General features: G+C 59.1%; 49 protein-coding genes, 1 tRNA gene and 1 pseudogene (2 of these 51 cut by a window edge). 21 read left to right on the top strand and 30 right to left on the bottom strand.

What is annotated here, in order from left to right:
- Window positions 1–37: the 3' end of an SDR family oxidoreductase gene (locus tag QRN48_RS11680; RefSeq protein ID WP_285350728.1), read on the top strand. 716 nt of this gene lie to the left of the window's left edge; 37 of the gene's 753 nt are visible here — the last part of the coding sequence; the start codon falls outside the window, past its left edge; the stop codon is at window positions 35–37.
- Window positions 38–150: 113 nt separating this feature from the next.
- On the opposite strand, the gene betT is transcribed toward QRN48_RS11680, so the two are convergent.
- Both betT and epsC read right to left on the bottom strand, forming a co-directional pair.
- Entirely contained in the window at window positions 151–2,145 is a 1,995-nt protein-coding gene (betT, locus tag QRN48_RS11675; RefSeq protein WP_191944677.1) for a choline transporter BetT, read from the bottom strand.
- A gap of 367 nt (window positions 2,146–2,512) precedes the next feature.
- Window positions 2,513–3,457 (bottom strand): serine O-acetyltransferase EpsC, encoded by a 945-nt coding sequence (gene epsC / locus QRN48_RS11670; protein ID WP_037019249.1) that lies wholly within the window; start codon window positions 3,455–3,457, stop codon window positions 2,513–2,515.
- Window positions 3,458–3,672: 215 nt separating this feature from the next.
- Between epsC and QRN48_RS11665 the strand changes: the two genes are divergently transcribed.
- From QRN48_RS11665 to QRN48_RS11595, 15 genes are all read left to right on the top strand, one after another.
- Window positions 3,673–4,674, top strand: a complete 1,002-nt coding sequence (locus QRN48_RS11665; protein WP_285350726.1) for a D-cysteine desulfhydrase — start codon at window positions 3,673–3,675, stop codon at window positions 4,672–4,674.
- Between the two features lie 226 nt (window positions 4,675–4,900).
- The gene (gene tcyJ / locus QRN48_RS11660; RefSeq protein WP_037018739.1) at window positions 4,901–5,698 is read left to right on the top strand and encodes a cystine ABC transporter substrate-binding protein; all 798 of its coding nucleotides are present in this window, start codon (window positions 4,901–4,903) and stop codon (window positions 5,696–5,698) included.
- Window positions 5,695–6,363, top strand: coding sequence for a cystine ABC transporter permease (gene tcyL / locus QRN48_RS11655; protein WP_037018737.1), 669 nt, complete (start codon window positions 5,695–5,697; stop codon window positions 6,361–6,363). The genes tcyJ and tcyL overlap by 4 nt, the downstream gene beginning before the upstream one ends.
- 3 nt (window positions 6,364–6,366) lie before the next feature.
- Window positions 6,367–7,110, top strand: coding sequence for an L-cystine ABC transporter ATP-binding protein TcyN (gene tcyN / locus QRN48_RS11650; protein WP_285350723.1), 744 nt, complete (start codon window positions 6,367–6,369; stop codon window positions 7,108–7,110).
- 569 nt (window positions 7,111–7,679) lie between these two features.
- Complete coding sequence (locus tag QRN48_RS11645; protein ID WP_285350872.1) at window positions 7,680–8,414, top strand: hypothetical protein; 735 nt, start codon at window positions 7,680–7,682, stop codon at window positions 8,412–8,414.
- Between the two features lie 475 nt (window positions 8,415–8,889).
- Window positions 8,890–10,131 carry an SfnB family sulfur acquisition oxidoreductase gene (locus tag QRN48_RS11640; RefSeq protein ID WP_285350722.1) on the top strand — a complete coding sequence of 414 codons (1,242 nt, stop codon included), beginning with the start codon at window positions 8,890–8,892 and terminating at the stop codon, window positions 10,129–10,131.
- A 37-nt stretch (window positions 10,132–10,168) separates the two neighbouring features.
- Window positions 10,169–11,380 (top strand): SfnB family sulfur acquisition oxidoreductase, encoded by a 1,212-nt coding sequence (locus tag QRN48_RS11635; RefSeq protein ID WP_502944598.1) that lies wholly within the window; start codon window positions 10,169–10,171, stop codon window positions 11,378–11,380.
- Window positions 11,380–12,753, top strand: a complete 1,374-nt coding sequence (locus QRN48_RS11630; protein WP_285350719.1) for an LLM class flavin-dependent oxidoreductase — start codon at window positions 11,380–11,382, stop codon at window positions 12,751–12,753. The genes QRN48_RS11635 and QRN48_RS11630 overlap by 1 nt, the downstream gene beginning before the upstream one ends.
- 95 nt (window positions 12,754–12,848) lie before the next feature.
- Window positions 12,849–13,643 (top strand): MetQ/NlpA family ABC transporter substrate-binding protein, encoded by a 795-nt coding sequence (locus QRN48_RS11625; protein ID WP_285350718.1) that lies wholly within the window; start codon window positions 12,849–12,851, stop codon window positions 13,641–13,643.
- 2 nt (window positions 13,644–13,645) lie between these two features.
- Window positions 13,646–14,782, top strand: a complete 1,137-nt coding sequence (locus tag QRN48_RS11620) for a methionine ABC transporter ATP-binding protein (RefSeq protein ID WP_285350717.1) — start codon at window positions 13,646–13,648, stop codon at window positions 14,780–14,782.
- Window positions 14,772–15,416: a methionine ABC transporter permease gene (locus QRN48_RS11615; RefSeq protein WP_037018721.1), complete on the top strand. Its 645-nt coding sequence runs from the start codon at window positions 14,772–14,774 to the stop codon at window positions 15,414–15,416. Before QRN48_RS11620 ends, QRN48_RS11615 begins: the two co-directional genes overlap by 11 nt.
- 121 nt (window positions 15,417–15,537) lie before the next feature.
- Window positions 15,538–16,113, top strand: a complete 576-nt coding sequence (locus tag QRN48_RS11610) for a hypothetical protein (RefSeq protein ID WP_285350715.1) — start codon at window positions 15,538–15,540, stop codon at window positions 16,111–16,113.
- The gene (locus QRN48_RS11605; protein WP_285350714.1) at window positions 16,097–16,351 is read left to right on the top strand and encodes an acyl carrier protein; all 255 of its coding nucleotides are present in this window, start codon (window positions 16,097–16,099) and stop codon (window positions 16,349–16,351) included. Before QRN48_RS11610 ends, QRN48_RS11605 begins: the two co-directional genes overlap by 17 nt.
- 54 nt (window positions 16,352–16,405) lie before the next feature.
- On the top strand, window positions 16,406–17,032 hold the full coding sequence (locus QRN48_RS11600; RefSeq protein ID WP_285350712.1) for a class I SAM-dependent methyltransferase: 627 nt from the start codon (window positions 16,406–16,408) through the stop codon (window positions 17,030–17,032).
- 235 nt (window positions 17,033–17,267) lie between these two features.
- The gene (locus tag QRN48_RS11595) at window positions 17,268–17,726 is read left to right on the top strand and encodes a hypothetical protein (RefSeq protein WP_285350710.1); all 459 of its coding nucleotides are present in this window, start codon (window positions 17,268–17,270) and stop codon (window positions 17,724–17,726) included.
- Between the two features lie 73 nt (window positions 17,727–17,799).
- Here QRN48_RS11595 and QRN48_RS11590 read toward each other — a convergent pair whose 3' ends face one another.
- From QRN48_RS11590 to QRN48_RS11540, 11 genes and pseudogenes are all read right to left on the bottom strand, one after another.
- Complete coding sequence (locus QRN48_RS11590) at window positions 17,800–20,940, bottom strand: efflux RND transporter permease subunit (protein ID WP_285350708.1); 3,141 nt, start codon at window positions 20,938–20,940, stop codon at window positions 17,800–17,802.
- The gene (locus QRN48_RS11585) at window positions 20,937–22,007 is read right to left on the bottom strand and encodes an efflux RND transporter periplasmic adaptor subunit (protein ID WP_285350706.1); all 1,071 of its coding nucleotides are present in this window, start codon (window positions 22,005–22,007) and stop codon (window positions 20,937–20,939) included. Before QRN48_RS11585 ends, QRN48_RS11590 begins: the two co-directional genes overlap by 4 nt.
- Entirely contained in the window at window positions 22,004–23,143 is a 1,140-nt protein-coding gene (locus QRN48_RS11580; RefSeq protein WP_191944692.1) for an efflux RND transporter periplasmic adaptor subunit, read from the bottom strand. Before QRN48_RS11580 ends, QRN48_RS11585 begins: the two co-directional genes overlap by 4 nt.
- Before the next feature lie 415 nt (window positions 23,144–23,558).
- On the bottom strand, window positions 23,559–24,593 hold the full coding sequence (locus QRN48_RS11575; protein ID WP_037018709.1) for an ABC transporter substrate-binding protein: 1,035 nt from the start codon (window positions 24,591–24,593) through the stop codon (window positions 23,559–23,561).
- A gap of 84 nt (window positions 24,594–24,677) precedes the next feature.
- Complete coding sequence (locus QRN48_RS11570) at window positions 24,678–25,544, bottom strand: ABC transporter permease (RefSeq protein ID WP_285350704.1); 867 nt, start codon at window positions 25,542–25,544, stop codon at window positions 24,678–24,680.
- Window positions 25,545–25,709: 165 nt separating this feature from the next.
- A complete protein-coding gene (locus QRN48_RS11565; RefSeq protein ID WP_285350702.1) occupies window positions 25,710–26,591 on the bottom strand; it encodes an ABC transporter ATP-binding protein in 882 nt (293 codons plus the stop codon).
- 72 nt (window positions 26,592–26,663) lie between these two features.
- Complete coding sequence (locus QRN48_RS11560) at window positions 26,664–27,557, bottom strand: TauD/TfdA dioxygenase family protein (RefSeq protein ID WP_285350700.1); 894 nt, start codon at window positions 27,555–27,557, stop codon at window positions 26,664–26,666.
- 327 nt (window positions 27,558–27,884) lie between these two features.
- On the bottom strand, window positions 27,885–28,673 hold the full coding sequence (locus QRN48_RS11555; RefSeq protein ID WP_191944696.1) for a MetQ/NlpA family ABC transporter substrate-binding protein: 789 nt from the start codon (window positions 28,671–28,673) through the stop codon (window positions 27,885–27,887).
- 210 nt (window positions 28,674–28,883) lie between these two features.
- A pseudogene (locus QRN48_RS11550) lies at window positions 28,884–29,699 on the bottom strand (sigma 54-interacting transcriptional regulator); the annotation flags it as partial.
- Between the two features lie 133 nt (window positions 29,700–29,832).
- A complete protein-coding gene (locus QRN48_RS11545) occupies window positions 29,833–30,414 on the bottom strand; it encodes an alpha/beta hydrolase (protein ID WP_037019237.1) in 582 nt (193 codons plus the stop codon).
- Window positions 30,415–31,296: 882 nt separating this feature from the next.
- Window positions 31,297–32,367: a fatty acid desaturase gene (locus QRN48_RS11540; protein ID WP_285350697.1), complete on the bottom strand. Its 1,071-nt coding sequence runs from the start codon at window positions 32,365–32,367 to the stop codon at window positions 31,297–31,299.
- A 109-nt stretch (window positions 32,368–32,476) separates the two neighbouring features.
- Here QRN48_RS11540 and QRN48_RS11535 point away from each other — a divergent pair, with 109 nt between their 5' ends.
- Window positions 32,477–33,484 carry an AraC family transcriptional regulator gene (locus QRN48_RS11535; protein WP_285350696.1) on the top strand — a complete coding sequence of 336 codons (1,008 nt, stop codon included), beginning with the start codon at window positions 32,477–32,479 and terminating at the stop codon, window positions 33,482–33,484.
- Between the two features lie 14 nt (window positions 33,485–33,498).
- Here the strand turns inward: QRN48_RS11535 and QRN48_RS11530 are convergent, their stop codons facing one another.
- Window positions 33,499–34,209, bottom strand: a complete 711-nt coding sequence (locus QRN48_RS11530; RefSeq protein ID WP_285350694.1) for a Crp/Fnr family transcriptional regulator — start codon at window positions 34,207–34,209, stop codon at window positions 33,499–33,501.
- 105 nt (window positions 34,210–34,314) lie between these two features.
- On the opposite strand from QRN48_RS11530, the gene QRN48_RS11525 reads away from it, so the two are divergent.
- A complete protein-coding gene (locus tag QRN48_RS11525) occupies window positions 34,315–34,851 on the top strand; it encodes an Mpo1 family 2-hydroxy fatty acid dioxygenase (protein ID WP_191944701.1) in 537 nt (178 codons plus the stop codon).
- A gap of 414 nt (window positions 34,852–35,265) precedes the next feature.
- On the opposite strand, the gene QRN48_RS11520 is transcribed toward QRN48_RS11525, so the two are convergent.
- From QRN48_RS11520 to dibA, 6 genes are all read right to left on the bottom strand, one after another.
- Window positions 35,266–36,255, bottom strand: coding sequence for a sulfate/molybdate ABC transporter ATP-binding protein (locus tag QRN48_RS11520; protein WP_191944702.1), 990 nt, complete (start codon window positions 36,253–36,255; stop codon window positions 35,266–35,268).
- A 3-nt stretch (window positions 36,256–36,258) separates the two neighbouring features.
- Window positions 36,259–37,131, bottom strand: coding sequence for a sulfate ABC transporter permease subunit CysW (gene cysW, locus QRN48_RS11515; RefSeq protein ID WP_037018684.1), 873 nt, complete (start codon window positions 37,129–37,131; stop codon window positions 36,259–36,261).
- Between the two features lie 12 nt (window positions 37,132–37,143).
- The gene (cysT, locus tag QRN48_RS11510; protein WP_037018681.1) at window positions 37,144–37,965 is read right to left on the bottom strand and encodes a sulfate ABC transporter permease subunit CysT; all 822 of its coding nucleotides are present in this window, start codon (window positions 37,963–37,965) and stop codon (window positions 37,144–37,146) included.
- 209 nt (window positions 37,966–38,174) lie between these two features.
- Window positions 38,175–39,185 carry a sulfate ABC transporter substrate-binding protein gene (locus tag QRN48_RS11505; RefSeq protein ID WP_191944703.1) on the bottom strand — a complete coding sequence of 337 codons (1,011 nt, stop codon included), beginning with the start codon at window positions 39,183–39,185 and terminating at the stop codon, window positions 38,175–38,177.
- A gap of 79 nt (window positions 39,186–39,264) precedes the next feature.
- Window positions 39,265–39,447 (bottom strand): sulfur starvation response protein OscA, encoded by a 183-nt coding sequence (oscA, locus tag QRN48_RS11500; RefSeq protein WP_037018675.1) that lies wholly within the window; start codon window positions 39,445–39,447, stop codon window positions 39,265–39,267.
- 478 nt (window positions 39,448–39,925) lie between these two features.
- Window positions 39,926–41,848, bottom strand: coding sequence for a phosphodiesterase DibA (gene dibA, locus QRN48_RS11495; protein WP_037018674.1), 1,923 nt, complete (start codon window positions 41,846–41,848; stop codon window positions 39,926–39,928).
- A gap of 177 nt (window positions 41,849–42,025) precedes the next feature.
- On the opposite strand from dibA, the gene desA reads away from it, so the two are divergent.
- Both desA and QRN48_RS11485 read left to right on the top strand, forming a co-directional pair.
- Entirely contained in the window at window positions 42,026–43,210 is a 1,185-nt protein-coding gene (gene desA / locus QRN48_RS11490) for a delta-9 fatty acid desaturase DesA (RefSeq protein ID WP_037018672.1), read from the top strand.
- 139 nt (window positions 43,211–43,349) lie between these two features.
- Window positions 43,350–44,327, top strand: a complete 978-nt coding sequence (locus tag QRN48_RS11485; protein WP_285350687.1) for a GGDEF domain-containing protein — start codon at window positions 43,350–43,352, stop codon at window positions 44,325–44,327.
- 33 nt (window positions 44,328–44,360) lie between these two features.
- Here QRN48_RS11485 and QRN48_RS11480 read toward each other — a convergent pair whose 3' ends face one another.
- The 3 genes from QRN48_RS11480 to gabD form a co-directional block, all read right to left on the bottom strand.
- Window positions 44,361–45,584 (bottom strand): HDOD domain-containing protein, encoded by a 1,224-nt coding sequence (locus QRN48_RS11480; RefSeq protein ID WP_081955449.1) that lies wholly within the window; start codon window positions 45,582–45,584, stop codon window positions 44,361–44,363.
- A 164-nt stretch (window positions 45,585–45,748) separates the two neighbouring features.
- Complete coding sequence (gabT, locus tag QRN48_RS11475; protein ID WP_037018669.1) at window positions 45,749–47,029, bottom strand: 4-aminobutyrate--2-oxoglutarate transaminase; 1,281 nt, start codon at window positions 47,027–47,029, stop codon at window positions 45,749–45,751.
- 195 nt (window positions 47,030–47,224) lie between these two features.
- Window positions 47,225–48,667 (bottom strand): NADP-dependent succinate-semialdehyde dehydrogenase, encoded by a 1,443-nt coding sequence (gene gabD / locus QRN48_RS11470; RefSeq protein WP_037018667.1) that lies wholly within the window; start codon window positions 48,665–48,667, stop codon window positions 47,225–47,227.
- Window positions 48,668–49,025: 358 nt separating this feature from the next.
- Between gabD and QRN48_RS11465 the strand changes: the two genes are divergently transcribed.
- Window positions 49,026–49,102: transfer RNA gene (locus tag QRN48_RS11465), tRNA-Arg, on the top strand.
- A gap of 258 nt (window positions 49,103–49,360) precedes the next feature.
- On the opposite strand, the gene QRN48_RS11460 is transcribed toward QRN48_RS11465, so the two are convergent.
- From QRN48_RS11460 to QRN48_RS11430, 7 genes are all read right to left on the bottom strand, one after another.
- On the bottom strand, window positions 49,361–50,101 hold the full coding sequence (locus QRN48_RS11460) for a pentapeptide repeat-containing protein (protein ID WP_285350683.1): 741 nt from the start codon (window positions 50,099–50,101) through the stop codon (window positions 49,361–49,363).
- A 64-nt stretch (window positions 50,102–50,165) separates the two neighbouring features.
- Entirely contained in the window at window positions 50,166–50,828 is a 663-nt protein-coding gene (locus QRN48_RS11455; RefSeq protein WP_285350682.1) for a hypothetical protein, read from the bottom strand.
- A gap of 235 nt (window positions 50,829–51,063) precedes the next feature.
- Window positions 51,064–52,206: an ankyrin repeat domain-containing protein gene (locus tag QRN48_RS11450; protein ID WP_285350680.1), complete on the bottom strand. Its 1,143-nt coding sequence runs from the start codon at window positions 52,204–52,206 to the stop codon at window positions 51,064–51,066.
- 124 nt (window positions 52,207–52,330) lie between these two features.
- Window positions 52,331–52,810 (bottom strand): competence protein ComJ, encoded by a 480-nt coding sequence (gene comJ / locus QRN48_RS11445; RefSeq protein ID WP_191944717.1) that lies wholly within the window; start codon window positions 52,808–52,810, stop codon window positions 52,331–52,333.
- A complete protein-coding gene (locus QRN48_RS11440) occupies window positions 52,810–57,183 on the bottom strand; it encodes an RHS repeat-associated core domain-containing protein (protein ID WP_285350678.1) in 4,374 nt (1,457 codons plus the stop codon). Before QRN48_RS11440 ends, comJ begins: the two co-directional genes overlap by 1 nt.
- A gap of 9 nt (window positions 57,184–57,192) precedes the next feature.
- Window positions 57,193–57,630: a DcrB-related protein gene (locus QRN48_RS11435; protein ID WP_285350677.1), complete on the bottom strand. Its 438-nt coding sequence runs from the start codon at window positions 57,628–57,630 to the stop codon at window positions 57,193–57,195.
- 18 nt (window positions 57,631–57,648) lie between these two features.
- Window positions 57,649–57,671 carry the 3' portion of a type VI secretion system Vgr family protein gene (locus QRN48_RS11430; protein WP_285350676.1) on the bottom strand. Its footprint extends 1,915 nt past the window's final position, so 23 of the gene's 1,938 nt are visible here — the last part of the coding sequence; the start codon falls outside the window, past its right edge; the stop codon is at window positions 57,649–57,651.

Genomic DNA, 57,671 nt, shown 5'->3' with positions numbered 1-57,671 from the left:
TGGGCAAGTGCTGCGGGCCAACGGTGGCTTGGCGTAGGAGCGATGCTGTAGAAACGCACTTGCCCGCAAAACGAGTCTGGTCAGTAACACTGAGGTTTACTGACCAGACGCTTTCGCGGGCAAGCGTCGTTCTACTTGAAACGCGTTGGCTTAGCGCACCAAGTGCAGGAACTGCATGTGCCGTTCGTACTGGTCGAGGATGTCATTGATCACCTGTTCCTTGGTGTAGCCCACCAAGTCGTAGTCCTGACTGCCTTCGCTCAGATGCACTTCGGCGCGGTAGTAGCGGCGATTGTTCAGTTGCTTCGAGCCCATGCCGCCACGCGCGAAGGACGGCGTGAAGTAGCCGCGCATCGTCGCCTGGTACACAAACGGCCGCTCTTCACCGTGACCAATTTCCAGACCCACCGTGTGATTGGCCGGGTCAGGCTGTGTCACCACGGTCAGGCCCTTCTCGACAAACACCGCCGTGACCTCTTCAATCGCTGGCCGGACGGTTTGATCCAGGAAGCGATAGACCTCGTCGCGCGAAGGAAACGCCACTGCCTGAGTCAGCCGCTGACGCCAGCCGCCACGTCGGGACCCGGACACCGGAGCCAGTGAATACAGCTGGGCGATCTTGCGCTGGGATTCCATGTAGAACGCCTTGTGCAGCCCCCACATCATCAGCAGCAGAATCAGCGAAAACGGTAGCGAAGTCAGCACCACGGCAGACTTCAACGCATCGATACTGCCCGAGAACAGCAAACCGCTGGTGATGAGTGCAGTCATCACGCCCCAGAACACCCGCAGCCATTTCGGGCCGTCTTCGTCGGGATTGCCCCCCTTGGCGGACAGCGTCGAGAGCACGACGGTGCCGGAGTCGGCAGAGGTGACGAAGAACACGAAGCTGATAAACACCGTGACAGCAATTACAGTTCGGCTCCACGGGTACGTTTGCAGCATCAGGTACAGGGTCATCGAAGGGTCTTCGATGGCTGACTGGCCCAACGCAGCCATGCCGTGGTTGAGCACCAGATCAATCGCGCTGTTACCAAAGATCGACATCCACGCCAGGGTGAAGCCCAAGGGGATCAGCAGCACGCCGAAGACGAACTCACGGATGGTGCGGCCGCGTGAAATACGCGCGATGAAGAGACCGACAAAAGGCGACCAGGCAATCCACCATGCCCAGTAAAAGACCGTCCAGCCGCCGAGCCAGTCGCTCGGGCCGTCATACGCATACACGTCAAAACTCTTGACCGGCAGGGCGCCGAGGTAATCACCAATGTTCTGCACCAGCGTGTTGAGCAGGTGTTGTGTTGGCCCTGCGAACAGCACAAACAGCAGCAGCGCGCAGGCCAGCAGCATGTTGATGTCAGACATCACACGCACGCCCTTGTCGACGCCGGCGATGGCCACCAGGATTGCCGCCCCCATCATGAGGGTAATCAGACCCACTTGAATCCAGTGGGTATGCGGCACGTTGAACAGGTAATCCAGCCCGGAATTGAGGTGCAGCACGCCGAAGCCCATGTCGGCGCCGAGCCCGAAGATGGTGGCGATGATGCCAAAACCGTCAACGGCGTAGCCGATTGGCCCGTTGATGCGCTTGCCAATCAAGGGGTACAGCGCCGAACGCAGCGCCAGCGGAAGATTGTGACGATAGGCGAAGTACGCCAGCGCCATGCCGACGAAGGCGAACACGCCCCAGCCGTGCAGGCCCCAATGCAGGAACAGCAGCTGCATGGCCTGGCGCGCCGATTGGGTGGTACCGCCCTCACCCTGCGGCGGCTGCAGCATGTGGGTCAGCGGCTCGGACACACAGAAGAAAAACAGCGTGATACTGATCCCCGCCGCGAACAGCATCCCTGCCCACGACAGGTAGCTGAATTCGGGCTCATCGTGGTCGGCGCCGAGCTTGATCTTGCCGTAACCAGACATCGCGGTGATTACCACGAAGAGCAAATACAACGTCATCGCCAGCATGTAGTACCAGCCAACCGTGTTGGCGGCCCAGTTCTGCGCGGCGAGTAGCCAGGCGCCCGAGGCTTCGGGGAAGCCGATCACGACCAGTCCGAAAATCAGGATGAAGCTGGCAGCGAAGTAAAAAACAGGGCCATTCATGCGAACGGACGTGCTGGTTGGTGCACTTGAATTATTCATGTGAACCCCGCCGCGCGGCGAGAGGAACGATCATGCAATGGGTATGCGGCAAAGGTAGGCCTCCTGAGATAAGCGGGCAGCGAACCACCGATTTAACTTGATTGAACGTTCAATTAAAACACGGATAGGTGCCGAGAGACTAATCCACGGTAGCGTGAAGCCCATCGAGGCGAGGGTAGGACGGATGACGAAAGCCTTTCGTTCCGTGGGCCAGGGAGGGATTTGATAGCGTTGAAAAACTATAGGAGCCGGCTCGCTGGCGAACCCGTCGCGTCAGGCAATTCTTCGCACCCGACACAGCACGTTTGCCAGCAAGCCGGCTCCCAAAAATCGAAACCCGCAAGGGTCAGTGACTGGCGCTCACCGCTTACTTGGGGCAGCCATCATCATGCTGCAGGCTCGCCTGATTGACGTTGCTGCCCGGTGGCACACCCCGCGTCAACCAGACGTTACCGCCAATGGTTGAGCCTTTGCCGATGGTAATGCGGCCCAGAATGGTGGCACCGGCGTAGATCACCACGTCGTCCTCCACAATCGGGTGGCGCGCATGGCCTTTGAGCAATTGCCCGTCCTCATCGGACGGGAAGCGTTTGGCGCCCAGGGTGACGGCCTGGTAGATGCGCACTCGCTCGCCGATGATCGCCGTCTCGCCAATCACCACGCCGGTCCCGTGATCGATAAAGAAACTCGGGCCGATCCGGGCGCCAGGATGGATGTCGATGCCAGTAGCGGAATGGGCCAGTTCGGCACTGATGCGCGCCAGCAGCGGTAATCCGTTGTGATACAGATGGTGGGCCAGACGATGGTGAATCACCGCCAGAATGCCTGGGTAGCACAGCAGGACCTCGTCAACGCTGCGCGCGGCAGGATCGCCGTGATAGGCCGCCAGCACGTCGGTGTCGAGGATGCGGCGAATGGTCGGCAGCGCGCTCGCAAAGTCCTGGATCAACCGCTCGGCATGCACATCGGCGCAGCTGGCGTCCTGACCTTGCTGCCGTGCGGCGTAACGCAACTCGAGCCGCGCCTGCGCCAGCAATGAGTTCAAGGCCACGTCGAGGGTATGCCCGACATAGAAGTCTTCGCTCTCTTCACGCAGGTCTACCGGGCCCAGCCGCATCGGGAACAGTGCACCGGACAGCGCGTCGAGGATGTCGCGCATCGCTTCGCGTGAAGGCAGCTCGCGGCCGCCCTTCTCTCCGCTGATTCGCCCGTTGCTGGTGCGCCAGTCATCACGTGCCGCGCGCAGCTCATCCACAATCCGCTGCAGTTGCCAGTGGCCGGTCACGCCTTCGGCGCAGGACTCCGGGGACAGGTCGGGAATAGTGCTCACGCAGGTTTCTCCTCAATTCAACGGCGAGTCAGGCTGGGTTGGCCGTAGTGGATTCACTCTACGACATCCGTTGGCGGCAAAAAAATAACTATTTTCGAAGGGCTTTTGTGTAAGGCATGGGCGCCGACAGGATGTTGCCCTGTAGGAAACGTCTGCCTATAGTCCTGCGACTTACTCGCAGACCTGTCGACGCCATCATGATCAAACAACAGCTTGCCCGTTTTAATCGTCTGGAACTGCTTGGCGGTCCGACGCCTCTGGAGAAGCTTGAACGCCTGTCAGCCTGGGCAGGTCGCGATGTTTACGTTAAGCGTGACGACATCACACCTCTGGCGTTGGGCGGCAACAAGCTGCGCAAGCTCGAATACCTCGCCGCCGATGCCCTGGCGCAAGGCTGCGATACGCTGATCACCGCTGGTGCGATTCAGTCCAATCACGTGCGCCAGACTGCTGCGTTGGCGGCAATGCTCGGTTTGGGCTGTGTCGCGTTACTGGAGAACCCGATCGCGACAACCGACAGCAATTATCTGAGCAACGGCAACCGCCTGTTGCTGGACTTGTTCGACGCCAAAGTCGAATTGGTCGAGAACCTCGACAATGCAGATGAACAATTGCAGGCCCTGGCCAGTCGACTGCGCGTAAGTGGCAAGAAGCCCTACCTGGTGCCGATTGGCGGTTCGAATGCGCTCGGTGCGCTGGGATACGTGCGCGCCGGTTTTGAGCTTGCGGAGCAGATCAGGCTAACCGACGTGTCTTTCGCAGCCGTGGTGCTGGCGTCCGGAAGCGCCGGCACCCACAGCGGTCTGGGATTGGCGCTGGCCGAAGAGTTGCCTGACCTGCCGGTGATCGGCGTCACGGTATCGCGACCGGAAGAGACCCAGGCCCCGAAAGTGCAGGGTTTGGCAGAGCAAACCGCACATCTGCTGGGTGAATCACTGCCCGCCGCTTTCAACGTGCAGCTGTGGGATGAGTACTACGGCCCCCGTTACGGCGAACCCAATGCCGGCACCCTGGCTGCAATCCGGCTGGTGGCCAGTCAGGAAGGGCTGTTACTCGACCCGGTGTACACAGGCAAGGCCATGGCCGGGCTGCTGGACGGCATTGGGCGGCAGCGCTTTGAAGACGGGCCGATCATTTTTCTACACACCGGCGGCGCGCCCGCCTTGTTCGCTTACCCGGACGTGTTTTCCCAAGGCTGATCCTGAACTCATGCGAACACCCATCACGAAATGGCTGCATATTCGATAAAACGCTAAGAAGGCAGTTTTTTATTATTTATGTTCATCGCGCTGGGGTTTTATGATCGCCGCCAGCCGGCGGGCAGGGCCTCGCAGGCGACTGAAAAAGCTGGATAAACGCGCAGCGTCAACGTAGCTTCGTCGGGACTGATATTGGCCTGACATTACAATTAAACAGGGGATTTTCATGAACATGTCTGCAATCCGCCGCACCTTCCTATTGTCTGCATTCAGCCTGGTGCTTGGCACAGGTCTGGTTACCCAGGCGGTCGCTGGCGATCAGTTGGCGACCATCAAAAAGAACGGAACGCTGAACGTCGGCCTGGAAGGCACTTATCCACCGTTCAGCTTCGTGGGTGAGGACGGCAAGCTGACTGGTTTTGAAGTCGAGTTCTCTGAAGCACTGGCGAAAGAGCTGGGGGTCAAGGTCAAGCTGCAAGCCACGCCGTGGGCTGGCATTCTGGCTGCACTGGACTCCAAGCGTCTGGATGTCGTGGTCAACCAAGTCACGATTTCTGACGAGCGCAAGAAGAAGTACGACTTCTCTGAACCCTACACCGTGTCTGGCATTCAAGCGCTGGTGCAGACCAAGGACGTCGGCACGATCAAGACGGCTGCCGATCTGAAAGGCAAAAAAGTCGGCGTCGGTCTGGGCACCAACTATGAAGAGTGGCTGAAGGCCAACGTGCCGGATGCGATCGTCAAGACCTATGACGATGATCCGACCAAGTATCAGGACCTGCGAGTAGGCCGTATCGATGCAATCCTCGTCGACCGCCTGGCAGCACTGGAACTGGTCGCCAAGACCAAAGACAAGCTGGCTGTATCCGGCGAACCGTTCTCTCGTCAGGAGTCTGGCATCGCGCTGCGCAAAGGTGAGCCCGAACTGCTGGATGCGATCAATAAAGCCATCGACAAGCTGCGCGCCGACGGCACCCTCGCCAAACTGTCGGACAAGTACTTCAAGGCTGACGTGACCAAATGATCCCGGAGAGCCTTCAGCTCGCGCTGGACTCCGCGCCCTTCCTGCTAAAGGGCGCGTACTACACAGTGGGCTTGAGCCTGGGGTCGATGTTTTTCGGATTGGTGCTGGGTTTCGGCCTGGCGCTGATGCGTCTGTCGAAGATCTGGGTTATCCGCGCCGTCGCCAGGGTCTATGTATCGTTCTTCCGTGGCACGCCGCTTCTCGTTCAGCTATTCATGATCTATTACGGATTGCCGGACCTGGGGATCGAACTGGATGCGATCACCGCAGCGCTGATCGGCCTGTCGCTGAACATGGCGGCGTATGCCTGTGAAATCCTGCGGGCGGCAATCAGCTCGGTGGACAAAGGGCAATGGGAAGCTGCGGCAAGCATCGGGATGACACGCGCCCAGACCATGCGTCGCGCCATCCTCCCGCAAGCCGCGCGCACGGCCTTGCCGCCACTGGGCAACAGCTTCATCTCGCTGGTCAAGGACACCGCCATGGCCGCGACCATTCAGGTCCCGGAAGTGTTCCGCCAAGCGCAGCTGATTTCCTCGCGCACGCTGGAAATCTTCACCATGTACCTCACCGTTGCGGTGATCTATTGGGTGCTGTGCAGCATTCTGGCGCATTTTCAAAATCGCCTGGAAGCACGGGCCAACCGCCACGATGTGGAGTCCTGAGGCATGATCACGGTTGAAAAACTGACCAAGCAGTTCAAAGGCAACGAGGTACTTAAGGGCATTGACTTGAAGGTCAAGCCTGGCGAAGTAGTAGCGATCATCGGCCCCAGCGGTTCGGGCAAGACCACGTTGCTGCGTTGCCTCAATCTGCTGGAAGTGCCCACCAGCGGCAGCATCATCGTTGGCGATATCAAGGTCGATCTGAGCCGCTCGCTGAGCCAGCAACAGAGCCTGATCCGGCAGTTGCGTCAGCACGTCGGGTTTGTCTTCCAGAACTTCAATCTGTTCCCTCATCGCACCGCGCTGGAAAACGTCATCGAAGGCCCGACCGTGGTCAAAAAGATGCCACGCGAGCAAGCCGTCGAGCTGGGCCGCGCGCTGCTGGCCAAGGTCGGGCTGGCCGGCAAGGAAGACGCTTATCCGCGTCGTCTGTCCGGCGGCCAGCAACAGCGAGTGGCCATCGCCCGGGCACTGGCCATGGAGCCGGAGGTGATCCTGTTCGATGAGCCGACGTCCGCGCTAGACCCCGAACTGGTGGGCGAGGTGCTCAATACCATCCACGCGCTGGCGCTGGAGAAACGCACGATGGTGATCGTGACGCACGAGATGAGTTTCGCGCGGGATGTCGCCGACCGAGTGATCTTCATCGACAAGGGCGTCATCGTTGAGCAGGGAGACGCGAAGGCGCTATTCGCCAACCCCAGGGAAGAACGTACCAGGCAGTTTCTTGAGCGCAGCAGGAACTAGTCCGACATCTAATGTGTTCAAAACGGCGCCAACAGGCGCCGTTTTCTTTGGCTTTAATATTTAGAAAAGCGTTGATCCGGCAAAGTTTCTGTTGTTTTCCTGCCGGCCCGCAGGGGCCACTTATCGGTTCTCCTTATATGAAGTGGCCACGGGTTGCGCATGGGTCCCGGGCGTTGAATGACTTTTTTCGGCCGACAAATAGCCCTATCCCTCTCCGACCTGCTCTGACCTCGCAACGAGGTCGATGTGCATGGAGCGCGAGCAGAACCGTCGCCGCCTCCATGACTTCGGCAAACAGAAATTCTACGTAGGAAAGTTCTGTATTTACCGCACACAGTATCTAAAAAGTTATTGCTCATTGACACAAACACTGCAACACAATTAGCTGAAAACGTCCTCGATTATTAAGCCAGCCAAAACATCAACTCCCCCTTTGCGACCATTTGTAATGTTTGCCATGCCTGTGTATCCCGGCGTGTACTAGTGCCAGTCGCTTTCGTGTTGTCAGTGCGACCCATTAATTACCTGCTACGCCTTAACCCATGCTCACTTTCAAAGAGTACTTAAAGATGATCCATACCCCCGTCATTACCCCGTCATTCAAGTTGATAGCGCCGTATTTGCCGCAATCGAACAAGCACGGGATTGGCGCCTCGGCAGCCGCAGATCTGCGTGTGCATATCGATCCTTACCCAGAGATGGACAGCGGCGACTTGATTGAATTGTTCTGGGGAGGTTGTTATGCCGCGTCAAAGCTTTTATCGGAATCCGACATTGGTCATACATCTGTCCTACATGTACCGGAAAGTTTTCTTCGAAGTGGAAAGGTAAAAACTTACTACCGAGTTACAAAAATTGGCAGTACACCCATCAAATCTCCCGGCACCAAGCTGTGGGTCAAACTGGAGGCTCCCGGCGGTCAATTGGTCAGTGGCGAAGTTGATGAAAATCAGGGCCTCGCCCCGGTGACTTTCGAGGAAGCAGTCATCAGCAACGGCCTGACCGCGCGGCACTTCGATGAAGGCGTTCAAATCACCCTCGACATCTACCCGCACATGGATGCCCACGACGAAATCACGTTGCGCTGGGGCGATGTTCGGCTGGATCTGCCGGCGCTGACGCAGCAAGCCATCGACAAGCCTGTCGTTGTTCAGGTGCCGGCGGAGCTGGTACGGGAGGCAGGCGACGATCCGCACCTGGAGGTGAGTTATTGCGTCATCGATCGGGTCGGCAATAACTCGCGCTGGGCACCCGTGCGTTTAATCAAAGTCGCTCTCAACGACCCTTCGCAGGCAGAAGCTTGATCGGTATTGCAGAAGGCTTTCGCGGCGCGACCACGACGCGCCGCGACTCTCGTGATCGAACACTGTGAGGCAACTCACAACTCTGTAGACAAAGGGAACCCTCCCACACGATCCCCAACTGCGTCCTACAACACCAGGCCTTACCCCAAGAAGGCGGCCTGCTAGCCTCCGGTGAAATCCTTCACGAGGTGTTGGCCATGTCCTGCAGACGTATCGTCAAGTACATGATGCTGGGAGTGGCGTTCGGCTCATGCCTGACCTACACGCAAAGCACTGCTCTGGCAAACGAAGTCAACGTTTCGCCTTCTATGCTTATTCCTAAATGTTTGTTTATTTAATTTTTATACACGCTTAGGGTATATGCACCGGACCACCGGACCGTCGTCATTTTCTTCGCCGCCACAGCGGTATTGATTCGAGGTTCGAATGGTCAAGCACAACGATCCCGGTGCTCGCGCTCGTGAAGGTCACCACCATGACTGATCTGAACGCCCCTGCCCTCCAGCACACCCTGGATGTGGCGCCTCCCCTGCTTCCTGCAAAGATACTGCGCAACGACCCCGATGCCATCGCGGCCGCCCACGAACTGGCTGCTATCGTTCGGCCCACTGCCGCCGTGCGAGATCGTGAACGGCAGTTGCCATGGTCGGAAATCGAGCAATTTACCCGCTGTGGCCTGGGCAGTATCACGGTGCCGCGTGCGTATGGCGGCCCGCAAGTGTCATTCGTGACGGTGGCGGAAGTCTTCGCCATTCTTTCGGCGGCCGATCCCGCAGTAGGGCAAATTCCGCAGAATCACTTCGGCATCCTTTATTCGTTGATCGGCAGCGCCACTGAAGCGCAAAAAAAAACCCTGTTCACGAGCATTCTCAACGGTGCACGCATCGGCAACGGAGGGCCTGAGCGTGGCACCAAAAACACCCTTGATGTGCGAACACGCCTGACCGCCGAGGGTGATCATTTTCTACTCAATGGCCGCAAGTTCTACTCCACCGGCGCGCTGTTCGCGCACTGGGTTGCGGTCAAGGCCATCAATGACGACGGCAAGCAAGTGCTGGTGTTTGTGCCTCGCGGTACACCCGGCTTGCAGATCATTGATGACTGGTCCGGTTTTGGTCAGCGCACCACCGCCAGCGGCAGCGTGCTGCTGAACAACGTGCGCGTGAGCGGTCAGCTGGTTGTGGATAACTGGAAGCTGGGCTTGGCGCCGAACATTCAGGGCGCCGTCTCGCAGCTGATTCAGGCGGCCATCGATGCGGGCATAGCCCGGGAAGCGATCGACGAAACCATTCGCTTTGTACGCGAGCGTTCGCGGCCTTGGATCGACGCCCATGTCGAGCGTGCCAGCGACGATCCTTATGTGATCGCCGACATCGGCAAATTGAAGCTCGAACTGCACGCCGCCGAAGCGTTGCTGCGCAAGGCCGGGCGGGTGCTGGATGAAGTTGCCGCCGTGCCCATCGACGAACAGTCCGCAGCGCGCGCGTCCATTGTGGTGGCTGAAGCCAAAGTGCTGACCACACACAGCGCTCTGCAGGCCAGTGAAAAGCTCTTCGAGCTGTCTGGCAGCCGGGCGACGCTGGCTGAATTCAACCTCGACCGTCATTGGCGCAACGCACGGGTTCACACCCTCCACGATCCAGTGCGCTGGAAAACCCACGCCGTCGGCGCCTGGCATCTGAACGGCACCCTGCCTGCCCGTCATTCCTGGATATAACCAGACAACTGGAAGCACACCTATGAGCCTTCAAACCTTGCCGCGTGAGACGCAGGCGAACGCCGTGACCGCGATCATTCGCGATGACACCGAAGCGCTGCGGGTCGCTCGCACGCTGGCCGTTGATTTCAAGCATCAGAGCGCCGCCCGAGATCGCGAGCGACGCCTGCCCCATCAGGAGCTGGAAGCCTTTACCCGCTCCGGCCTGTGGGGTATCAGCGTGCCAAAAGCCTTTGGCGGCGCCGGCGTATCCAATGTCACTCTGGCCGAAGTCATCCGCCTCATCTCCGAGGCAGACGCCTCGCTGGGGCAGATTCCGCAAAACCACTTCTACGCGCTCGAAGTGCTGCGTGTGAACGGCAACCCGGCGCAGCAGGCACGCCTTTACGCGGAGGTCCTCGCCGGTCAGCGCTTTGGCAATGCCCTGGCGGAGCTGGGCACCAAAACCGCCCACGACCGTACCACCCGACTGAGCCGCGACAGCAGCGGCAACGGCTGGCGCATCACCGGTCGTAAGTTTTACGCCACCGGTGCCCTTTATGCCCAGCGCATACCCACCTCGGTGGTGGATGACCAGGGCGTGCAGCAGTTGGCATTCGTGCCGGCGAACGCCGCCGGGCTGAGCGTGATCGATGACTGGAGCGGCTTCGGTCAGCGCACCACGGGCAGCGGCTCGGTGGTTTTCGATAACGTGTATGTCGATGCCGATGACGTGGTGCCTTTCCAGACTGCGTTCGAGCGTCCCACCACTGTCGGCCCGCTGGCGCAGATTCTTCACGCGGCCATCGACACCGGCATCGCCCGCGCTGCCTTTGAAGACGCTTTGCATTTCGTGCGAACCCGCACCCGTCCCTGGATCGATTCAGGCATTGAAAAAGCAGTCGATGACCCGCTGACGCTGCACAGCTTTGGCAAACTGGGCATTCGTTTGCATGCCGCTGAAGCCTTGCTGGAGCGCTCCGGGGAGTTTCTGGACAGAGCGCAAGCGGACACCACGCCGGAGAGCCTGGCGCAAGCCTCGATTGCGGTCGCAGAAGCACGGGCAATCAGCACCGAGATTTCACTCGAAGCCGGCAGCACGTTATTTGAGCTGGCCGGTGCTCAGGCAACGCTGGCCGAGCACGGTCTGGACCGTCACTGGCGTAATGCCCGCGTACATACGCTGCACGACCCCGTGCGCTGGAAGTACCACGCCATCGGCAATTACTACCTCAATGACGTCAACCCGCCGCGCCGGGGGACCATTTGATGGGCAAGAAGAAGATTCTGCTCAACGCGTTCAACATGAACTGCGTAGGCCACATCAATCACGGTTTCTGGACCCATCCCAGGGACACCTCGACCCAGTACAAAACCCTCGATTACTGGACGAATCTGGCGCAGCTGCTGGAGCGCGGACTGTTCGACGGCTTGTTCATCGCCGACATCGTCGGGGTCTACGACATCTACCAGAACTCGGTAGACGTCACGCTGAAGGAGTCGATCCAGTTACCGGTGAATGACCCGCTGCTGCTGGTATCAGCCATGGCCGCCGTCACCAAAAACCTCGGGTTCGGGCTCACCGCCAACCTTACGTACGAAGCGCCGTACCTGTTCGCCCGGCGTATGTCGACGCTGGATCACCTGACCCGCGGGCGCGTGGGCTGGAACATCGTCACCGGGTATCTGGACAGCGCCGCGCGCGCGATGGGCCTGACCGAGCAGATCGAACACGACCGTCGCTACGATCAGGCTGACGAATACCTGGAGGTTTTGTACAAGCTGTGGGAAGGCAGCTGGGAAGATGACGCGGTGATCGAAGACCGGCAGGCGCGCATCTACGCGCAACCGGACAAGGTCCACTACGTGCGGCACAGCGGCGAGTTTTATCAGGTGGAGGGTTACCACTTGTGCGAGCCTTCGCCACAGCGCACGCCGGTGTTGTTTCAGGCCGGCAGTTCCGAGCGAGGTTTGCAGTTTGCCGGCAGCAACGCCGAGTGCGTATTCATCAGCGCGCAGAATAAAACCGCGACGCGCGAGCAGGTCGACAAGGTCCGCGCCAGTGCCGTTGCTGCCGGGCGCAACCCCAATGACATCAAGGTGTTCATGGGACTCAACGTCATCGTCGGCGCCACCGAAGAGGCTGCAAGGGCCAAGCATGTCGAGTACCTGACCTACGCCAGTGCCGAAGCGGGGATCGCGCATTTCGCGGCGTCCACCGGCATCGACTTTGCCGAGTACGCGCTGGATGAGCCGATCCAGCACGTCAAAGGCAACGCCATTCAGTCAGCCACGAAAATCCTCAAGAACAACGACTGGACCCGCCAGAAATTGCTCGATCAGCACGCCTTGGGTGGCCGTTACATCACGCTGATCGGCTCGCCCGAACAGGTTGCCGATGAGCTGGAATCCTGGATCGCCGAAACCGGCCTCGACGGCTTCAACCTGACCCGCATCGTCACCCCGGAAAGCTACGAGGACTTCATCGACCTGGTGATCCCGGAACTGCAACGGCGCGGTTCCTACAAGACCGCCTACGAGCACGGCACGTTGCGCGAGAAGTTGTTTGAAGAAGGCAACGCGCGACTGCCGGAACGGCATGCGGGCGCTGGCTTCAGAACACTCACCCCAGCGCAGGCCTGAGGGAGCTCGAACTCCGTGGGAGCGAGCTTGCTCGCGAATACAGCTTTACAGACACCCAAGCGTACAAACCAGACTACTGAACCGGATTACCACCCATGACCAAAACGCTCCTCACCCTTGCGCTGTCCCTGGGCCTGTTTGCCGGCGTCACTCACGCTGCCGATCAGCCGCTCAAGGTTGGCACCACTGCCGCCTTTGCCATTCCGCTGGAAGCCGCTGTCGCCGAAGCTGACAAACAAGGCCTCAAGGTCGAGCTGGTGGAGTTCACCGACTGGATCGCGCCTAACGTCAGCCTCAACGCGGGCGACATTGACGTGAACTACTTCCAGCACATTCCGTTTCTGGAGAACGCCAAGGCAGCATCCGGCTTCGACCTGGTTCCGTACGCCCCGGGCATCATCAATAACGTGGGGCTGTATTCGAAGAAGTACAAAAGCTTCGATGACTTGCCGACCGGCGCTACCGTGGCGATCGCCAACGACCCTATCAACAGCGGACGCGGCTTGCAGCTGCTGGCCAAGGCCGGGCTAATCACCCTGAAACCGGGGGTGGGTTACAAGGCCACCGAGGATGACATCACGGCCAACCCGAAGAAGATCAAGCTGATCCAGGTAGAAGCCGTGCAATTGGTCCGCGCGTATGACGATGCCGACTTGGTGCAAGGCTATCCGGCCTACATTCGGCTGTCGAAGACCTTCGACGCGGGCTCTGCGATCCTTTTTGACGGCCTCGACCACCCCGAGTATGTGATTCAGTTTGTCATCAGGCCGGACCACAAAGACGACCCGCGCCTGGCGAGGTTCATCGATATCTATCAACACTCGCCTGTGGTGCGCGCCTCGCTGGATAAGGTCAACGGCACGCTGTATCAGGTCGGCTGGAAGAACTGATCATGAGTGCAACCGCGCAACGCCTCCTATCTCCGCACGGCGCGATCGCGCACCCTGAACGGTTGGGCCAGCCCTCGGAGCTGCACCCCGAGAAGCAGCATGCACACGTGCGCTTCATCGATCTGGGCAAGACCTATGAGGGCCAGCAGGGGCCGGTGCCGGCGCTTCAGGGTATCAACCTGGACATCCGCCGCGGTGAGGTACTCGGCATCATCGGCCGCAGCGGTGCGGGCAAGTCTTCGCTGATCCGCACGATTAACCGCCTCGAAAAGCCCAGCAGCGGACGCGTGCTGATCGATCAGGTCGACATCGGCGCATTCAACGAGGACACCCTGGTGGACCTGCGCCGACGCATCGGCATGATCTTCCAGCATTTCAACCTGATGTCGGCCAAGACGGTGTGGCAGAACGTCGAGCTGCCGCTGAAGGTAGCAGGCGTGCCGAAGGATCAGCGGCAGCGCAAAGTCGCGGAACTGCTGGAGTTGGTGGGGCTGCAAGGCAAGCACAAGGCCTATCCGGCGCAACTGTCCGGCGGCCAGAAGCAGCGGGTCGGCATCGCCCGGGCACTGGTGCATGATCCAGCCATTTTATTGTGCGACGAGGCCACCTCTGCGCTTGACCCGGAAACCACACAATCCATTCTTGGCCTGCTGCGCGAGATCAACCAGCGCCTGGGCCTGACGATTGTTCTGATTACCCATGAGATGGCGGTGATCCGCGAAATCTGCGATCGGGTGGTGGTGCTGGAAAAAGGTGAAATCGTCGAGCAAGGCCCTGTATGGCAGGTGTTCGGCAATCCACAGCATGAGGTGAGCAGAACGCTGTTGGCACCTTTGCAGCATGCCCTGCCGGCAGACGTGCAGGCGCGCTTGCAGCAGCACCCTTCGGCCGATCACGCCAGCGTCGTTCTCGATTTGCAGTTCACAGGAAGCAACGGCACGGAGCCTGACCTTTCAGCGTTGTTCAACGCCCTCGGTGGGCGAGTGAGCCTGTTGCACGGCGGGGTCGAGCGTATCCAGGGACGCGCGTTGGGTCATCTGCTGCTGGCGGTGAGTCATTCGCCGTTTTCGGCTGACGAATTGATCAGCCGGGCTCGTCAATATGCACAGCAGGCGGAGGTATTGGGTTATGTGGCTTGATCGGCTCTGGCAGGGCGTTATCGACACCTTTTTGATGGTGGGCGTGTCATCGCTGATCGCGCTGATTCTCGGTATCCCGTTGGCGGTAATTCTGGTCACCAGTGGCAAGGGGGGCATTTTCGAAGCGCCCAACGTGAACCGGGTGCTGGGTGCATTCGTGAACATCTTCCGTTCGGTGCCGTTCCTGATTCTGATGGTCGCGTTGATCCCTTTCACGCGACTGATTGTCGGGACGACCTACGGTGTCTGGGCGGCGGTGGTACCGCTGACCATCGCGTCGACGCCGTTCTTCGCGCGTATTGCAGAAGTGAGCCTTCGCGAAGTGGATCACGGGCTGATCGAAGCAGCACAAGCCATGGGTTGCCGCCGCTGGCACATCGTCTGGCACGTGCTGCTGCCCGAAGCGCTGCCGGGCATCGTCGGCGGATTTACCATCACCCTCGTGACGATGATCAATTCGTCGGCCATGGCCGGCGCAATTGGTGCGGGAGGATTGGGGGATATTGCTTATCGGTATGGGTATCAGCGGTTCGACACGCAGGTGATGCTGACGGTGATCGTGTTGCTGGTGATATTGGTGGCAGTGATTCAGCTGGGAGGGGATCGGCTGGCGTTGCGATTGAATAAGCGGTGAATGGGTAGGATTTTTCCCCTGAAAATGTGCGAAGTCTCCATTTATTTTCGAGCAAGGAATCGCGTCAGTTAAATCAGTTAGCCTTGCAGGCTTCGGAAGTAGAGCATTGGGAGGCTGGCAAATGCAGGAGAAGGAACTATCAGACGCGGTTTTCAGCACCGTTCATGAGTTGCAGAGAGAAGGAGTGAATCTCGGGCCTTCCAGCCTGGTAGCGTTCAATTTGCGAAGCTCGATGATGACCTCATGCCCAGGCACGTTGATACTCCCTTCGCAGTCGTGGACAACGGGTGCGATTGCGCATGAGGTAATTAAAGGCATACGTACAAACTCATCGTTACCCGAAACCACGTTTGAAATGCTTTGGGAGTGCACGAAGGAGCATTACGGCCTGAGCGCCGCGACAGCGATTACGGCTTCAGCAGGAATTCCCATCAGCAAGACAGCCGTTGGAACATGGGTGCACGCGGGCTCAAGCAGAACGACCAACCTCGCCAGCCTGATCGGCATGCGCTTCTTCCCCCGCGCACTCATACGCCATCCGACAGCCGCCAGGATGGCAAAAGCCACCTTCGGCACAGTAAGGGTCTTCGGCGTTATCGGAAGAGGGATTCCCTTCGTGGCTGCCGGGCTGGCAGTATTCGATCTGGTGAGCATAGGCCTATGTGCATATGAGGCGAAAAATGGAAAAGATCGCTGATCGAGCGCAGCTGACTCAGGAAGTGATTGAGCTTTTTGTTTCCATCATTGGCTTCATCCCGCGAGAGGACGTCACGCGGACCACTAATTTCATCCGCGACTTCGACATCATCGACGACGATCTCACCTGTTTCATGATGCAGGTGAAGTGGCGATACAACCTGAAGCCGACGCCTGAAGACTGGGCACGGATCGAAACTATCAACGAGGTGATCGATTTGATCCTTGCCAAGAATTGATCAAACCTTGAGCGGGGGTATATTGGCGGCCTTCTCTGATCAGACGACCGCCTCATGAAACTCGACCCAACCGACCTCGCCCAGATCACGGCCACCACCCTGGGCAACTACAACGACGTCGCTGAAGATTTTCGCGAAGGCACGCGCGATCACGACGTCAGCCAGAACATCAACGCGCTGCTGCGCAACATCACCGCGCCGGCGCCGTTTCAGATTCTGGACTTTGGCTGCGGGCCAGGGCGGGATCTGCGCACGTTTACGGCCTTGGGCCACATTGCTACCGGTCTGGACGGCTCCGAACGCTTCGCCGAGATGGCGCGCGCTGACAGCGGTTGCGAGGTCTTTCATCAGAACTTCCTTGAGCTGGACCTTCCGGCCGCGCGCTTCGACGGCATCTTCGCCAACGCTTCGCTGTTCCATGTGCCCCGTCAGGAGTTGCCGCGGGTGTTGGGCCAATTGCGCGGCGCGTTGAAACCCGGGGGCGTGCTGTTCAGCTCCAATCCGCGCGGCGGTAACGAGGAAGGCTGGAAAGGTGAGCGCTACGGTTCGTTCCATGATCTGCAATCATGGGGCGTCTTGATGACCGAAGCCGGGTTCGCTGAGGTCGAGCACTATTACCGGCCTGAGGGACTGCCGAGGGATCAGCAGCCGTGGCTGTCGAGTGTGTGGCGCGCTTCCTGAAAAATCATCTCTGCATTCTGCACCGTTAGACATTACCCATTCCGAAGAACGAGCTTCATCCGTGGCAGCCCGGTAAAGACACGAACCCAGTCATGGAAGATGGCTGAACTGTCATTTCTGACAGTAGCGCGCACCTTTCCACCAGAACACACTGATGCCAGCGCCATTGGCGCTATCTGCGGCCCAAGTGCTGGATCAGCACACCCGCCAATCGCAAATTAGCAAGGGAATGATCATGGACAATCTTTTGGAAAATGGGGACTTCGCTACCAATCAATTGGGGCCCTGGACAACGACTGCTGGTGATGAGACATGGACGATCAAGCCTAACGAAGGCGATGACAAGCCCGATTATTACCTTCAGCTATCCAAGGGAGGCAACCTGTCCCAGTCGATTCCCGAGGGCAGTTATAAACCCACAGCGCTGACGTTTGAGGTCCGGGCGGGCGAGACTGTGAAACCCGGCGATTTCGTGTTGTTCAGTTATGCGGCCTTGTGCGCCGTACCGGGCGGGGCGGCGGGATTTGGTGACGTTGGAGGCGCGACCGCCGACTGGCGCTTGATTACGCTCGCCATCGACATTAAACCAGACCCCGCCTCAACGGTGATGGTGCAGGTCCATACCGCCTCCGATACACAGACTTTAAAAGCCCAGGCGGGTACTGTGCACTTCAGGAATTTCCGTCTCATCTGACCGCAGGTTTCCTCTTTCTCAAAACGCAAAAGGCGGAAGTGGTCACCCGACCGCCTCCGCCTCTCTCCGCCACTTATTGAGCAGGCGTGGGGTTTTCGTCCCGACGGCCAGAATCATCTTCTTCAGCCTTGTTCTGCTTATCCCGCTCAGCCTTTTGACGCTCCTCCTCGCTCGGCTCCTTGATCTTGTACCAGGCGACATACAGCGCCGGCAGGAACAGCAACGTCAGCAGGGTCGCGATGATGATGCCGCCGATCATTGCGTACGCCATAGGCCCCCAGAACACTTCGCGGGCGATGGGGATCATGCCCAGGCTTGCGGCCGCGGCGGTCAACAGGATTGGCCGACGACGGTGTTCGGTGGCTTCTGCCACCGCATCCCAGGGCAGATAACCCGCCGACTCGTATTCGTCGATCTGGGTCACCAGGATCACCGAGTTGCGGATGATGATGCCGATCAGCGCAAGGATGCCAAGGATCGCCACGAAGCCCATTGGCGTTCCGGTTGGCACCAGCGCCAACACCACGCCAATCAACCCCAGCGGCGCCACACTGGCGACGATGAACATCTTCTGCACGCTGTGCAGCTGGATCATCAGGAACGTCGCCATGAGGAAGATCATCAATGGCACAACCTTGGCGATCGGACCCTGCGCCTTGCCGCTCTCCTCCACCGTACCGCCCGTGGCAATCTTGTAGCCCACCGGCAGACCGGCGGCGAACTTGTCGATCTCCGGCTTGAGCTCCTTGACCAGATCGGTTGGCTGCATCTCGTCGCGCACGGCGGCTTTGAGGGTGATCGTCGGTTTGCGGTCACGGCGCCACACCAACGGCTGTTCCAGCTCATAGCGCACGTTGGCGAAGGCCAGCAGCGGAATTGACGTGCCCTGCGGCGTAACGATCTGCAGATTCTGCAGGGTTTCGGGCGAACCGCGTTCTGAGTCCACCGCACGCCCCACGACGTTAATCAGGTAGATGTCATCGCGCACCTGGGTCACAGAGGAGCCGGTCACGATGCTGTTCATCAGTTGCGCAACGTCTTCGGATGACAGGCCTAGCTGCCGCGCCTTGTCCTGATTGATGTCGATGCGCAGGACTTTGCCCGGCTCATTCCAGTCGTAGATCATTTCGCCAATGTGCTGGTTCTTGTCCAGCAGCGTGGCAAGTTCGATAGCGTGCTGACGCACTTCATCAATGTTGTCGCCGCTGACCCGGTACTGGATCGGGCGCCCTACCGGTGGTCCCATTTCCAGCGCCTGAACGTAGGTGCCGATACCGACGAAGTCATCACGCAGACGCTTCTTCAGGCGCTCGGTCAACGCGCCGCGCTCTTCCAGCCCCTTGCTGACAATGACCAGCTGCGCGTAGTACGGGTTTTCCAGCTGTTGATCGAGCGGCAGGTAGAACCGCACCGCGCCTTCGCCGATGTAGGTACTCCAGCTGACGATGTCGGGATCGTCCTTGAGGGTCGCCTCAAGCTTGTCCACCGCGCGGCGCGTCTCGTTGATCGAGGCGTTCTGCGGCAGGTTGAGGTCAACCAGAATCTCGGGGCGGTCGGATGACGGGAAGAACTGATTCTGCACGAACCGCATGCAAAACAGAGACGTCGCGAATAGCAGAATGGTGATGATGATCGTCAGCCAGCGGTGACGCATGGCCCAGAACATCGAGCCGTTAAACGCCCGCGCAATGCGGCCGGGCTTGGCGTTCTCATCATGCTTTTTCACGTTTTCGCTGAGGATGTGCACGCCAATCACCGGGGCGAACAGCACCGCAACCACCCACGACACCAGCATGGCAACGGCGATGACCGCGAACAGCGTGAAGGTGTACTCTCCCGCCGAACTCGCGTTGAGGCCGATCGGCACGAAACCCGCCACCGTCACCAGCGTGCCGGTCAGCATCGGAAATGCCGTCGAGGTGTAGGCGTAGGTCGCGGCCTGGGCTTTGGTGTCGCCCTTTTCAAGCCGCGACACCATCATCTCCACCGTAATCATTGCGTCATCGACCAGCAGGCCGAGAGCGATGATCAATGCGCCCAGCGAAATACGCTGCATGGTGATGCCGCTGTACTCCATGAAAACGAAGACCATCGCCAGCACCAGCGGGATCGAGCAGGCAACCACCAGCCCGGCGCGCATCCCAAGGCTGATGAAGCTGACGATCAGCACGATCACAACCGCCTCGAACAGCGCACTGGTAAAACCGCCCACGGCCTTCTCGACCACCTGTGCCTGATCGGAAACGACATGCACGCCCACGCCGATAGGCAGATCCGCGGTCGCCGCGTTCATCCGTTCATGCAGCTGTTTGCCGAATTCCTGGACGTTGCCACCCTTCTTCATGGCAATGGCCAGGCCGATTGCAGGCTTGCCATCGAAACGGAACAACGGCTTGGGCGGGTCGACGTAACCCCGGGTGATTTCGGCGATGTCACTCAAGCGATAGAAGCGATCGTTGAGACGCAGGTTGACGTTGGCCAGGTCTTTTTCTGAGGCGAACTGGCCGGAGGTGCGCACCGAGATACGCTCCGGACCGGCCTCGATCACCCCGGCCGGCGTGACGGTGTTTTGCGATTGCAGACTCTGCACGACCTGACGCTGATCAAGACCCAGCGCCGCCAGCTTGCGGGTGGAGAAGTTCAGGTAGAGCACTTCGTCCTGCTCACCGATCATTTCGACCTTGCCCAGCCCGGGCACGTCGCGGATCTGCACCCGGACCTCTTCCACGTAATCGCGCAGCTGACGCAGTGTCAGGCCGTCCGAGGTGAAGGCGTAAATCGAACCGTAAACGTCCCCGAACTCGTCGTTAAAGGCCGGCCCCTGCAGACCTTGAGGGAATTGCCCGCGGATGTCGTCGATCTTCTTGCGCACCTGATACCAGATGTCCGGAATTGCACCGGCGCTGGTGGTGTCGCGCAGGTAAACGAAAACCGTGGATTCGCCCGGCCGGGTGTAGCTTTTTACGTAGTCGAGGGAGTCGAGCTCTTCAAGCTTCTTCTCGATGCGGTCGGTGACCTGCTCCAGGGTCTCGTCCACGGTGGCGCCCGGCCAGCGAGTCTGTATGACCATGGTCTTGATAGTGAACGAAGGGTCTTCCTCGCGTCCCAGGTTCATGTAGGAAAACACGCCCATCAGCAGGCCGACGAACATCAAGTACCACACGAAAGACTGATGCTTGATCGCCCACTCGGAGAGGTTGAACGTCCCTTTCATCGCGGGCTTTCCTTATCGACTTTGATTTTCTGCCCCGGCTTGAGGCTGTTGACGCCCGCAGTGACGACGCGATCACCGTTGTTAACGCCGTCGGCCAGTACCACCGAGCCGTTGCTGCGGCTGACAACGGTAACCGCGCGCGGCGAGACCGTCTGATTCTGCATGTCGATGATCCAGATTTGGGTCTTGCCATCGACTTCCTGCACTGCCGTGGCAGGCACCTCGATACGCGGCTTGACTGTGGAGCTGAGCGTGACGCTGATCGCGGTGCCCAAACGGAACGCCGCTGGCGTATCCGCCAGGGTCAAACGTGCGCGGCGGGTGCGGGTCGAACTCTCGGCCTGAGGCTCCAGTTCGCGAATGGTCGCGGTCGTGTTGATCTGCGGCTCAAGCTGGCTGGCGACGGTGAACACCACATCGCCGGGCAGTTGATCGCCCAGTTGCGACGGCAGGTCGATCACTGCCTCCTTGATGTCCGGGCGCGCAAGCGTCACCACCTGCTCACCGGCACTCACCACCTGCCCGGCCTCGACCTTCCACTCGGTGACGACGGCATCGTGGTCCGCGCGCAGCTCGCTGTAGCTCAGTTGATCCTTGGCCTGCTGCACAGCGGCCTTGGCCTGATCGTACGAAGACTGGGAGGTCTTGAGGTCAGTCACCGCCACGTCCAGCGCAGCCTGGGCGCCAACCCCCCTGTCGAACAATTCCTGCTGGCGCCGGGCGTTGGCCTGGGCGTTGATGAGCTGCGCTTCGACACGCGCAAGGTCGCCTTGGGTCGAGCGCACCTGGTTTTGCTGATCGGTGGGGTCAAGCACGGCGAGCATGTCGCCCTTTTTCACTTGCGCGCCGACATCGACGTTGCGCTGGGCGATACGGCCCGACACGCGAAAACCGAGGGTGCTTTCATAGCGCGCGGCAATGTTGCCGGCAAAACGACCCAGGCTCTCTTGCGCCTGGGGCTTCACCTCAATGAACAAGACCGGTCGAATCGGCTCGGGGGCGGGTTCCTCCTTACTGCAGGCGGTCAACAGCAGGCTTGCCAGCACTACCCCTGACAAACGCTTCATTGCGACGCTCCCGTTGGCTTCTGTGAAAGATCGGCATAAACATCGGCGAGCTCCACTTGCATGTCCGGGTGCAGCAGCTGATTACCGGCAACGACCACTTTTTCACCATTTTTCAAACCATCGACGATGATGACTTTACCTGTGAGATAACGCCCCACGGTCACGCCGCGCAGGCTGACTTTGTTGTCGGCGTTGACGACCCACACCGCAGGTTTGCCAAGCTGATCGCCCAGGCCTTTGGTCAGCGCCGACCATGGCAGCTCGACGCTGGTTTTGGCCGGAACGCTCAGGGCCGCGCTGACCACAGAGCCGAGGTCCATGCCTGGCGGCAGCGAAGTGAGGGCTATCTTGACTTGCAGCGTACCGGTCTGTGCTGACACAGCGGGGGTGACTTCGCGCACCTTGCCGGTGGCCTTGATGTTGGGATTGTCCAGCAGCGTGACGTCCACCGGCTGATCGGTGGGCGGGTTGACGAACAGTGATTCATAGACATTGAACACGGCGTCGCGCTCGCCATCCCGGGCGAGGCCGAAGATCGGCGCGGTCGCCTGTACGACTTGGCCAACCTCTGCCTGGCGCGCAGTAATGATGCCCGGCGCATCAGCGATCAAAGACGTGTAACTCAACTGCTCGCGGGCATTGGCCAGTTGCGCCTGGGCGGCTTTGAGCGAGCTCTGGCTGCCGCGCAGCTGGGCCTGCGCGGAATCGTATTCACTGCGGCTGGTGTAGCCCTTGGGCAAGAGCTTCTCCTGACGCACGAACGCGGCGGAGGTTTGCTTGACCCGCGCCTGCTCTGCGGCAACGGCCGCGACGGCTGAGTCGACGTTGGTCTGCAGGTCCTTGGGGTCGAGCTTGGCCAGTACTTGCCTGGCCGACACCCGATCGCCGACATCCACCATCCGTTGGATGATTTTCCCGCCCACGCGGAATGAAAGCTGCGTTTGCACCCGCGCCTGGATGTCGCCGGTCAGCGCAACATCGGCTGCGAAATCTGCGGTTTTCACCTCTTGCGCCTGCACACGGGCGCGCACAGGCTCCTGCGGCTTTTCCTTGCCACAGCCAGCAAGCACAGCCAGGCACAGGCTGATAAAGAGAACGGTCGGTCGACCACGAAAAACAGGGGGTTGGGCGGGCATGCAAGCTCCTTGTGCCAATGCCGTGACGACACCGCGCCGCTGGACGCCGTTGCGATGTGCTCATGCGACTGTGAGCTTACATCAGGGTTCCTTGTGAGGTCAGAACTCTGCCTGAGCAATCTACGCCAGAGCGCGCCGGCACGCGATGAGAGGATGGGTCTGTCCCATCAATGTTGCCTGATACAACGCATTCGCGGGCAAGCGCGCTCCCACAGGTTCGTGCGGGTACTCGGAATTTGGGCAGACGCAGATCAACTGTAGGAGCAATCGGAGGTTACGACGGTCGCGAAGGCGGTGGGTCTGGGCCATCAATATTGGCTGACCACCGCGTTCGCGAGCAAGGTGGAGCGGCGCACCGGCCATTCTTACAAGTTCGTGCGGCTACTCACATTAGGCTAACCGGCAAGACAGAGGATCAACTCCCCGCGCCGCCGTGGGCTTCTTCAAAGAAGAAATCTTTCCAGCTGTCAGCCTTGTTTTTCAGCACGCCGAGCTCATGCAGCTTCTCGGCATAGATGAACGTGCGCTGAGGCACAACGGTGAAGTCGATTTCTGGATCGCTGACGATCTTCTCCACCAGCGGCAACGGCAGCTTGGACTTCTCTACCTCAATGTAGGTCTTGGCCGCGGCAGGCTTGTCGGCCTTGATGATTTTCTCGGCCTCGGCCAGCGCGTCGTAAAACGCCTTGTAGGTCTTGGGGTTTTCGTCGTGGAATTTCTGAGTGGTGTAGAGCACGTTGAACGTCGCCTGGCCGCCGAGCACGTCATACGAGCTCAGCACTTTATGGACGTTGGGGTTTTCCAGCTCCTGATACTGAAACGGCGGGCTGGAGAAGTGCGCGCTGATTTCAGAGCCGCCGGCGATCAGCGCCGAGGTCGCATCCGGGTGCGGCAGGCTGACCGAGATGTTGTCGAACTTCTTGAAGTTGTCATTCCCGAACAGTTTCGCGGTCTCGATCTGCAACGTGCGCGACTGGAAACCCACCCCGGCTGCGGGAACTGCAATGCGGTCCTTATCGGTGAAGTCGTTGAGGGTCTTCACGTCAGGTTTATTGCTGAGCAGGTAGTTGGGCATCGAGCCCAGCGAGGCGATGGCCTTGACGTTCTGCTTGCCCTTGGTCCTGTCCCAGATCGTCAGCATGGGCGGCACGCCCGCAGACACCACATCCAGCGCGCCAGCCAACAGCGCTTCGTTCATGGCCGTGGCGCCGGAAATGCTGTTCCAGTCGACCTTGATGTCCAGGCCCTGCTCTTTGCCATGCTTCTCGATCAGCTTTTGCTGCTGAACAACGTCCAGAATCAGATAGCCGATACCGAACTGCTGGGCGATGCTGATCTTGCCCTCGGCCTGGGCACCGCCACTCAACAAGGCGCCAGCGAGGCCCAGGGCAGCTGCGATGGCTGTGAGTTTCGGGCGTTTGAAGGGTCCAGCGGTCAGTGACAAATCCATACATTCCTCGCGATAAAGGCAAAAGCGTCGAAGGCCTCGTAGCCACTAGCTGTCACGAGGCGCCATTTTGTTCGGTGACTCGGATCAGCGCTGCATGCCCCATCGCTTGACGGTCAGGCGTTCCACATTGCTGAACAGCAGATTTTCCACGAGCAGCCCGATGATGATCACCGCCGCCAGGCCCGCGAAGACCTTGTCGGTGTACAGCTCATTGCGGTTCTGAAAGATGTACCAGCCCAGGCCGCCCTTGCCGGAAGAGGCGCCAAACACCAGCTCGGCGGCGATCAGAGTCCGCCAGGCGAATGCCCAGCCGATTTTCAGGCCTGCGAGAATCGAAGGCAGTGCGGCAGGGATGAGGATGTGCCAGACAAACCGCAGGCCCTTGAGACCGTAATTGCGCCCGGCCATGCGCTGGGTTTCAGAGACGCCAAGAAACCCCGCATACGTATTGAGCGCCAGCGCCCAGAGCACCGAGTGCACCAGCACGAAGATCAGGCTGTTTTCGCCCAGGCCAAACCACAACAGGGACAAAGGCAGCAACGCGATGGCGGGCAGGGGGTTGAACATGGCCGTTAGCGTGCCGAGCAAGTCGCGGCCCAACTGCGTGGAGACGGCCAGTGTGGTGAGGCCAAACGCCAGGACAATGCCGATCAGGTAACCCTTGACCAACACCGTCAGGGATATCCACACCTTGGCGGGCAACTCGCCGGTGGCGATGCCATCGATGAACGCCTGGGCGGTTTGCAGGAAACTCGGCAGCAGCAAGTCGTTGCCCTGAATGCGCGCGGCGATTTCCCAGATGATCGCAAGCGCAACGAGGATCACGGCCTTGCGCACCCAGCTGACTTGCCAGATGCGTTGAGCGAGGGGGATGTCGCGGGCCAGGTCTTCCTGGGTGAAAGGCTCCAGCGCGACTTCGTATTCTTCCCGGATGGGGGGTGAAAGGCTCATGGGTATGTCTCTTAAGTCGACGCACCCTGTAGGAGCCGGCTTGCTGGCGAACGCGTCGGGTCCGACACCTTTTCGGTGAATGACGGATGGGTTCGCCAGCAAGCCGGCTCCTACAGAGATATGTTCAATTCGTGCGGCCGGCAGTGGATGCCGTCGGCAGCGCTGTCAGTAGGCAATACGAACATCTTGAAACCGAAGATCAGGCTCAACCGCCAGCGCTTCGCCTTCGTCGAACAACAGCCGGTGGATCCGCTGCGCAGACGCCTGAAACTCGACGCCCCCGAGGCTTTTCAAGTTGTACTGATGGCTGTTGATCTCGGCACGCACACGCCCGGGGTGTGGCGACAGCAACAGAATCCGGTTACCCACCACCAGCGCTTCCTCAATGGAGTGAGTCACGAACAGCAGCGTGAAGCGGACTTCTTCCCACAACTCCAGAAGCTCTTCCTGCATTTTGCGGCGGGTCAGTGCATCAAGCGCGGCAAACGGCTCGTCCATCAGCAGGATCTTGGGCTGCATCGCCAGCGCTCGGGCAATCGCCACGCGCGCCTTCATGCCGCCCGACAAGGTATGCGGATAAGCATCGGCGAAAGCGCTCAAGCCGACTTTCTCCAGGTAATGCCGTGCACGCTCTTCGGCCTCACGACGCTTGAGCGTGCGCGAGGCCAGCAGTGGAAACATGACGTTCTGGATCACCGTCTTCCATGGCGGCAGTTGATCAAACTCCTGAAACACCACGATTCGGTCCGGCCCCGGCTCCTTCACCTGTTGGCCGGCCAGACGAATCTGACCTTCACTGGGCTGGATGAACCCGGCCACGGCCTTGAGCAGCGTAGATTTGCCGCAACCTGAAGGGCCGAGCAGGACAAATCGATCGGCCGGATCGATTTCAAAGCTGACTTGATGAGTGGCCCGCACCACGCGTTCCGGCGTGCGGTATTCAAGGCTGACGCCCTGTACTTGCAACAGCGCTTCAGCGGTAGGCTGATTGGCCTGTTGCGCGCTCAAGCGATCGCTAGCCGTGTGGCTTTGCAGAGCAGCGTTCATGCAGCGGAGCTCCTTGGCAGGGCAGCCGGGATTATCAGGTCAAACCGCACGATGATCCCGGCGCGGTGCGTATCAGAAAGGCGCATCGCCCTGGATGGTGGTGCGATGCAGACGACGGCGCAGGTGATCGGGCGTGCCGCCGGCGAGATGGATCAGGGAGCGGTTGTCCCAGAACACCATGTCGTTTTCCTGCCACTTGTGGCGGTAGACGCCTTCCGGGCGAACGCTGTGGGCATACAGCTCGGTGAGAATGGCCTGGCTCTCGTCTTCTGGCAGTCCGACGATATGAGTAGTGAACCCCTCACTGACGAACAACGCCTTGCGGCCGTTCTCCGGGTGGGTGCGCACGATCGGATGGCTGACCACGGCGACCTGCGCCAGTTGCTCGGCGCTGAGCGTGGGACGCCAGTTTTCGGCGTTGCGGCCATGGCTATAGCGGGCCGTGTAACTGTGCACGGCATTGCGCCCTTCAACCGCTTTGCGCAGAGGCTCGGGCAGCGTGTCCCATGCCAGATGCATGTCGGCGAACAAGGTGTCGCCGCCCTCGCTTGGCAGCTCCTGGGCGTAGAGCATGGACCCAAGGCTTGGCAGCTCTTTGTAGGACAAGTCCGAATGCCAATACTTACCGGCATCGCCCAGCCCGACAGGCTGACCGTTTTCCACGATATTGGAGACGATCAGAATCTCTGGATGATTAGCGAGCAAGAACTGCTTCAGCACGTGGATCTGCAGCACGCCGAACCGGCGACTGAAATCGATCTGCTGCTGCGGGGTGATGCGCTGATCACGGAAAACCACCACGTGGTAATCCAGGTGCGCTTGGCGGACGCGGGCAAAATCGGCGTCGTTGAGCGGGCGGGACAGATCCAGACCGACGATTTCCGCGCCCACCTTTTCGGCGAATGGACGCACATCGAACTGCTGGCCGGGCGCTTGCGCGGACGAAGCGTGGGAGGCTGCTGGCATGAGAACTCCGACTCCATAAAAGCCTGACCACGAAGGCGTAGCCAGAAAGCATCTGTAAGGAGGGAGAACTTTAAAGCTATAAGAAGCGAAGTTTAAATATCGTTACAGCATATGCATAGCGCCGAAAGACCTAGGCACCCGCGTCCGGCCTCAGCCGTTCTGCGTGCAGCGGCTGCGCCCGCCGCTTGCCGAATTAGTATGCCGAAATGCAAAACGCGCCCGCCTGCCGAGTCCCGATGCCTGTGACTGTGGGTCAGGGCAGGAGGGCAACGGCAAGCCAGCGCGTTTCAAGTCTGAGCGCGTAGAACGCACGCGTTCAAAGGATTATCAGAACGCCGGCAGTACCGCGCCGTCGTACTTCTTGTTGATGAAGTCTTTGACCTGCTGGCTGGTCAACGCTTTGGAGAGCTTCTCGATTGCGTCGGTGTGAGCGTTATCGGTGCGGGTCACCAGATAGTTCACGTACGGCGAGTCGGCGCCTTCAAGAATCAGGGCATCCTTTTTCGGGCTGAGCTTGGCTTCCAACGCGTAGTTGGTGTTGATCAGGTCCAGGTCGACCTGGTCCAGCGCGCGCGGGAGCAACGCCGACTCAAGCTCGCGGAACTTCAGCTTCTTCGGGTTGGTAGCGATGTCTTTCGGCGTCGACAAGGCATTGGTCGGGTCTTTCAGGGTGATCAGGCCGTTTTTCTGCAGCAACAGCAGAGCGCGACCGGCATTGCTGCCTTCGTTAGGGATGGCAACGGTGGCGCCTTCAGGAATCTGGTCGATGGATTTCCACTTTTTCGAGTAGCCGCCGAACGGTTCGACGTGTACGCCCACGCCGGTCACCAAGGTTGCACCCTTGCCCTTGTTGAAGCCATCCAGGTAAGGCTTGGTCTGGAAGTAGTTGGCGTCCAGACGCTTCTCGTTCAGTTGCACGTTGGGCTGCACGTAGTCAGTGAAGACCTTGATCTGCAGGTCAACGCCTTCTTTGGCCAGTTCCGGCTTGATCAGCTCAAGGATTTCAGCGTGCGGAACAGCGGTGGCGCCCACGACAAGTTTTTCGGCAGCCTGCGCTGCGCTGATGCCGAGGGAGAGAGCCGCCGCCAGTGCGGTGAACAAAAACGTCTTCTTCATGCGATGTCCTTAGAGAAATCGGTCGCCTCGTGGGCGACTTTGTTTTCGGTCTGCCGCGGGATCGACCCTGGGCAGGGTGGCGGCTGATGCGGACAGTACCGAGATTATTTATTCCGAGACAATACTTTTTAGTCGGATGGTTATGCTATTTCGATCTCAAGAGGCGTTTTGCCACTTCACACCGGCAGGGAGGCACAAGCGCTAGCGCGCCGGCAGATTCAAATGCTCCGGCAGGATCTCCGCGCCGCTGCTGACCAATAACGCGAAATGAATGACGTTCTCCAGCTCCCGCGTGTTACCCGGCCAGTAATGCGCTTCAAGCACACGCTGTGCGTCTTCGCTGATCAGGGGCACCTGAAAATCGAAACGCTGGCTGTAGATGCCCAGGAAATACTCGGCCAGGGGCAGGATATTGCCGGGCTGTTCGCGAAGTGCCGGCAGGTCGAGGCGGCCTTCATTCAAGTAGCGGTACAACCGCTCATGGAATTTACCGGCGGCGACTGCCAGACGCAGATCGATGCTGGTCGCCGCGACCAGCCTGACGTCGACCGGGCTCGGCTGCGTGGCGCCCACGCGGGTCACTTCATGGTTTTCCAGCGCTGCCAGCAATTTGACCTGGATCGTCATGGGCAGATCGGCGATTTCATCCAGGTACAACGTGCCGCCGGTGGCCGAGCCAAACCAGCCGGCCCGACTGCTCGCCGAACCGCTGTGCGCACCCGCGGCATAACCGAAGAGCTCCGCCTCTGCGTAGGTCGAGCTGATCGCACCGCAGTTGACCGACACGAACAGGCCAGAGCGGTCACTGCCGCGATGAATATGACGCGCCAGCAATTCCTTGCCGGTGCCGGACTCGCCGCGAATCAACACGGGTAAGTCCAGGGGCGCCAACAGCTCCATCTCTTCGCGCAACTGCCGCGACCTTGGGTCAATGAACACCAATGCCTTGGCGCGGATGCTCAAAGGGCTTTTTTCAGCGTCAGGGAAGGTCAGCAAGGGATTGTTCGAGATGTCGGAAAGGCTCATGGCAGGCTCCCGCCCCGGCCATTGGATGACCCGAGCGTTTAAAAAAAAGGCCGCAGCGCCTCTCGGTTCACTGCGGCGAAAATGATCGTGAGAAAAGCCGGCTCATGCGCAATTGCAGGTGCGCGTGCTGTGCTCATGCGCGGCGGCGGGTGAGTTGCTCGATTCGTCCTTGCAGTCGGTACAGGTAAGCGAATCCCTGCTCCCAACGCTGGTGACCGGACTTCACATTGATGTGGCCAGCGCCGCTGAGAATACCGATCTCGGCGCCCCAGTTGCGGGCCATTTCCATAGCGCGCAATGCGCTGACGGCAGAGTCATTGTCGGAGCTGACCACTTGCGTCGGAAACGGCAGCAAGTGCTCTGGGATTGGCGAAAAATTGCGGATGGCAGGCGGGCAATTCGGCCGTTCGACGTCAGCGGGAGCGACCAGCAATGCCCCACGCACCTGGCGAAGGCTGTCCAGCGGTGCCAACTGCGCCCAATGCGCGACGGCCACGCATCCCAGGCTGTGAGCGATGAGAATCACCGGCGTGCTCTCGGAAGCGATGGCGCGTTGGAGCTCTCCGATCCAGTCCTCTCGGCGAGGCTTGAGCCAGTCGGCCTGCTCAACCCGTACGCTGTTGGGCAAGCTGTTCTGCCAGTGAGTTTGCCAATGGTCATCGGCAGATCCTTGCCAGCCTGGCACGATCAGGTAACGGATCGATTCGTTCTGCATGGCCTTCGCCTCCTGCATGTTGCGTTCATGGGGCGAGTATAGGGATGGGATATATATTCGAAAAAGAATAAGAAGCTATTTATTAATAGCTTGAAAATATATGAAGGCCCATGACTCGGCAAAAAAGAGGGCCACCCCCTGCCTTAAAGGGGTGACCCTGATAATCACGCTGTCTGCCCCCGGGCTCGCCAGGGATGAGCAAAGCTTACGGCGCAGTTGTTACAGAATTTTTATCCGCCGACGTTTTCCTGCGAGCAGTGCGACAAGCCGGTTTCGCGGGCAAGCCGGCTATAGGGTGGCCGGGAATGGTGTCACCATCAGGCGCAGAATCTGTAGGAGCGCGCTTGCCCGCGAAGACGTCGGTACGAACGACACATCTAAGCCGGTTTCACGCCTTTTCGCGGGCAAGCGCGCTCCTACATTTGCTCAGCGCCAGGCTTTGACAGAACGATGCCGTTTCCACATCTGTGGGGCCGCTGCCCTCAACGCGTCAATACAGCCGGACACCACTTTAGGAGCGCGCTTGCCCGCGAAGACGTCGGTACGACCGACACATCTATGCCGGTTTGACGCCTTTTTGCGGGGAAGCGCGCTCCTCAGGTGCTCAGCGCCTGGCTTGGGAAGAGTGCTGCCGCCCGCAAATCTGCGCAGCTGCTGCGCTCACCGCGTCAATACAGCCGGACACCATCTGTAGGAGCGCGCTTGCCCGCGAAGACGTCGGTACGACCGACACATCTATGCCGGTTTCACGCCTTTTCGCGGGCAAGCGCGCTCCTACAGGTGCTCAGCGTCTGTTTTGGATGCAACGTCGCTGTTTCCCGCGCGCGCTACATCTGCGCAGCCGCCAAGAGGCCATGTGCGGCAGGCGTCGATGAGGCGGGGTTAACTGCGCACGGGGTCCGGCATGGCTGCTCTCTCCTGCCGCCGTTCAAATCGGTTGGCCCGGCCGAATGTGCCAAAATCATTGAAGCGCACGCCCATCTCGGCCATCACTTTGTGCGCAACAGGTGCCGTCATCTGGCGGATGTAAAAGGGCTCTTTTACTACGAAGTGATGAATGCCGTGGGTGCTGCCAAAGTTGAAGCAGAACGCCTGCATGGGCCACATCCACCATGGATTGAGCACCTGGGTCTGCTGCATCACATTGCCCGGCTCGACGTCACCGTAGTAATGCATATTTGAACTGACGAAATGCAGGCAGAACGTGCGCAACACGTTCGGCCCAACGAGCACCACGACCGCGACATCGATGACCTGCATCACCGCCAGCGTATTCGCCGACCAATCAATCGTGCTGCCCGATAACGCAGCAAATCCGTTCGCGGCATGAAACCCCAGAAACAGGTACCACGCGCCCCAGTTGAGCAGCGCCAGCGGCGCGTAGACCCGCAGGGTACGCCTGAGGATGCTGAATTTATGCGCGAATGTTTTTGCCCGCAGCATGCGGATGAACGAGGACATGACGTTATCACCAACCATCAGCAATCGCGCCAGCCCCCACGGTTCACCGTTGGTAATGGCCCGCTCCTCCAGGTCGGCTTCGGTGCCGGAAACCTTGTGATGGTTGAGGTGCAGGTGCCGACGGATCCAGGGGTTGATGGTGCTCGGCCGTGCCATCCAGACCAGCGCCAGCATGAGGTTATGCGGCACGCGGCGTTTGCGGAAATACATGCTGTGGATCAGGTCATGTTCCAGTTCGTGGGTCAGCGACGCAAAGAACGCATTGAGCAGCACACAGACCCACCACGCCATATGACCCTGAAGATAGAGCGTTGCGCTGCCGACCATGCCCGTCAATGCGAACAGCAGAATGCCGGCGCCGATAGCGTCCTGGTGCTGCAGCACCGGGTAGCGCTCGCGCAGTGAGGCACCATGGGCTGAAACCACCGCACGAATGTGCGCCGATCGTTGTTGTGCATTCAGTCCGGCAGCACTTGCAGAAGTGTCGTGCATGCTTCCATTCTCCGGTTTCAGGGTAAAAAGCGTGACGCCACTGTGCCGCTTCGGGCAGATCCCCGCCTGACCTGGAACGCCAATCTGTAGACCGGAAGCGCCAACGTGTATGTCTGAGCCGAGCATCCTCGCCAGTTGGACCCGCGCCCTGCGCAAGCAGCTCGACGCCCTCGGCCTCGATAGCCTCGCGCTGAGCCGCGCTGCGGGCCTGGATCCGCAATTGATGGATGATCCCAACGCTCGCTACCCGGTAACCGTCACGACACGTTTCTGGGAACTGGCTGTGCAGGCCAGTGGCGATCCGGCGCTGGGCCTGAGGGTGTCACGTTTCGTCAGCCCGACGACCTTTCATGCGCTCGGTTACGCGCTGGTCGCCAGCGGCTCGTTGCGGGAAGTGTTCGAGCGCATTGTGCGTTATCACCCGGTAGTGAGCGATGCGCTGGTCATGAGCTTCGAGCGGGTCGAGGATCGGTACGAGTTCCGCTTCCGCGTACCCGATGGCAGTCCTATACCGGCCAATGAAGCCATGGACGCCTTCGCTGCGATCTACGTTCGCACATGCCGCAACCGGCTGGGACGTCATTACGCGCCGCTGGCTGTGCACCTGATGCGCCCGCAGCCTGAAGACCCGCAGCCCTGGCATGACGTGTTTCGCGCCCCGCTGTTCTTCGCCGCGACGGAGAACCTGTTGAGTTTTGCCTGTGATGACTTTGACAGCCATCTTGACGACGCCAACCCGGAGCTGGCCCGGCACAACGAGACCGTTCTCAACCGTACCCTGGAGCAACTCAGCGCGCTGACCTGGGAGCGAAAAGTGCGGGACGCCATCGAGCGTCAACTGCCGGACGGCGAACCCTCCGCCGAGCGCATCGCTCACGCGCTGCACTTGAGTTTGCGCAGCCTGCAGCGTCACTTGGCCGATGAAGGTTGCCGCTACGATTTGCTGCTCAATCAGTGCCGACAGAATCTGGCGCTGCAGCACATGCGTGACCCCGCCAGTTCACTCACCGAAGTCGCGTACCTACTCGGATTCGCCGACACCAGCAGTTTCAGTCGCGCGTTCAAGCGGTGGACTGGCATGACGCCCAGCCAGTATCGCGAAGGCCTGAACCGCTGAGCGACGGATGTGCTTCAGGCCTCCGCGCCAGTCAAGCGATGAAGTGCTGCGTCGCGGAGCCAGTCGGTGTCGAGTATGTCGATGCGATCGTGATCGCGACGGACGATCTGGCGCTCCTCGAAATACGTCAATACTCGCTCCACAACCTCACTGGTCAGACCGAGGCAACGGGTGGAGGCCATATCGCCCCGCATGACGCTGCGCAGAGAGCCATCCACGCCGCCGTAGGCTTCGGCGAGCATCAGCAGCCTAAACGCCACGCGTTCCTGGGTGGGCAACAGGGTGATGTCCTGGACAGCGGGCACTTCGATGCCGAGTTTGCTGCCCAGCAGTAGCCGGAAATGGCGCCACAGCGTCGGATGCTCGGCCAGCAATTGCTTGAGCGGAGCGTCCGCCATGTGCAGCACGATCACTGCGTCCTGGGCGATTACGTCGTGTGTGGCGGGGAGGTCATCAAATAACGAGGCTTCGCCGAACCAGTAAGGCCGATAATCTTCTGCGCGGGGTGAGCGAGCCAGCTGTGGCCTGCCGGGATTGATCCGCAGCGAACCGGTGAGCAACGCGTATAGCCCCGGTGCTGGCTCACCGCGCAGGAAAATTGATTTGCCGGGCGTCACCCGCCGCTGCCGCATGCCGGTCAGCAAGCTATCCTGCAAAAGCGCAGGAAGATCACGGAACCAGCGGTCGTTGATCAGCCATGAGTGCCATTGGGCTCCATTCGTCATGTGAATCTCCTTTTGATGGCCAGCCTTTTGTTGCAGGCTGAGTCGCTCAGCGTTTCAGCTCGAAAAAATCAGCGGCATGATCCCTGTATCCATAGAGGAATAACAATGAAAAACCTCGTCGATCATCTCAGCCAGTACGCGGCGTACCACCGCGACACCCGCAACATCGTCACCCATTTTGTGGGTATTCCCTTGATCGTGATCGCAGTCGCCGTGCTGCTCTCGCGCCCCGGTTGGACCAGTTGGGCGCTGGGCGGGCTTTGGGTGTCTCCCGCGCTGCTGGTGAGCCTGGCGGCGACTTTTTTCTACCTGCGTCTGGACGTATTTTTTGGTGTGCTGATGGGGGCTTTGCTAGCGCTGTGCCTCTGGCTCGGCGCTAATCTGGCGCAGCAGACCCTCTTGGTCTGGCTCAGCGCCGGCGTCGGGTTGTTCGTGCTCGGTTGGGTGATCCAGTTTGTGGGCCATTATTACGAAGGTCGGAAGCCAGCGTTCGTCGACGACATCACAGGCCTGATCATCGGTCCGTTGTTTGTCGTCGCAGAAGCGGCTTTTTTGCTGGGGATGAGAAAGAAGCTGCAGCACGCCATCGAAGCGCGAGTCGGCAAAACGCACCGGCGGGACATGAAAAAGGCTGCGATCTGAAGCAGCCCGACTCGTAAAAGGTATCGCTCAGTCTCTGGCGAACAGCACACCTGTAGGAGCGCGCTTGCCCGCGAAGACGGCATTCCAGCCGCCGAAGATGTATCGGCTGTTCCAGCGCGCTCGGCGACAGCACACCTGTAGGAGCGCGCTTGCCCGCGAAGACGGCATTCCAGCCGCTGAAGATGTATCGGCTGTTCCAGCGCTCTCGGCAACAGCACGCCTGTAGGAGCGCGCTTGCCCGCGAAGACGGTATTCCAGCCGCCGAAGATGTATCGGATGTACCGGCCTCTTCGCGGGCAAGCGCGCTCCTACAATGCTCGACGCAAGCGGCAGCGTCTGGCGCCGTAGACCCGTAGCGTCAAGCGACGGCGTTTGGCGTCAAAAGCGAGCAGCGTCAAGCGGAGCAGGCCAGGCTTAAATGCCCTCCACCTTTTGCCAGACCTTTGGCTTAAAGAACAGCGTCTCGCCCCGGGCCAGCCCGGTCAGGCTGTCGTGGTCCTTGACCACTTCGGCCTCGATCAGCTCCGGCTGACCTTCCACCTTCAGCGTGACGCGCGTGGTTGCACCCAAAGGCCGGATGTCGCGGACTTCGGCTGCGTGATGCCCTTCCACCTCGTGCCGTGACAGCGAGACCTCATGCGGCCGAAACAGCACATGGTTGTCTTCGCCCAGGTGCAGACGGTTCGAATCGCCGAGGAAGTGATACACAAAATCGCTGGCCGGGTTCTCGTAAACGTCTCCCGGTGAGCCAATTTGTTCGATGACCCCCTTGTTCATCACCACGATGCGGTCAGCGACCTCCATCGCCTCTTCCTGATCGTGAGTGACGAAGACCGAGGTCAGGTTGATGTCTTCGTGCAACCGCGCCAGCCAGCGACGCAGCTCCTTGCGCACCTTGGCGTCCAGCGCACCAAATGGCTCGTCCAGCAGCAACACTTTGGGCTCTACCGCCAACGCGCGCGCCAGGGCAATCCGCTGGCGCTGACCGCCCGACAACTGCTCAGGATAACGATCCGACAACCAGTCCAGTTGCACCATGTTCAGCAGCTCATGGACTTTGGCTGCAATCTGGCTCTCGCTGGGCCGCTGGTTCTTGGGCTTCATGCGCAGGCCAAAAGCGACGTTGTCGAACACCGTCATGTGCCGGAACAGTGCGTAGTGCTGAAACACGAAACCCACGTTGCGATCGCGCACGTCGTGCCCCGAGACATCTTCACCGTGGAACACGATGCTGCCCTGGTCCGGCGTTTCCAGCCCGGCGATGATGCGCAGCAGGGTGGTCTTGCCGCAGCCGGACGGGCCCAACAGCGCCACGAGCTCGCCACTCTGGATATCCAGACTGATGCCGTCGAGGGCCTTGAAGGCGTTGAAATTCTTGCTGACGTTACGGACTTCGATCGACATGAATTATTCCTCCGCCGCGTTTTTGCGCAGACGGCTAATGCGCGCTTCGCTCCACTGCTTGAGCAGCAGGATGAACAGCGCAAGGATCAATAACAGGCTCGCCACGGCAAATGCAGCCACGTGGTTGTACTCGTTGTAGAGAATCTCGACATGCAGCGGCAGGGTGTTGGTTACGCCGCGAATGTGGCCGGACACCACCGATACCGCGCCGAACTCACCCATGGCCCGCGCAGTACATAGCACCACGCCATAGATCAGGCCCCATTTGATGTTGGGGACGGTCACGTGCCAGAACATTTGCCAGCCATTGGCGCCCAGCAGGCGTGCCGCCTCTTCTTCCTGCGTGCCCTGCTCCTGCATCAGCGGGATCAGCTCGCGGGCCACGAACGGCACCGTCACGAAGATGGTCGCCAGCACGATGCCCGGCAGGGCGAAGACGATCTGAATGTCGTGGTCCTGCAGCCAGGGCCCGAACACACCACGGGCGCCGAACATCAACACGTAGATCAAACCGGCAATCACCGGGGAAACCGAAAACGGCAGGTCAATCAAGGTGACCAGAATGGCTTTGCCACGGAATGAGTATTTGCTCACACACCAGGCCGCCGCGACGCCGAAGACCACGTTAAGCGGGACGGAAATCAGCACCGCGAACACGGTGAGCTTGAGTGCCGACAACGCATCGGGCTCAAGGATGGCCGAGAAGAATCCGCCGAGGCCGTTACTCAAGCCCTGGCCGATGACCACTACTAACGGCAGCAACAGAAACAACGCGAAGACCAGCCAGCCAAGGCCGATCAGAATGCGCCGCGAAACCGCGCTGCCACGACGGGCAGCATTGGCGGAGGACGCAGCAATGAGCGATGAACCAGACATACGTGCGCCTCCTCAGTTAGGGGTTTCGATGCGTCGTTGCAGCAGATTGATCAGCAGCAACAGTACGAACGACACCAACAGCATCATCACGCCAATCGCTGTGGCGCCGGTGTAGTCGTACTGATCGAGCTTGACCATGATCAGCAACGGCAGGATTTCCGTTTTCATCGGCATGTTGCCGGCGATGAAGATCACCGAGCCGTACTCACCTACACCGCGAGCAAAGGCCAGCGCGAAGCCGGTCAGCCAGGCAGGCAACAAGGCCGGTACGAGAATGTGACGGAACACCTGAATCGGTCTGGCACCGAGGCAGGCGGCGGCTTCTTCGACTTCGCGGGGGATGTCCGCCAGCACCGGCTGGACCGTGCGCACCACGAAAGGCAGGGTGACAAAGGTCAGGGCCAGCGTGATGCCGAAAGGGGTATAGGCGATCTTGATGCCCATGTCAGCGGCGAACTGGCCGATGAAACCGTTCGGTGTATACAGCGCGGTCAGTGCGATACCCGCGACGGCGGTGGGCAAGGCAAATGGCAGATCGATCATTGCGTCGATGATCTTTCGCCCGGGGAAGGTGTAACGCACCAGCACCCAGGCGAGCAAGGTACCGATGATGCCGTTGATGACGGCGGCACAAAACGCCGTGCCGAAGCTCAGTTGAAGGGCGGCAAGCACGCGAGGCGCCGTGACGATATTCCAGAACTGGACCGCACTGAGTTGTGAGGCGTGGATGAACATGACCGCAAGCGGTATCAGCACAATCAGGCTGAGGTACACCAATGTGTAACCCAGCGTCAGCCCGAAGCCGGGTATGACGGGGGATATGCGTCGAGACATAAAAGTCCTTGGTTAACACACGTTACCCGGAGCAAGTCCGGGTCCATTTATTGCGCTGGCGCTGCGCGGAAATCTATCAGAAACAACACCCGATGCCAGTGATCCACCTGTAGGAACGCGCTTGCCCGCGATTAGCCATCTGCCTGCGCCAAATGCACCGACTGACACCGCGCCTTCGCGGGCAAGCGCGCTCGTACCGGGTTCAGCGATTACTGCGGAATGTAGATCTGGTCGAACACGCCACCATCGTCGAAGAATTTGGGCTGAGCGGATTTCCAGCCGCCGAAGTCTTTATCGATGGTCAGCAGGTTCAGCTCGGGAAACTGCTTCTGGTACTTGGCAGCGATTTCCTTGTCACGCGGCCGGTAGAAGTTTTTCGCCGCGATCTCCTGGCCTTCCTTGCTGTACAGGTGCTTGAGGTATTCGGTGGCGATCTCGGTATTGCCGTGCTTCTCGGCGTTTTTCTCGACCACGGCCACGGGGGGTTCGGCGAGGATCGACAGGGAGGGCACCACGATGTCGAACTTGTCCGCGCCGCCGTCTTCTTTCAACGCCAGGAACGCTTCGTTCTCCCAGGCCAGCAACACGTCACCCTGGCCATTGTTGACGAAGGTGATGGTCGACCCGCGCGCACCGGTGTCCAGCACCGGAACGTGCTTGAACAGCTTGCCGATGTAATCCTTGGCCTTGGCTTCATCGCCGCCATTGGACTTCAGGCCATAGCCGTAAGCGGCCAGAAAATTCCAGCGAGCGCCGCCAGAGGTTTTCGGGTTAGGGGTAATGACCGATACACCGTCCTTGATCAGGTCGCCCCAGTCATGGATGCCTTTGGGGTTGCCCTTGCGCACCAGGAACACGATGGTCGAGGTATAGGGAGTGCTGGCGTCCGGCAGTTTGGTTTGCCAGTCCGCAGGAAGGGTCTTGCCCAACTTGGCGATTTCGTCGATGTCGCCTGCAAGCGCCAACGTCACGACGTCGGCCGGCGAACCGTCGATCACCGAGCGACCCTGCTTGCCCGAGCCACCGTGGGACTGGTTGATTTTGACAGTGTCGCCCGGGTGGGATTTTTTCCAGAAGTTGATGAATTCGGCGTTGTAGTCCTGGTACAGCTCGCGCGTCGGGTCGTACGACACGTTGAGCAGCGTGAAGTCCTTGGCGACGGCTGAACCGGCAAATACTGCACTGGCCAGAGCGGCCAGCGCATAACGACGAATGGACATGAATCAAGCTCCTGAACGAAAGGTGTTGTTGGCTTTTTTAGTTTTGGGTCGCGGTGGTCATCGGGCAGGCCGCCCGTCGTCAGCTCTGCTTGTTGCCAGGGTTCTGCAGACGGAATTTTTCCTTGCGCTCGATCTGCACCACCTGTGCGTTGTGCACGGTGATCTCGACCGCACCAAAACGCAGGTCCCGCAACGCGCTTTGAATTTCACGCAAAATGCTTGCTTCGTCCTGGCCGTCAACGCTACGCAGGGATGCGCTCATGCTCGTGCTCCTTGAAAGATGTGCCCGCAGCGTGGGCGGCCGCTGCTTGTGGCGTAAGCGCAATCTTAGAGACGCAGAGATATTCTTAAAAAGACTATTTAAGAATGCAGATATAACCAAAAGGTATTTGAGCTTGCTGTGCGCAGACAACCATGGATCTGTAGGCGCTGGCTTGCTGGCGAACCGGATCTATCAGCCGTCGTCGATGTGCCTGAACCAACGCATTCGCCAGCAAGCCGGCTCCTACAGTTTTGCGTTCACCCCAACCCCAGTGTGACGCCGACAGGTTGGGGTTCGCGCCAGCCCCGGCATGACGCCGGTGGTTTGGGATTCGCGCCAGCCCCGTGTGACGGCGATCTCCTGTAGGAGCGCGCTTGCCCGCGATGCGGACGCTGCGGTTGATCAGAATCACCGCACTATCGTTTTGCGGGAATGGCCCCCCCCCCCCCCGCAGAAGCTTCGCGTGGCGGCTGTTGCCTCACCCAGATACAAACATCGGCGCATGCTGCCAGTTGATTCGCCCGGCAGGCATCGGCCGCCCGAACCAGTAGCCCTGACCCAGTTCACAGTCGTGATCGAGGAGAAACTGTGCCTGATTGGCTTGCTCGATACCTTCTGCCAGGACGCGCATGCCCATCGCCCGCGCCAAGGCGATAATCGCGTTCACGATCGCAATATCGTCCTCGTCATACGGGAGGCCGGCGACAAAGCCCTGATCGATCTTCAGTTTCTGCACGGGCATGCGCTTGAGCCGCAGCAAGGATGAATACCCCGTCCCGAAATCATCGATGGAAAGCTTCAGCCCCAATCCACGTAGCCGGTGCATCTGTTCGATGGCTTGATCCGGGTCGTCCATGATCGCGCTCTCGGTGACTTCCAGTTCCAGAAACTCGGGCGCCAGGCCCGTTTGCTCCAATACCTTGGCCACCCGCCGATCAAGGTCACCGCGGCCAAACAACCGACTGGAAACGTTGACCGCGACGAACGAGATGTCCACACCTTGCGCCAGCCACTCCCCCATCTGCCGACAGGCTTCGGTCAACACCCAGTTGTCGATGTCGGCTATCAGGCCGCTCTGCTCGGCGATGGGAATGAACTCACCAGGCGCCACCATGCCACGCAATGGATGCTGCCAACGCACCAGGGCTTCAACCCCCTCAATGCAGCGGCTTTGAAGGCTGTGGATCGGCTGGTAAAACACCCGCAGCTCATTTTGCTCCACTGCCTGACGCAGCTCGGCCGCCAATTCGACGCGAAGCTGGGCGTGAGCGGTCAACTCGGCCGTGTACATCGCGTAGCTTTCCCGGCCCTGATGCTTGGCCTGTGACAGCGCGGCATCCGCATTACGCAGCAATTGTTCAGCGGTCAACGCATCGTGAGGAAAAATGCTGATGCCAACGCTGGCCGTCAGAAAAAGCGATTGCCCGCTGACCTGAAACGGCTCCCTAAGGGCCTCAAGAATGCCTTGCGCCAGTTCCGCAGACTGGGCGACCTGCTGGGCGTTTTCGAGCAGAATCGCGAACTCATCACCCCCAAGGCGGGCCAGCGTCACCCCCTTCTCCAAGTGGCAGGCAAGGCGTTCGGCAGCCGCTTTCAGCACTTCGTCACCGGCGTTGTGACCGAGGCTTTCATTGATGTGCTTGAAGTGGTCAAGGTCCACGAGCAGCAGCGCCAGGCTGCGTTTACTGCGACGTGCGTAGGTATGCGCCTGCTCGGTACGGTCGGTGAACAGCAACCGGTTGGGCAAGCCGGTCAGCGCATCATAATGAGCCAGGTGAGCCAGCTCGCGCTCTGAATGCTTGATCGACGAGATGTCGGAAAACACCGCAACGAATTGAGTGATTTCTCCGCGCTCGTCGCGGATCGGACGAATGCTTTGCCATTGCGGATAGATCTCTCCGCTCTTGCGCCGATTCCATATCTCGCCGCTCCACTGCCCGGCGCTGATGATGGTTTTGAACATCCGTTCATAAAACTCGGGCCCGTGGCGTCCTGATTTGAACGTGCTCGGGCGCAGGCCCAGTACCTCGTCCTGCTGGTAGCCCGTTATCTCGCTGAAGGCGCGATTGACGTGCACGATGACACCGGAGGCGTCCGTAACGAGCACGCCTTCCAGCGTGGTGTCGAACACCGCAGCCGCCAGACGCAGGCGCTGCATGTCCTCATCCCTGCGCGCCAGCTCGGTGATGCCCATGAATCCCAACAGCCGCGAGCGGGCCAGAAAGATCAGGACCGCACTGAGGGCCAGCCAGACATAGCCCCCGACTTGTTGCGCCCGCGCCAGCACGGTCGGGTCCTCGATCAGTCGCGGCAGTAGGTAGTCCCTGGTCGCCAACCACACAATCGACACAAGCCCGTACAACGTTGCGGTGCGTAGCGCATCCCGGGTAATGCTCGACATAAATAGAAACGACCTTGCGAAAGTCAGAAATTATAGAACAAGAAACATCTTGCGACGCTTATGTAAAAGAGCGGCTGGTTTTATCTGTGGGCTAAGTGATAATGCGCGCTTCTGTCTCAGGGTCTGCTCAGGCGGATCCGTACATCGCACGCGTTACAACCGAGGGCAACTCAGCCTATGTGGAACAACGGTCTGCTCGACCTTTCCGTCTGGCAATTGGTCGCAGTCACCCTGGCGATGACTCATGTCACCATCGTCGGCGTCACGGTCTATCTTCATCGTTACTCAGCTCACCGCTCCCTGGAACTCAACGCCGGGCTCAAGCACTTCTTCCGTTTCTGGCTGTGGCTCACCACCGCACAGAACACCCGCGAGTGGACCGCCATTCACCGCAAGCATCACGCGAAATGCGAAACCGTCGATGACCCTCATAGCCCGGTCATCAAAGGCCTGTCAACCGTGCTGCGCAAGGGCGCGGAGTTGTACCGCGCCGAAGCGGAGAACCCCGAAACGCTGCGTATTTACGGCAAAAACTGCCCTGAAGACTGGATCGAGCGCAACCTGTATTCGCGTTATCCCCTGCTGGGTGTGGCGATCATGGGCGTGATTGACCTGGCGCTCTTCGGCGTGATCGGCATCACCGTCTGGGCCATTCAGATGATGTGGATTCCGGTCTGGGCCGCGGGCGTGGTCAATGGCCTCGGTCATGCGGTGGGCTATCGCAACTTCGAGTGCCGCGACGCGGCGACCAATCTGGTGCCGTGGGGCATTCTGATCGGCGGCGAAGAGCTGCATAACAACCATCACACCTACCCCAACTCGGCCAAGCTCTCGGTCAAACGCTGGGAGTTCGACATGGGCTGGGCGTGGATCAAAGTGTTCAGCTGGCTGCGACTGGCGAAGGTGCAGCGTGTCGCACCGATCGCCCACCGCGTGGAAGGCAAGGGTCACCTGGATATGGACACGGCCATGGCCATCCTGAACAACCGGTTCCAGATCATGGCTCAGTACCGCAAGCTGGTGATCGCACCGCTGGTGGCTCAGGAACTGGCGAAAGCGGATGCCTCGGTGCGCCATCAGTTCCACCGCGCCAAACGGTTGCTCTCCCGCGAGCCCAGCCTGCTGGAAGACAAGCATCAAGCGCGGATCCAGACCATGCTGGAGCACAGTCATGCCTTGAAGGTCATCTACGAAAAGCGTTTGGCGCTGCAGCAGATCTGGGCGAAGACCAGCAGCAACGGTCATGACATGCTGGCGGCCATCAAGGAATGGGTCCACGAGGCGGAAGCCAGCGGGATTCAATCGCTGCGAGACTTCGCCGATCAGCTGAAAACGTACTCCCTGCGGCCTCAGCACGCTTGATGCCGTTGATCGGCGCCCATTCGTCTGAATGGGCCCGATCGGAACTTAGTGCCATTACTCCTATCTCATTAGCACCTTCGCACTATGCTGTGTGACATGTTGTGGCGTGCGCCGCACCTTATCTTGAGATGCAGTGCTCATGGACAACCAGAATCCCCGCGTTGAGACCCCCGCCGCAGCAGAGACCCTTCTGGCGCTGATGCACGCCCAGGCCGAAGTGGCACGTCTGAGCGAGCGAGAGCATCTGTTCAGCTCCCTGCTGGTCAGCGTGAACGCCGTGTTGTGGGCGTTTGACTGGCAGACGCAGCGCATGATTTACGTCAGCCCCGCCTACGAACGCATTTTCGGCCGCTCGGCCGGCCTGTTGCTCGCCGATTACAACGAGTGGCGCGACAGCATCTACCCCGACGATCTCGACTACGCCGAGCGCAGCCTTACCGAAGTGCTCGAGAAGGGCTCAATCGAAGACCGTGAGTACCGCATCATCCGCGCAGACGGTCAGGTGCGTTGGCTCAGCGACAAGTGCTTCGTCAGCCATCAGGCCGAGCACAGCCAGCGTTTGATCGTGGTCGGCATTGCCGAGGACATCACCGAGAAGAAGCATCTCGAAGACGAGCTGCAGCGTCTGGCCACCACCGACGTGCTGACCCAGAGCAGCAACCGTCGGCATTTCTTCGAATGCGCCCAGCGCGAGTTCGAACAAGCCCGACTGCAGGGCACGCCAATGGCATTCCTGCTCTTGGACGTGGATGACTTCAAACTGGTCAACGACACCTACGGTCATCAGGAAGGCGATTTGGTGCTGCAGCGGATCGCCGAATGCGGACGCAAGACACTGCGCCGCGGGGATTTGTTCGGGCGTATCGGTGGCGAAGAGTTTGCTGCGGTGTTTCCGGGCTGTGCGCCAGAGATGGCCCAGCAGATCGCCGAGCGGTTGCAGCGGGAAATCCAGCGCCTGAGCTTCCAATGCAACGACAAGACTTTCGGGATCACCGCAAGCCAGGGGCTGACCAACCTCGGTGAGCAGGATCAAAGCCTGGAAGCACTCTATGCGCGCTCGGATGCCGCGATGTATCAGGCCAAACGGCAGGGCAAGAACCAGATCGTACTGGTCTGAAGCTGGTCTCTCAGCTCAGCTCCACAGGTTCTTTCAAGCCACTGTCCTGCGCCGCATCCCTTCCAGATCCGACTCGCTGATCTTCAACAGCCGCGCCGATTTGCTTTTCGCCAGTGCTTCCAGCGGGTCTTCGAGCCCAAGCAAGCCCATCTGCCCGGCGACATTCATTGCCAGTACCTCACGTGTGAAAACGCCAGTGTTGTACTGATACACCGCTGCGATCAGCTCACGCAGCTCCAGCGGCAGCCGCCAGCGCGTCCGCAGCGCCGAACCGAACGAGGCCGAATACTGCGCCAGCGCGCGGCGAATGGTTGCTTCATCCAGTGTGCCGCCCGCATGCAGCCAGTCCTGCAGACAGCGCACCACCGTCAGATCGCCCAATCCTCTCAGCAAACCCGCGCAATAGCAGCGCTCGTGGTCCAGCTCCAGTTTGCGGGCCAACGTACGGGCGCACTCAGCGGTGCGTTGCGACACCTCCCAGATTTCGGTGGCGTGCAACAGCAGGGTGGCGTCAGTGAGGACGGCACCACGCTTCAGCGCGATCCCCTGAATCAAGTTAACGCTTTGAGGTGCACCGAGCACGGCGAGCGCCCTGCCCAGATTCTGCACAGGCTTGCCTTGGTGTTGCGTCGCGCTGCTCGCGGCTGCGATCAACAGCGCAGTGATATGTGGGTCCTTGGCCAAAGCCTGCTCCAGCAGCTTGAGATCAACGCCCGACGCCCCGCGACTGCCTGCCACCGCCGCAGCGACGTCCACGAACAGCGGCCCGCCGTCGGCCATTTCCCGGCGCTTATCAAGAAAGGCATCAAGGCCAACGCCCGCTTCAAGCGCGGGGACGGCGCAGGCGACCTGTGCGCCATCCTGCAGCAGCAAGGTCTCCAGCCGCTGGCGCAGACTTTCCATGTTCAAGGGTTTGGTCAGGTAGGCAGTGGGCGCCAACTGCACAGCCTCCCGGACGCTGGCGCTGTCGTTGCGACTGCTCAGCAGAATGAACCGAACCGGCGGCTGGCGGCGCAATTGCCGCAGTGTTCGAAGCAGGCTCAAACCATCGATACCGGGCAGCTCGCGTGACGCGATCACCAGGTCAGGGATGTACCCGCGCATGATTTCGACAGCCTCCCTGCCGTTCGCACAGATATCCAATTGCGCGTCGCAACGCACGTTCAGGACCAATTCGTTGAGCATCTCACGCGCCCAAGGGTCCGATTCAGCGATCAATACGCGGGGTACGGTGAGTGCCTCTACCACGGTCATCATGACTCTCCGGCAACTGTCCACTTACCTTAGTCAAAGACTGAGGACTGAGACAGGCAGAAAGAAAGTTTTATGGATCCAGAAACGAAAAAACCTGCCGAAGCAGGTTTTCTCAGACGAAACGGTTACGTTTTGATCAAACGTCCCGCGGGCTCATCGGTACAGCGTCAGGCGATTTCAGCGAAACATTCTTCGATGATCTTCAGGCCTTTGTCCAGCTGCTCGTCCGGCGAGGTCAGCGGGACCAGCACGCGCAACACGTTGCCGTAGGTGCCGCAGGACAGCAGGATCAGCCCCTTGTCACGCGCCTTGGCAATCACTTGCGCGACCGCTGCAGCGTTTGGCTTGTGGGTATCACCATTCTCGAAGCACTCGACGGCGATCATTGCGCCCAGCGCACGAACTTCACCGATGACCGGGTACTTGGCCTGGATGGCGCGCAAGCCCGTAACCAGACGCTCGCCAACGGCTTTGCAGCGGTCGAGCAGGTGCTCTTCCTCAAACACTTCCATTACCGCCAGTGCGGCAGCGCAAGCGATCGGGCTACCGGCATAGGTGCCGCCCAGACCGCCAGGCGCGATGGCGTCCATGTATTCAGCCTTGCCACACACGCCTGCGAGCGGGAAACCACCGGCGATGGATTTGGCGAACGTGGTCAGGTCAGCCGAAACGCCCATTTGCTCCATGGCGAAGAAGGTGCCCGTACGGCCAGCACCGGTTTGCACTTCATCGGCGATCAGCAGGATGCCGTGCTTGTCGCACAGCTCACGCAGACGCGCCATGAACGCTTTGGGTGCGACGTAGAAACCGCCCTCGCCCTGCACCGGCTCGATGATGATCGCGGCGATGTCTTTAGGCTCGGCGTCGTTCTTGAAAATGCGCTCGATGCTGGCGATCGAGTCGTCCACGCTCACACCGTGCAGCTCGTTCGGGTAGATGGCGCGGAAGATACCGCCTGGCATCAGGCCCATGCCGGCCGAGTACGGCACGACTTTACCGGTCAGACCAAGGGTCATCATGGTGCGGCCGTGGTAAGCCCCAGTGAAGGCAATCACACCGGCACGGCCGGTAGCGGCACGGGCAATCTTCACGGCGTTTTCAACCGCTTCGGAGCCAGTGGTTACCAGAAAGGTTTTCTTGTCGAAGTCACCCGGCACCTTGGCGTTGATCTTCTCGCACAGCTCAACGTAAGGCTCGTAAGCCAGCACCTGGAAGCAAGTGTGCGTCAGCTTGGTGAGTTGCTCCTGGACCGCTGCGACGATTTTCGGGTGCAGGTGACCGGTGTTCAGTACCGCAATCCCGCCGGCGAAGTCGATGAACTCGTTGCCTTCAACGTCGGTGACGGTAGCGTTCTTCGCGGAGTCGGCGAAGATCGGGTGGATTTGACCAACGCCGCGGGGGATAGCAGCTTCGCGGCGTTTCATCAGGGATGCGTTGGTTTTGCTCATCATTTCCTCATTCGCCGCTCATCGGGCGGCGCGGTTCAAGGATCAAGCGGCGGGGGTCAACAACGACAGCATACGATGATCGACTGTCGCGGCCTCCCGGCCACCAAATAGGTTGGTGCCACTCAAACCTGCGGCACGGCGCTCTCGCGTACCGCAGGCTGTCGAACATTCACTTGACTCTGTCGTGCAGCGACTTCAGACGCTGAGGCAAAGGTATTTGATTTCCAGATAATCTTCGATGCCGTATTTGGAGCCTTCGCGGCCCAGACCCGACGCCTTGACGCCACCGAACGGTGCCACTTCGTTGGAAATCAGGCCGGTGTTGATGCCCACCATGCCGTATTCCAGCGCTTCCGCCACGCGGAAGACGCGGCTCAGGTTCTGGGCGTAGAAATACGACGCCAACCCGAACTCGGTGTCGTTGGCCATGGCGATCACTTCGTCTTCGTCCTTGAAGCGGAACAGCGGCGCCAGCGGGCCAAATGTCTCTTCCTTCGCCACGGCTGCGTTTTTCGGCACGTTGACCAGAATAGTCGGTTCGAAGAAGTTACCTTCCAAGCTGTTGCCACCGCTCAGCACCTTCGCGCCTTTGCTCAGCGCGTCGGCGATGTGCTCCTTGACCTTGGCCACCGCCTTTTCATCAATCAACGGGCCGGTGGTGGTGCCTTCGGTCAGACCATCACCGACTTTAAGCTTGGCAACGGCGACCTGCAGCTTCTCGGCGAAGGCGTCGTATACCGCGTCCTGCACGTAGATGCGGTTGGCACACACGCACGTCTGGCCGTTGTTGCGGTACTTGGAGATGATCGCGCCTTCAACGGCCTTGTCCAGATCGGCGTCGTCGAACACGATAAAGGGCGCATTGCCGCCCAGCTCCAGCGAGACTTTCTTGATGTCGTGGGCGCATTCGGCCATCAACTGGCGTCCGATCTCGGTCGAGCCGGTGAACGACAGCTTGCGCACGATCGGGTTGCTGGTCAGCTCGCTGCCGATGTCACCGGCGCTGCCGGTCACCACGCTGAACACGCCAGCCGGAATGCCAGCACGCTCGGCCAGCTCAGCCAGCGCCAATGCCGAGTAAGGCGTTTGCGAAGCGGGCTTGAGCACCATGGTGCAGCCTGCCGCCAGCGCTGGGCCGGCTTTACGGGTGATCATCGCCGCAGGGAAATTCCACGGAGTGATGGCCGCGGTCACGCCGATCGGCTGCTTGAGCACGATCAGTCGCTTGTCTGGTTGGTGGCCCGGAATGACGTCGCCGTAGACGCGCTTGGCTTCTTCGGAAAACCACTCAATAAAGGACGCGGCGTAGGCGATTTCACCTTTGGCCTCAGCCAGTGGCTTGCCCTGCTCCAGGGTCATCAAGCGGCCGAGGTCATCCTGGTTTTCAATCATCAGCTCGAACCAGCGACGCAGCTTGGCGCCACGCTCTTTGGCGGTCAGTGCACGCCAGGCGGGTAATGCCTTATTGGCCGCTTCGATGGCGCGGCGGGTTTCAGCGGCGCCCATCTTGGGCACGGTGCCAAGGATCTCGTTGGTCGACGGGTTGTTGACCTTGATGGTCTGACCGCCGTCGGCATCCGCCCACGCGCCATTGATGTACGCCTGTTGGCGGAACAACTTCGAGTCTTTGAGCTGCATGTCGGCCTCCTGAACAGCACCGCGCACGGCGGAGCGAACGATTATGAGTGCGGGCGTCTCGAACGAGATCGCCGCCGGGGAATCTGCCGCCGAGCCCTTGGGTTTGCAATAGAAGCAGGCTGGGCGTTTGAAATCTCAAACGAATCCTAGGGACTACAGGGTTAAAGGACAATAGTGCGTTCGAAAAAAAGAACGCCTGGGGATCGGGTGGTGTGGAAATCGGACAAGCGTAGCTGCGCAGGGGCGGAAATGTTTGTGACCGAGGGAGCTGGTTATCGGAGGAGGTCCGCCGATTTGCGATCATTGGATCGCCAGCATGGACGCACGCAGGCCAGATGAGTATTATGGCGCCCGCGTTGCACCTGTAGCTCAGCTGGATAGAGTACTGCCCTCCGAAGGCAGGGGTCATGGGTTCGAATCCCGTCAGGTGCACCATCTTCCTTCCCTTGTGTTCGCGAGGGAAACGCAACAACCTCCGGGCTTGCAAGGTTCTTGCAGGCCTGCCTCGAAACAAAGCATCCTCGCGTAAAACGCAAAGTCGCCCATGCGTATGCACCGAGTGTCCAAGCCTGAATCGCTGGACTCAGAAGCCGACCGCATGCGGGTGTGTCGGAAACTCAGCTGCGTATTTGAGAGATGCTAATACTGAAGCAGCCACTGCAAGCTCCCTTCCAGCCTGAATCACGACCGCACCTACTGCGGGCCATTAAGGAGAGAGAGCAGCATTGTCGCCATCTCTATGCCTTCACTGTCTTCGAGATTTTTTATATTTAAAATCGCTCCACGTTGTGCGCTTAGCTTCAGCAGCCGGCGTTTTAATATAGCGTGCGACGGGCTTTCAGGTGGTGTTGATATACTGTCAATTGCTTTTTTTGCTCGACACGAAATATCTCGAAAATAGGCATGCCGAGCGTCCTCAGGCGGTACAACTGTCTCAAGATCACAATCCTGGAAACTAACAGCGTCCAGGTAGCACTCTTTGAAATCCACATATAACGGTGTATTTTTTTCATCAGCTGTGAACTTTACCTCTTTAAGCTTTCCGGTAAATGTGACGTTGAGAATATTTTTGACAGCAAATACTGTATCTACGATCGTGCAATTAAGAAATTTACAATTTTTGAACTGACAGCCTACAGAGGAAGTCTGCCTAAAATCGCATTTACTAAATATGCAGTACTCGAACTGGCTATCATTTAAACCCGAGACTCTGAAATCGACATTTATGAATTCGCAATCTTTCAACCTGGTCTCATGGAAAAATCGGGAATTTGAGAAGTCGGTTTTCTCGAATCGGCAGGCCTCAAACTCGCAACGATCAAAGATAGGTTGAGAAAGTTGTGATTTTACCAGTGAGGCCCCCACAATTCGACCGTCACTGAATCGGGACTTCTCTGGCAGCACGAGGCCAATTTTCTTGATCCCAGACAGCATATTTATATACCCCGAGTACAAAAAGTTAAACCACCCTAAGCGTATATCTCAAATGAGCCGCAATTTAAGTGAACTGAACCAGAAAATAACCAGCCGCACCTGCCGCTTGCATTTTTTTTGCACGACTATCAGCAAATATATATCCTATACCTCCTCCGAATATCCCTTCATGTCGCGGACTTATTTTCGCTATGTCGGAATCTAGAATCTGAGCGAGAAAATAATATCTAGGACTTTCATATAAGGGGTCTTGCAGCCACGCAGGGCGGCCAAGAGCCTTACTGACACCAATCCCACAATCGGGGTCGTCCAACTCCTCTTCCATTTGTTTGGGAGCGAGTGGTTGAAGTGCGATATAAGCCCTCGGCATCACTTCGATAACATCTGACGCGTTAAGCTCACCAGATGCTAATTCATGAAGCAGAACGTAGCTATGACCAAGCTTTAGTTTTTCCATTTCGCATTGTTGATGCACTGCCAGTTTGCGTACTGATGACCTCTTTATAGCGTCACGTCCATACTCAATCGAGACAAACACTGTTATAGCCATGCCTGGCGGAATGAAGGGAACCGTGAGAAACGTCGAGGTGATCATCACCACAGGTAGCATGAATTGACCGGTTTCAGGATCCTTAGGCCAGAGATCAAGGCTGGTGAGCCAAGCGCTACCCCCGATCTGGCCGAGCCCTTGGTCGTGCTCCGTGAAAATTATTTGATCGAAACCCATATTGACTAATCCTTTAGAAAATCAACTCTAGCTAGGATAGATAACGCCGGTAAACCGCTCGCTGCCCTTATCTTTCGCTGAGTGACAACGCCCTAGTGTATAAGTGAATTGTGCGCCGTCCCCGGCTTGAACCACATCAACTTCAGTCCGTGCATTTCACTTGTACCAATCTCAATGCTTGCGGCTGAGACTGCTCGGTTGGCACCTTTTCATGACGCCCGCAGGATCTCAACATTCACAATGGCGATGGCAAAGCTACGCTTTTCCAGCTAGCCGTACGCTTCTTCTGCAGAATTTTCTCCAAGGCTTCGTCTCGTGGCGGCCCTTTTTTCGTCAATTTTAAAGGCGCCAATACGTAAAGTTTAACCGAATCATAATGACCGCCCACTGTAAAGTTATCCGCCGCAGCCCACACTTTATCGACTAAAATTAAAGCATCTGTATCTCTTGGCCAACTTAGTGAGCTATAGGCGGGATCTGAGCGCAATATAATTTCGCCTTCAGTTAACGGGTTACTATCAATTATCCGCCTTGACAATCCGGCAAGTAATCCCTGAGGAAAAGCCCACGCACTGTCGATGTTAAGGCCCTGCCTTGGTAGTCGCCAACTGCCAGGCAAGCAGATAAAAAGTTCCGTACGAGGTCGTTGCTCAAACAGTCCAACAGTGAAAAAAAATTTAAAGTCATTCTTATCGGCAATACAACTTACCCGCAGCCTAACATTAGATTCACGCACCTGCGGGGTTAGTTTTTCAGGCAAAACCCAACCAGCGGTTCTTGTAACAAACTCGACAATGGGTGCGCCGGGAGATAGATCTTCGTCAGGATCACGAGTAATTGCAGAAATACCACCCTCCGCTTCGAGGCGCTTTGCTATTGCATCAAAACCCCAAGATTGCGCCAGATCCAACGCGGTCCGGTTAAATTTGGCGTGCAGCCTGTTGATGTCTGCATGGTGACTAAGAAGAAGATCTACAACATCATAGTTTCCGAAAGTGACAGCCGCTATTAAAGGAGAAGTTACTGATTCGGGCGAGCCATCGACATCCGCGCCAACCTCTAGAAGCCACTTAACAACTTCCAATTGACCGTTTCTTGCTGCCAATCCCAGCGGTGTTGAATTGCCTGACCCAGCTGTAACTTGGTTCACGTCGACACCCAACTCGACAAGCAATTGACATACAGCGAGCTGGTTGTGTTCCGCCGCGTAGTGCAGCACCCCCGGGTAGCCTGCGACAATGAAGCCAGGCGGTTCAAGGGCATACGGAAATGCGGCGAATTCTTTTCGTAAGAAAGCAATATCCCCCGACTCGATACGCGCATAAATTTCTCGAACACGCGCCGCGTCGTCACCGTATGCCCTCTCGAGGCTAATCATCTGCGAATATTTCCTAATTAGATTTTCTAGGAATGGCATGCGGCTTAAAGCTGAAGCCCTTCACTTTTGCAGTCTCACTACTTCCTCCCACTCTCAGCCCATCGGCTTGAGCCAACTGATGCGGTTAGGACTTGCCTTCCACCAGCATCTTGTTTTTCTCCCCTCCCCATGGATCGTCAAGCAGATATTTGGCAGAAACTATTTGCTCGGCAGGAATGAGCGTAATCTTGTAGAAAATCTCGTCACCTTCGCAAACCTCAAAATACAACGCGTAATCACGCTCTGCTAAACCAAGCTCAACGCTAAATTTCTCGGAGGCGGAGGCGACCTCTACACGAGAGGGATCCGTGACATGAAACGGCACGACAATACGACGCTGGGCGGATTCATCAGGATTGAAGTGGCTTGCCAGTTCCAAATGAATGTGTGCGCCAAACGCATCTTCTGGAAGGGGATCAAAAATCACGTAGTCACTATGAATGACCGCGCCTTGTTCTAGATTCTTCTCGCCCCATTGACTGGAGCTTTCATCGAACGGTCGCGATCGAAATTGAATCTGGCTGTGGGAGATAAGCAGATCGACAGACTGACTGTTGTTTTTCATCAGTAAACCTCTATTTTGACTTTGGTTCCGTTGGGCAGGTCGGACAATATATTACCTATGCTCGAGCCGGCCCCCCGATTATCACTAGGATCAATGTACCTAACACTCGCACCTGTCCCCCCCTCTTTGAACATTGCCATAGGCCACTCGTCTCGATCCTTACCGGCTTTGGTCTTGATATCCTTCAAGCTAAGCTTGCGATTCAGCTTAGCGGCGTCACGCTGAACGGTCACAATGAAGGGATGCCCTTTCTTGATTGCGCTATCGATATGCCCGAACGTCTCCGGATGCTCCGAACGCTTCAACCTTAACGTGTAGTCGTATCTCTGCGATCGCGCTCTATTCAGAGTGCACCCGGCAAGCCCAAGCGGATCCGTCCAAGCAAATGGGTTCAAAACGAATGCGTACAAATTGAAACCACCCGCCAATCCAATCGGGTCCGGCGTCGTAAACCGTCCCACGTCCGGATCATAAAACCTGAACGTATTGAAGTGCAGCCCCGTCTCGCGGTCCAGGTACTGCCCCTGAAACCTCAGGTTCTGCTCTTCGATGTAGTACGGCTCGCGCACCTCTTGCAGCGTGTTGCCCCACACCCGGTAGGTCGCCTGCCATACATTGTGGCCGTCGGTCTCGGTGAGCTGTTCCGGCAAGCCGTTGAGGTCGTTGTGGTAGTAACGAATTTTTTGCAGCGGGCCGGCGCCGTCGACGCGGGCCACCGGCACATAGCCGCCCTCATCTTCGTACACGTACAGGCTGGTCTGACTATGTTTATGCTCCTGCAGCAGGCGCATTCCATCCCAGGTGAAACGGGTTTCGCCCAGGGGGTAGCCGTTGCTGTCGTGCTCGGTTTTGGAAACACGACGCCCCAGCGGGTCGTAAGTCATGCGCACGATGCTGCCGTTTTCGTTGCGCACTTCAATCAGGCGGCTTTCAGCGTCGTAGGCGAAGCGCTGGATGCCACGTCGAGTGCTGCGCTTCTCGATCATGCGACCGAAGGCGTCGTAGCGGTAGCGCTTGTCCTGGTAAGTCAGCAACTTGTTGTGCCGCACCAGACCAGCGCCTGCGGGCGAGCTGTCGAGCAAGTTGGCAGCGGCGTCGTAGGCGAAGGTTTCACTCTGGCCGTGCAGGCTGTCCTGACTGGCAATGATGCGGCCGGTGGCGTCGTAGTGCAGCAGTTGGCGCTGGCTTGCTGCGGGTTGCTGGTCAAGTTTGCCGATCAGGTTGTCGGCCGGGTCGTACTCAAAATGCTTCTGCACCGCGGCCGGCAGCAATGCCGGTTGGCTGCTGTGCCGGCGTTGCCGGGCGCGCAGGCGGCCGCTGCGGTCGTATTCGCTACGGGTGCTGAGTTTGCCCTGGGTGCGCAGAACTTCGCGATGGAGGCGATCACGCTCGAAGTCACTGATGACCTGGCCGTCAAGGTTGATCTGGTGCAAGTGGCCGCTGCCGTAGTACAGGCGGTTAAGCCAGCGGCCGTCCGGTAGCTGGCTCTGGATCAGGTTGCCGAGTTCGTCGTAGCAGTGCTGCAAAGTGCCGGTCTGGCTGCGTTCAGCGCACAGTTGGCCGATGGCGTCGTAGGCAAAGCCTAACGCGTGGGCGTCGCCTTTCAGGTCGGTGAAGGTGACGGCCGTCAGCTGGTCGAGCATGTCGTAGCCATAGTCGGTGCGACCGTCGGCAGTGACCTTGCCAGTCATGCGGCCCACAGCATCACGTTCCAGGCGATGGACGATTGGCGCCGGGGGCGCCTCAGGGACCAAAGCCAGGCCGCTGCCGTAAGGAGCCGGCGTTGCAGTAACAAGCGTGATGTTGCCCAAGGGGTCGTAGGCATAATGCCGAGCGCTGCCGTCCAGGTCTTGCTGAGCGACCAGCCGGTCGGCGGCGTCCCAGGCGAATCGATAGCTTTCCCCGTTCTCGTTGGTCAACGCTTGCAGACGGCCGTAATCGTCGTAGCTGAATTGCACGTGCCGGCCATGGGCATCGGTCCGTTGACGCACCTGACCGCGGCGATTGTGCTGGTAAAGTGTGGTGTGCCCGGCGGGGTCGGTGTAGCCAATCAATTGCCCGGCCGTGTCACGCTGGTAGTGCTCGACACGTCCGTCGGGCAGCTGGCTCGCGAGCAGACGCCCTTGAGCGTCATAGCTGAACACGGTCCGCTCGCCGAGGGCATCGGTGATCGCCTGCAGATAGCCTCGCGGGTCGTAAGCGAAACGAGTGGGATACCCGGAGCAATCGACGTGCTCCAGCAACTGCCCGAACGCATTCCAGCGCAACGTCTTGCGCTTGCCGGTGGCGTCAATAATGACGGTGATCTGGCCTTGGGCATCATAGGCGTAGCGGGTGACATGGCCCAGTGGGTCGATTTCTGCGGTGCAGTTACCGCGTGGGTCGTAACGATATTGCCAGCTGTTGCCGGCAGCGTCGGTCTCAACCAGCGGCAGCGCCCAGTGTTCGAGCCACAGCGTGGAGTCGCTGCGGCCCAATGGGTCGGTTTCGCCCATCAGGTTACCGGCTTCGTCATAGCTAAAGGCGTAGCGCCCGCCCTGCGGATCGATCGCGCCGAGCAACTGACGTTCGTCGTTCCACTCGAATAGCCAGGCCTGGCCCAGGTTGTCGCGGTGCTCGATGATCTGGTGCTGGCTGTTCCAGCGTCGGGTACTGACCCGTTGCAAACCATCGGTGATACGAGTGATGCCCATCGTCAGGTCGTAGTCGAAGCTGTAAGCATCGCCTTCATCGGTCCAGTGCCGGACCACTCGCCATTCGTGTCCTTCGACCAATGCCCACTGATAGAAACAGCGCAGCCCGGTGGGCAGTTGGTGTTCGACCATGCGCTGACCGGCGTCGTAATTGAAGATCCGTCGGATTTGACCCGTGGCGTCACGCACTTCGCTCAGATTGTTCGCTGCATCGTAGCTGTAGTTGACCAGTACTTCGCGGAGCTGGTCAGGGTAAAGACGCTCGATCCGAACAAGACGGCCGTGCTCGTGAATGAGCTCGATTTTTATCAGGTCGGCGGTGTCACGCAGTCGCACCAGGCGGCCGGCGGGGTCGTAATCCAGATAGATACGGTTTTCGTTGCGGTCGCCCAATTGCTCGAGACGCAGCCGCGTGGGGTCTCCCTGCGTCGGCTGGAACAGCCGGTACACGCCGTCATCGCTCTCTATCAGCAACTGGCCATTAAGGTGGCGCCGGACACTGAGCCCTTCGCCGGGGCTGAACACTGCGCCACCCAACGGTATTGAGCCCATGTCGATGGGCCGGCCTTGCTCGTCCGTGTACACCAGTTTTTCGCCGCCGTCTTCATGCCCAAGGACGTCAACGCGAACCTCATACGAGACACTCCAGCCGATTCCAAACATCCCGTCTTGGCGCTGATCACTGCTGTTGTAGAAGCGCTGCCAGTCAATGGGCAGGATGCCTGGCATCACGAAATCCAGTTCGTCGTCGCCACCCAGCACCTTGGCCCCGGTAGCGGCATGCACCGGGTTGGACGAACCCATGGCCGCGTTTGCTGCGGCACTCATGGCACTGCTGACCCCCATCGACACCGCGCCACCCACTAGCATGCACGGCAGCTTGCTGAAGAATTTACCCTTGCTGCCTTTCAGCATCAGGAGTGCCGTCACAGCCAATCCGACGCCAGGGGTCTTGCCGCTGCGGATTTCTCGCACCACCACCGACCCGCCGCCAATAGTGACATTGGGAGACACCAACCCTGCTGAAACGACTTTCGCATCGCATGTGCTGCGATCCCCGCTGCGCACGGCAGGCTGCCCATTGATCGTGACCTTGTCCGAGCCCTCGGCCATAAACTGCGGCGGCATGGGCGGATGCTTCATGCAGACGACGATGTCCAACGGTTTGGGCACGGCACCGGGTGCGGGCGTGGCCACGGTAGGGCGCCACATCTGCGAGAAGAAACTTTCGGCCATGTCGAGATAGCCGGGTTCGGCCTGTGGCTCCAGCGCATCCAGTTCGGTGCCGGCCGGCGCGACGTGAGAATCGATTGCCCCGGCGGCACGAGCGGCAGGGATATTGTTGGTCAACGTGTTGGTGGAGCCGGTCAGGATGTTCGCCTGCACCGTGGGTGGGAACAGTGCGTTACCTACGCTTTCGCACAAGCTGCTCAGGCCCCGGTCCGCCCCCGTCTTGCTCATCGCCAGACCCACAACCGTACCGACCACCGCGCCGAGCAGGAAGCAACCCAGCCCACCGGTAGCAACGGTAATACCGGTGGCCGCGACCACTGCAGCCGTCGCCAGCGCAGTGATGGCGATATTTGCCGCGACTTCCAGCACACCGCCAAGGATGTCAGCCATCATTGAGGTGTGATCGAGCGCATCGCCCATCCGGGCGGCCCAGAGCGCGTCAGACATCCCGATTGCTCACCGGGCCGGCACGTCGAATACCAGCGAATGCTTGATGGTTGCCCAATGCGCCGCTTCGGCATCGCCAAGTGTGTCGGCTTTCACATAGCTCAAGGCAAGCATTTTGCGGGTCCCGGGCAGCACCAGGGCTAACTGGTACTGGAATACTTTTTCGTTACCTTTGTGGAATTGACTGCGCAGTTCAACGCCTTCCACTTCCCCGTTCTCGCCCAATCGCACCGCAACGCCCAGCTGGCAGCGTAAGTCCTGGACCTGCTTTTCCAAACGCTGGAGCTGATCATCAAGGTTACTTTGCAGGGTTTCGCCGTCGGCCAGCAGGCTGCGGCTGACGATCAGCGATGTGCCCAATTCGGGAAATTTGAGAATGTTGATGGAGGCGTCGAGCACATCACCGGGTGGCAATTGAAACTGGAATTCATTGAGACGGTAAGTCATGGCGCAGAAATCTCGCGGTTAGCCCTTGGGCTTGGGAAAGG

It is taken from the genome of Pseudomonas sp. ME-P-057, assembly GCF_030208975.1.
GTDB lineage: Bacteria > Pseudomonadota > Gammaproteobacteria > Pseudomonadales > Pseudomonadaceae > Aquipseudomonas > Aquipseudomonas lutea.
Note: the sequence above shows the minus strand (reverse complement) of the source record. Positions and strands in the feature narration are given on the sequence as shown.

Coding starts and splice junctions, on each gene's coding strand:
- betT (WP_191944677.1), bottom strand. CDS start 2,145: ATGAATAATTCAAGTGCACCAACCAGCACGTCCGTTCGCATGAATGGC.
- QRN48_RS11665 (WP_285350726.1), top strand. CDS start 3,673: ATGATCAAACAACAGCTTGCCCGTTTTAATCGTCTGGAACTGCTTGGC.
- tcyJ (WP_037018739.1), top strand. CDS start 4,901: ATGAACATGTCTGCAATCCGCCGCACCTTCCTATTGTCTGCATTCAGC.
- tcyL (WP_037018737.1), top strand. CDS start 5,695: ATGATCCCGGAGAGCCTTCAGCTCGCGCTGGACTCCGCGCCCTTCCTG.
- tcyN (WP_285350723.1), top strand. CDS start 6,367: ATGATCACGGTTGAAAAACTGACCAAGCAGTTCAAAGGCAACGAGGTA.
- QRN48_RS11645 (WP_285350872.1), top strand. CDS start 7,680: ATGATCCATACCCCCGTCATTACCCCGTCATTCAAGTTGATAGCGCCG.
- QRN48_RS11640 (WP_285350722.1), top strand. CDS start 8,890: ATGACTGATCTGAACGCCCCTGCCCTCCAGCACACCCTGGATGTGGCG.
- QRN48_RS11630 (WP_285350719.1), top strand. CDS start 11,380: ATGGGCAAGAAGAAGATTCTGCTCAACGCGTTCAACATGAACTGCGTA.
- QRN48_RS11625 (WP_285350718.1), top strand. CDS start 12,849: ATGACCAAAACGCTCCTCACCCTTGCGCTGTCCCTGGGCCTGTTTGCC.
- QRN48_RS11620 (WP_285350717.1), top strand. CDS start 13,646: ATGAGTGCAACCGCGCAACGCCTCCTATCTCCGCACGGCGCGATCGCG.
- QRN48_RS11615 (WP_037018721.1), top strand. CDS start 14,772: ATGTGGCTTGATCGGCTCTGGCAGGGCGTTATCGACACCTTTTTGATG.
- QRN48_RS11610 (WP_285350715.1), top strand. CDS start 15,538: ATGCAGGAGAAGGAACTATCAGACGCGGTTTTCAGCACCGTTCATGAG.
- QRN48_RS11605 (WP_285350714.1), top strand. CDS start 16,097: ATGGAAAAGATCGCTGATCGAGCGCAGCTGACTCAGGAAGTGATTGAG.
- QRN48_RS11600 (WP_285350712.1), top strand. CDS start 16,406: ATGAAACTCGACCCAACCGACCTCGCCCAGATCACGGCCACCACCCTG.
- QRN48_RS11595 (WP_285350710.1), top strand. CDS start 17,268: ATGGACAATCTTTTGGAAAATGGGGACTTCGCTACCAATCAATTGGGG.
- QRN48_RS11590 (WP_285350708.1), bottom strand. CDS start 20,940: ATGAAAGGGACGTTCAACCTCTCCGAGTGGGCGATCAAGCATCAGTCT.
- QRN48_RS11585 (WP_285350706.1), bottom strand. CDS start 22,007: ATGAAGCGTTTGTCAGGGGTAGTGCTGGCAAGCCTGCTGTTGACCGCC.
- QRN48_RS11580 (WP_191944692.1), bottom strand. CDS start 23,143: ATGCCCGCCCAACCCCCTGTTTTTCGTGGTCGACCGACCGTTCTCTTT.
- QRN48_RS11575 (WP_037018709.1), bottom strand. CDS start 24,593: ATGGATTTGTCACTGACCGCTGGACCCTTCAAACGCCCGAAACTCACA.
- QRN48_RS11570 (WP_285350704.1), bottom strand. CDS start 25,544: ATGAGCCTTTCACCCCCCATCCGGGAAGAATACGAAGTCGCGCTGGAG.
- QRN48_RS11565 (WP_285350702.1), bottom strand. CDS start 26,591: ATGAACGCTGCTCTGCAAAGCCACACGGCTAGCGATCGCTTGAGCGCG.
- QRN48_RS11560 (WP_285350700.1), bottom strand. CDS start 27,557: ATGCCAGCAGCCTCCCACGCTTCGTCCGCGCAAGCGCCCGGCCAGCAG.
- QRN48_RS11555 (WP_191944696.1), bottom strand. CDS start 28,673: ATGAAGAAGACGTTTTTGTTCACCGCACTGGCGGCGGCTCTCTCCCTC.
- QRN48_RS11545 (WP_037019237.1), bottom strand. CDS start 30,414: ATGCAGAACGAATCGATCCGTTACCTGATCGTGCCAGGCTGGCAAGGA.
- QRN48_RS11540 (WP_285350697.1), bottom strand. CDS start 32,367: ATGCACGACACTTCTGCAAGTGCTGCCGGACTGAATGCACAACAACGA.
- QRN48_RS11535 (WP_285350696.1), top strand. CDS start 32,477: ATGTCTGAGCCGAGCATCCTCGCCAGTTGGACCCGCGCCCTGCGCAAG.
- QRN48_RS11530 (WP_285350694.1), bottom strand. CDS start 34,209: ATGACGAATGGAGCCCAATGGCACTCATGGCTGATCAACGACCGCTGG.
- QRN48_RS11525 (WP_191944701.1), top strand. CDS start 34,315: ATGAAAAACCTCGTCGATCATCTCAGCCAGTACGCGGCGTACCACCGC.
- QRN48_RS11520 (WP_191944702.1), bottom strand. CDS start 36,255: ATGTCGATCGAAGTCCGTAACGTCAGCAAGAATTTCAACGCCTTCAAG.
- cysW (WP_037018684.1), bottom strand. CDS start 37,131: ATGTCTGGTTCATCGCTCATTGCTGCGTCCTCCGCCAATGCTGCCCGT.
- cysT (WP_037018681.1), bottom strand. CDS start 37,965: ATGTCTCGACGCATATCCCCCGTCATACCCGGCTTCGGGCTGACGCTG.
- QRN48_RS11505 (WP_191944703.1), bottom strand. CDS start 39,185: ATGTCCATTCGTCGTTATGCGCTGGCCGCTCTGGCCAGTGCAGTATTT.
- oscA (WP_037018675.1), bottom strand. CDS start 39,447: ATGAGCGCATCCCTGCGTAGCGTTGACGGCCAGGACGAAGCAAGCATT.
- dibA (WP_037018674.1), bottom strand. CDS start 41,848: ATGTCGAGCATTACCCGGGATGCGCTACGCACCGCAACGTTGTACGGG.
- desA (WP_037018672.1), top strand. CDS start 42,026: ATGTGGAACAACGGTCTGCTCGACCTTTCCGTCTGGCAATTGGTCGCA.
- QRN48_RS11485 (WP_285350687.1), top strand. CDS start 43,350: ATGGACAACCAGAATCCCCGCGTTGAGACCCCCGCCGCAGCAGAGACC.
- QRN48_RS11480 (WP_081955449.1), bottom strand. CDS start 45,584: ATGATGACCGTGGTAGAGGCACTCACCGTACCCCGCGTATTGATCGCT.
- gabT (WP_037018669.1), bottom strand. CDS start 47,029: ATGAGCAAAACCAACGCATCCCTGATGAAACGCCGCGAAGCTGCTATC.
- gabD (WP_037018667.1), bottom strand. CDS start 48,667: ATGCAGCTCAAAGACTCGAAGTTGTTCCGCCAACAGGCGTACATCAAT.
- QRN48_RS11460 (WP_285350683.1), bottom strand. CDS start 50,101: ATGCTGTCTGGGATCAAGAAAATTGGCCTCGTGCTGCCAGAGAAGTCC.
- QRN48_RS11455 (WP_285350682.1), bottom strand. CDS start 50,828: ATGGGTTTCGATCAAATAATTTTCACGGAGCACGACCAAGGGCTCGGC.
- QRN48_RS11450 (WP_285350680.1), bottom strand. CDS start 52,206: ATGATTAGCCTCGAGAGGGCATACGGTGACGACGCGGCGCGTGTTCGA.
- comJ (WP_191944717.1), bottom strand. CDS start 52,810: ATGAAAAACAACAGTCAGTCTGTCGATCTGCTTATCTCCCACAGCCAG.
- QRN48_RS11440 (WP_285350678.1), bottom strand. CDS start 57,183: ATGTCTGACGCGCTCTGGGCCGCCCGGATGGGCGATGCGCTCGATCAC.
- QRN48_RS11435 (WP_285350677.1), bottom strand. CDS start 57,630: ATGACTTACCGTCTCAATGAATTCCAGTTTCAATTGCCACCCGGTGAT.